The sequence below is a fragment of the Microbacterium sp. 71-23 genome (assembly GCF_001897265.1).
In the GTDB taxonomy this organism is placed as follows: Bacteria; Actinomycetota; Actinomycetes; order Actinomycetales; family Microbacteriaceae; genus Microbacterium; species Microbacterium ginsengisoli.
In genome coordinates this window covers 122126-171067 of sequence record NZ_MKSL01000039.1, presented here as the reverse complement: position 1 = coordinate 171067, position 48942 = coordinate 122126, and the positions used below count along the sequence as shown (strand labels likewise).

The following is a 48942-nucleotide window of genomic DNA, read 5'->3' as shown; positions in this document are numbered from 1 at the left end:
TCCCTGCCCGCGACCGCGGACAACAGGACGACTCTCATAACGACTGGACCTACGAAACGGGGTCAGCCCACGTCGCCGCATCGTCCACGATCAGCCCGAGCGCCACGAGGATGCGCTCTCTCACACCCGCCGAGCGCGCCTCGTCGCTGGCCAGCAGGTGCGACAGGCGCGTGGACACGCCGTACTGCAGGGCCGTGTCCGACGAGCCGGCGCTCGGCGAAACGGTTCCCGGCCCGACGATCGCGCCGAGGCCGTAGAAGTCCCGAAAGTACTCCTCATGATCGAAGTTCCTCATCACCGCCTTCGGGCGCTTGCGCTCTCCGTTCAGGGGGCGGTCCAGAATCGACGGCATCCTCAGCTTCAGGTTCGTCGGAGCGGGAAAGAAGCTGTCGCCGATCAGCTCGATCGGATGGCTTCCCTGCTCGCAGAACTCGCAGTGCTGGTCCTCCGACACGCGGTACGAGTCGTGGGGCCGCAGGCGCGGATCGCGCACCGACTCGACGTACGGCTCGTCGAGGTTCGATAGGTCGCACAGTACCGCGCCGTTCTCCGCGAGCGGCGGCGTCCGCGACAGGTAGAACGCCGTGACGATGCGGTTGGCGGGCGCGTAGCCGCGCGAGACGAGCTCGTGCGCGAGCGAGCCCGAGCTCGAACTCGAGATCACCACCCAATCCCGGTTCGGGACCAGCTTGAGATTGTCCTCATAGCCCTCGTAGCCGCCGAACGTGTCGACGGAGACGCCGCTCACCCTCGAATCCATCCGCGCCCACAGGTCTTTCACTGCGTGCAGGAGCGGGATGATGCCGCCGGTGTCGGCGAACAGGCGGGCGCCCGGGGTGGGCGTGAGCAGCGACAGCATGCACATGGCGATGAAGTATGCGTGCTGGGCGCGCGCCACCGACTGCGAGGTCCGCATGAAAACCTCCGAGTGCCCTCGGCCGGGCCGCTCGTAGTGATAGCCGGCGCTCGCTGGCGACAGGGATTCGGTATCGCGGAAGATCTGCCGCATCCCATCGCTCTGCACGTGCTGCACTATCACCGGATCGAGCACTAGCGGCTCGTAGCCCGGCGGCAGAGCACCGATGGGCACCTCCGTCCAGGATCCGCCTTCGCTCACTTCGAACAGTCGATAGTGCACGAGGCCGAGGTGAAGCGCGCGGTTCTTGAACTCGTCGAGCTGGCTCAGATCGTCGAAGCTCTTTCGCGCGTCGGTCGGGAAGACGAACCACGCCTCGGCGACTTCAGGGCGCGGCGTGAGGAAGCGGTCGATCGCGGTGAGGTGGGCGGGTGCCGCCGGGAACGGGAACGCCGACCACTGCACGGCTACCGTCGTGCGGTACCCGCCGTCGATGGTCACGTCGGTCGCGAAGATGAAGGCGTCGTTATCGACGTGCGTTCGTCTCATGGTTCACGTCCCCCAACGTGTAATCGATCGGCAGCATCAGAGTGACGTCCGTGCCCACGCGAGGCCCCGCATAGAAGTCGTCGTAGTCCTCGGGTACCCACTCGGTGAACAGCGGCGACTCGGGCCGCGGGCGGATCGGCCGCGCGATGAAGTCGCGGTGCAGTTCCAGCGAACCCGTGCGGATGGTCATGAACCCGCGCAGGTTGGTCATGAGCAGCTGCACGCGCGGCAAGCCCAAGTTGCCCGTTCCCCGGAAGCTCGTGCGCACCGTCTTGTTAAGCGCCGTCTTAAGCAGAACGACCTCGGTCTGTTCGTCCAGCTCGTCGAGCTTGCCAAGGTTACCGGCCACGGATCGGGCGAGTCCGAGTCCGTCGTCGATGATGCTCACGACTCCGAGCACGAGCACGGGCGACGAGCCCGACCTGTCCGCGTCGGCCAGTTGGAGCGCCGAGGCGAGGTAGTCTGCCAGTGCGGCGTCCTCCGCGCGGACGGCGGGAAGATCCTCCGCGGTATAGCGCTCAACCGCGAACCGCAGCACGCGCAGCGAACGGCCGCTACGAGAGGTGGCATCCCTGCCGTGCCACTGCGTGTTCTGCACGAGTTCGAACAGCACCTCGCCCAGCTCGTCTTCGGGTGTCTTCTCCCGCACGCGGTAATCCATCGCCGCCACCCGCGCGCGGCCGCGAGGACGAACCGTGCGCTCTGCCAGCGTCCGGAACTCCGGTTGGCCCTCTCCGGCGAAGCGGCGCACGAACGAGCTCCCCTTCTCGGTGAGAATCCGCCTCTCGCCGAGGTGGAACAACGCGTCGCGGACGCTCGACGGTTTGTCGGGCTCGGGCCAGAGCGCGTGATAGAGGGTGCGTGCTTCCTCGTCGACGCGCCACTCGCCGTTCTCGAAGGCGTGCAGGTCGGGGCTGTGACTCAGCGAGGGAACATGGCTCGGCAGCAGGATGTACGCCGATGCCGCGCCTTCGGCGAAGTCGACGTCGCCCAGCCGGTTGTACCGCTCGAGCAGCTCGTATGCGTGCTCAGTGATCTCGGCCGTAAGGTCTGCGCCGCCCGCGTCGACGATCACGTCGGCGAGCACGGCAGCGATCGTCACGAGCTGGGAGGCCTCGAGATAGGCCGCCCAGCCGTCGGGCGCGCCTTCCGACAGGACGAGTTTCGACGCCGCCGGAACCGCTCCCCAGGTCAGCACGAACTGGATCGCCCGCCCGTCGTGGAGCGGATTCTTCGTGCTCGCGGAACCGACGATCTCGAGCTCGGCCACGTCGTCCGCGCTTCCGAGACGCAACAGGCGCTCGTGCCACTCAGCGAGATCCCGCTTGGGCACCGGCAACGCCAGTATGAATCGCTCGATCGTCATGACGCACCGCCTCGTCCGCCGGTGCGGTAGCCCGCATCCGCATGATCGGCCCGTATCGTCTTGGCCACTGTTCCCCCCGGTCGGAGCCGCGCACATCCGCTGTGCGTTCCGCCCATTGTGCGATGCGCGACCCGCACGGCGCGAATCCGACCGCTCCTTCCGCGGCGCTCACGCCACCTGTCGGCGGCGCTCGAATTCTGAAACGCCTTTCGGCGCGATGGTTTCCAGTGAGGGTCGCAGCGAGGACTACCCGAGAGATGTTCTCGCATGTCGTCGCGCCTCCGCAGCTCGAGAAGTAGACCGCACTCGGACGTCCGGGCGATGAGTCTCGCGTCGATTAGTCGCTCTCGAAGGTCAATCCCCCCGACGAATCACGGAGTGTGAGTGTCATCGCCCGCGCCGAGCACGCTGCTAATCGTGATCGGATCAGATTGCAACGTGGCCCTATCTACTCGCATTAGACACGGTCCTTTCTGTGAGGGCATTGATCCGTTGGCGGTCGATCCCGAGCATCGGCTACTCAAGCTTCCAGACTGCTCGCGGATCCCGCGCGGATTTTCCGACCCAGAGCACGAGCCCCTCTTCCTGCAGGGCCTTCAATCTCTTCATCACAGTGGGCCGGCTCATTCCTAGCGCCTCCCCGATCTCTCCCGTCCCCAGCTCGGCTGCGGTCGCGCGAAGCAGATCCAACACATCTTGGCTTCGTGACGGCAAACGAGACGCGACCGACGGATCAAGCCTCGCGACCGCGGCGAGCGTGAGCCTTACAGACGACTGCGTTTGGCGATAAACAGGATCAGTTAGTCCGACTCGGCGCATCTCGTCGAAGATACGGCGGATACCTTCGCCGAGTTCTTGGCCGATACGGAGGTCAGCGCAGACACGCGCTACGCGCGGATTTCTGGCGAAGCGACCGATCTCTAGTGGCTTTCGCAGGTCGGCGAGCCCGGGGAATCTTCCGGGGCTCTCAACCTCGACACGGTCCGGGAAGATCTCGACTCGGATGTGGTCTCCCCCCAGACTGTACGAGCGATGAATGACAGCATTGACCACTCCCTCTAGCCACGCATCGCGCGGAACGATCTGCTCGTCCTCGAATAACCCCGACGCTTTCAGGGCTCGGCGCTTAGGTATCAGGCGTTCGATGACCCTGGCGGCCTCCTCGATCTGGCGAGGGATCGGTCCTTCTACTCGAACATCGTGCTCGGCGTCGACCATCAGTCGTGACCCACTGCCTCGTTGCGAGGAAAGATATCGGATCACTCTGATGTGCGCCTGGGGGAAGAGGTTCCCTGGGTCGGGCGCAAACAGAAGGTACCCGGCATTGGTGACGTCCCCCTGTCTAGTTAGGAGACTTCTCGCTTGCAGTAGTCGTGTAAAACTCCCTTTCGCGCCGGTTGCGTCTCTGAACTGACGGAGGAGTAGTTCGTCCAGATCACCAACTCGAACGCCATCCGCCGGCTGTCCGTCGTAATGACCCTGTCCGCGGTCGAAGGCCAGCTCCTGACGCAGGCTGTGATCCAGCTTGCGCGATTCGTCGCCAATCCGGAGATAGCAATCTCCGGACTTCGTCTCGTGCACTACCTCGCCCGGGTCCACCCGAAGCACGATTAGGGAGTCGGTCTCACCGCGCGAGTTGACACAGCCCACTTGATCGACGGTGCAGCGCACCGGTGGCACGGTGTGGTCGATAGCCGCCTGCCGGTAGTCATTGATCCGCCCGGGATTGCTCTTGATTCCTTCCACGATGCCGTCGTGAAGCCCGATGACAACTACACCCCCGTCGGCATTGGCGAGAGCGACGAGTACCGGTGCGAGACTCTTGACATCGGACCTCACAGACTTTCGGTCAAACCACTGCCCTTCGGGCAGCGAAAGCAGCTTGGGGCCAACCTCGCCGATCGGCGCGGCCAGTGCACGGTCGACATCCTTCGAGCTCACCCCTTCAGAGTAACTTTGGAGCACCGCGACATTGAGGTTGAGATTGGCGGAATCACGCGGATCGCGAGCATTGCGGGCCTTTACAGTAGCTTTCGAGTAACGATGAGAAGTGGTCGCCTAAACACGCGCGACCCACACTCCGTCGAGCGCGCCCGGCCGCGGCGCCAATGAACTCGAAGCGGAGTACGCCGAACCCCGAGCCCGCATCCACGCGTTCGCCCCCACTCGCCGCCGACCAACTGTCGGACAGACAGGGCGCGTTGCCGCTAAGCCAATCGGGGCGTCACGAACTCACCTATAGCAACGTGACGACGGCTTAGGGGTACGCGTTCTCGAGCCTTCGCTCGACGTAGTCCCCAACGAGCGACCACCAGCTTGAGTATCGATCGCCGCTCGAGAGGCCCATGACGAGCGACCCCGCCGGCATGTCCGATTGATCTGCCGGGATCGCGGCGATCTCGATGAACGGTATGTCGAGGGCACTGTCGCGAAGGTCGGGCTCATCGGCCAACCACCCATGATGATCACGTCGGGGCGGCCGTAGAACGTCCATAATCGCCGGGAGCGTCTGCTGCACGAGATTGTCGAGATCCTTCGAGTGGCCCTTCTTCTCGAACAGGATCATCGAGATGCCACTCCGTGCGCGAAGCGGCAGCAAGCGCGGGAACTGATCTCGTCGGTGTTCGAGAATCTCGCGAAGCCGTCGCTCGAACTCGACTGTTTCGCCGCGCTCGGGCAGCGTGCCCAAGTTGAAGATGTATGGGCAGTGAGACAGGCGTGCACTTGCGTGCTTCCATACGCCGAATCGATCGACGGGGAATTCCGTGAATAGCGACGAGAAGACAAGGTCCACGTGGTGCTGTTGTTGAGCCTGATCGAGGTAGTCGATCTGACTGGCAATCTGCCGGAACCGAGCTTGCTGCGTCTTTACCGCGGGGTCGAACGTACGCTGGTAGTCCACCAACTCATCGCGCTCGAAGCCAGCGTCGAACATAGATACGTCTTGCGTTCCGTAGACCGCCTTGAACGGATCCCACCTCTCCTCAAGCGTCTGCGCGACGCGGAGATCATCGAGCACACTCGCCTTCGGTTGCGCGGTAATCCAGATCTCCGCGCCTCGACGTTCTCGCTGAGCGATCCATGGAGGGGCATCGTCTCCCCAGAAAGCGGCGAGAGTCTCCACATCAAGGTGTGGACGACCAACCCGAGCGAAGAGCAGCTTGACCTGCCGGTCATCCTTGTAGACCAGCTCGGTGAGTTCGTCGAGGAGCCACTTACACGCGTTGTCGATCCTGGGCCCGTTGCGCGAGGCGCTACTAACGAAGATGTCGAGGGCGATGTCCGCTCGTGGCTTTGGCCAGTTTGTCCGACCCCGCGCATACCGCGCGAGCGCGTCCGTTTCGAAGTAGTTTCGAAGCATCTGCCGCGCTTTCTCGCGCGAGGCCCGTCGCGTCTTCTTGGTTGGCGCTTCCGTCGGAATCGTCACACGAAGCGACGCCATCCTTCGCCGATGCAGTCGCAGGTACTCGCCCGCGTCGGTCCGCCAGAAGTGCGTCACGATGCGATCCTGACGGCGCATCGGACCGGGAGCAACCGCGGCCACAGGCACCGCACGATCCCGTCCCGCGAACGCGGCGCCTCCGAGGGCGCGAGTCTCCGAGTGGTCACACGGGCGAGCCGCTCTGACCACGACTAACGGTGGGACTTCCGTGCTCCCGCACCCGGCGCGAGTCACAGCAGCACCAAACCCCAGATAGGAAGCAGTTTCGGGAATCCCAAGGCTCTTCCCAATTCTTTCCCACAACGCAGATCAGCGCCCTAAAAGAGGGCGCTGATCTGGGATAAAAATGGCGGTGACGGTGGGATTTGAACCCACGGTAGGGGGTTACCCTACACAACTTTTCGAGAGTTGCACCTTCGGCCGCTCGGACACGTCACCGCCGACGAGTGTACGTGAGGGCGACGGATGCCGCCAATCGGCGCCCGTCTGACGCTGCCGTCTCAGGCGACGCGGGCTGCGACATCCGAGACGATGTCGACCACCCGCGCGGGCTCGTCGATGCCGACGGAGAACACGTAGGTCGCTGTGAAGCCGAGGCCGGCGAGCGCCTCCACCCGCTCGGCGACGTCGTCGACGGTCGAGGCCGGGGAGACCGCGATCATGGCGGTCTTCTCGATCGTGTCGTAGTCGCGGCCGACGGCGTCGCAGTGGCCGCGCAGCACGTCGAGCTTGTGCGCGGGCACCTCGAGGTCTGCCATCGCCGACAGGTTGCAGGCGTCGGCATGCTCGGCGACGAGGCGCAGCGTCTTCTTCTCCCCGCCGCCGCCGATCATGAGGTAGGGCTTGGTGATGTTCTGCGGCGAGTTGATGGTGCGCTCGAGCTGCCAGATCCTGCCCTCGAACGGCCCGTCGTCGTCCGACCACATCTGCGCGCAGATCTGCAGGGTCTCCTCGAGCTCGCGGAAGCGCTGCGCGACCGGCGGGAACGGGAACCCGAGCCCGACGCACTCCTGCTCGTTCCAGGCGGCACCGATGCCGAGCCCGACGCGACCGCCTGAGAGCACGTTGAGCGTGGAGATCTGCTTCGCCAGCAGCGACGGATGCCGGTAGATCACGCCCGTGACGAGAGTGTGGAGCAGCACCTTCTCCGTGTGGGCCGCGATGAAGCCGAGCGTCGCGTACGCCTCGAGCATCTCGTGATCCTCCGGGCCGATACCGTGCAGTTGCCAGAAGTGGTCCATGACGGTCAGTCGCTGGATGCCGGCGGCCTCCGCATTGCGCACGTGCGCCGCGAGCGCAGGGCCGAGCTGGGCGGGTCCGGTCTTCCAGGTGAAATCAGCGATGTGCAGTCCGAACTCCATGACGCGCTCCGATCCGACGGATGCCGCACCCGTCTCCTCGCACAGGCTACGACCGCTCGCGCGACGCCGGGCCGTCTGGTCGATTAACACGGTGCGAACCGGGGGCACGGGGCATCCGTCACTGCCAGACTGACCCCGTGAGCGCGATCGAGAACTCGAAGGTCACCATCGTCGGCGCGGGAGCGGTCGGGTCGAGCGCCGCCTACGCCGCCCTCATCCGCGGGTCGGCGCGGCACGTCGCCCTGTACGACGTCGCGACCGAGAAGGTCGAGGCCGAAGTGCTCGACCTACAGCACGGCACCCAGTTCACCGGGTCGAGCGACATCATCGGCGGCAGTGACGTGAGCGTCGCCGAAGGCTCGCACGTCGTGGTGATCACGGCCGGCGCGAAGCAGAAGCCGGGGCAGACGCGCATCGAACTGGCCGGCGTGAACGCCGGCATCCTGCGCACGATGATGCCGCAGCTGCTCGAGGTCGCCCCCGACGCCATCTACGTCATCGTCACGAACCCGTGCGACGTGCTGACAGTGCTCGCGCAGGAGGCCACCGCCCTGCCGCCCGAGCGGATCTTCGCCTCCGGCACCGTGCTCGACACGTCCCGGCTGCGGGTGCGGCTCGCGCAGCGCGCCGGGGTGTCGCCGTCGAGCGTGCACGCCTACATCGTCGGCGAGCACGGCGACACCGAGTTCCCGCTGTGGTCGTCGGCCACGATCGGCACCGTGCCGATCCTCGACTGGCAGAGCGCGGGCCACCCGCCGATGACCGTCGACGAGCTCGACCAGATCGCCGTGGAGGTGCGCGACGCGGCCTACAAGGTGATCCAGGGCAAGGGCGCGACCAACTACGCGATCGGCCTGTCGAGCGCCCGCATCATCGAGGCGATCCTGCGCGACGAGCACGCCGTGATGCCCGTCTCGACCGTGCTGAGCGACTTCCACGGCGTCGATCGGGTCGCGCTCTCGGTGCCGTCGATCGTGAGTTCCCGTGGGGCGGTGCCGGTGCGCGAGAGCGCGTTCTCGCCCAGCGAGCTGGGCCTGCTGCGCCGCTCGGCCGACGCGCTCGGCGCCGTCGCCGCCTCGCTGCGATAGTCGCCGCGCCGGTCACCGCGCGGGGCGCCGATGTCGCACCCGCGACCTAACCTGGACGCATGCCGACCCGCAAGGCCGCTCCGCCCGCCTACCGCTGCACCGAGTGCGGGTGGACGACGGCGAAATGGGCCGGCCGCTGCGCCGAATGCCAGCAGTGGGGCACGGTCGTCGAGGCCGCCACCGAGACGGGCATCGTGCGGCAGGTCAGCGCGACCGCGCCGACGCGCTCGGCGCGACCGATCACGACGATCGACACCCGCGACGCCCCGCGACGCACGAGCGGGGTGGCCGAATTCGACCGTGTGCTCGGCGGCGGACTCGTGCCCGGGGCGGCGATCCTCCTCTCCGGCGAGCCCGGCGTCGGCAAGTCGACGCTGCTGCTCGAGGTCGCCGCGCAGAGCGCCCGCGCAGGCCGACGCGTGCTCTACGCGAGCGGCGAGGAGTCGACCGCTCAGGTGCGACTGCGGGCCGAGCGCACCGGCGCGCTGCACGACGAGCTCTACCTCGCCAGCGAGACCGACCTCGCCACGATCCTCGGCCACATCGACGAGACCCGACCCGACCTCGTCATCGTCGACTCGGTGCAGACGGTCACCTCGTCGCTCTCCGACGGCGCCGCCGGCCAGCCCGCGCAGGTGCGCGAGGTGGCGGCATCCCTGATCCGGGTCGCCAAGGAGCGCGACCTGCCGATCATCATCGTCGGCCATGTCACGAAAGACGGCCAGGTGGCCGGGCCGCGCATCCTCGAGCACCTCGTCGACGTCGTCTGCCACTTCGAGGGCGACCGGCAGACCTCGCTGCGGTTCGTGCGCGCGCTCAAGAACCGCTTCGGCCCCACCGACGAGGTCGGATGCTTCGACATGACCGGATCGGGCATCGTCGAGGTCGCCGACCCCAGCGCCCTGTTCCTCGGCACCGGCGCCCCCGTCGCCGGCACCTGCGTCGCCATCGCGATGGAGGGACGCCGGGCACTCCCCGTCGAGGTGCAGGCCCTCACGATCCACACCGGCGCACCCAACCCCCGCAGGGTGGTCAGCGGGGTCGATGCGTCTCGCGTGGCGATGGTGCTCGCGGTGCTCGAACGGCGCGCGGGCGTCAAGCTCTCGGACTGCGACGTCTACGTCTCGACGGTCGGCGGGGTGCGCCTCACCGAGCCGGCGGCCGACCTCGCGATCGCGATCGCCGTCGCGGGGGCCGTCCGCGAGAGCGCCGTGCCCCGACAGGTCGCCGCGATCGGCGAGCTGAGCCTCGCAGGCGAGATCCGTCACGTCACCCAGGCGCCGCAACGCCGCAGCGAGGCCGAGCGCCTCGGCTACCGCACCGTGCTCGACGCGTCGGTCGGCACGATCGCGAAGGCCCTGCGGCATCCGTCGCTCATCGCCGCCCGCACGCGCGACGAGGGCGAACCAGGGTTCTGAGCGGCGCCGCGGCGGGCGGGCGCTCGGGCGCGGCGGTACCGCGCTCTCGCAGCGATCGCGGCTCGCGGTCGCGCCGCGCTCAGGCCTCGAGCGCCGCGATCAGATCGTCGGGTGTCGCCTGCATGGGATGCGGCCCGGCGATGTCGAAGAACACCGTCGTCAGCTCGTCACGGTGCGCCCGGAGGAAGAGGAGCAGGGCGGCCGGTGACTGCAGCGCCACCTCCTTCGGCAGCGTGGCCGGCTTGTGCGCCGCGTCGCTGAACAGCAGCAGCGCGACATTGCCGTTCGCCGGGTCGCGGTAGGTCCACACCTCGCCGACGTCGAGGGGGTTGTCCCGCGCACCGGGTCGCATGAGCGGCACCACTGTCGGGCCATGACGCAGCGCGAACGCGACGGCCGCGACATCCTGCGTCTGCAACGCGTCGCTCAGCTGCGTGTTGCGGAACTCGGCCTGCGCGCTCGACGCCTTCTTCTTGCCCGGCATCCGATCAGCGTAGCTGCGCCGCGCGGGCCGCGGCCTGGTCGATGACCGCGGCGAACAGGCGGGGGTCGGACGGATCCTGCTCGGGGTGCCACTGCACCGCGACGAGGTAGTCCTCCCCCGCCGTCTCGATGCCCTGCACGAGACCGTCGGCGCTGCGAGCCGAGACGACGAGACCGTCACCGACCCGGTCGATGCCCTGGTGGTGGTAGCTGAGAATGCTCGTGCCACCGGCGCCGAGCGCATCGGCGAGCCGCGTCCCGGGCTCGACTGTCGCCTCGCCGCGGGCGAACACTCCGCCGCCGATCTGGTACCGCGAATCGCCGAGCACGTCGGGCAGGTGCTGATGCAGGGTGCCGCCGAAGGCGACGTTGATCAGCTGCAGTCCGCGGCAGATGCCGAACACCGGGATGCCGCGGCGTCGCGCCCCCGCGAGCAGAGCCAGCTCCCACGCGTCCCGGTCTTCGCGCGGCCGATCGGTGGTCGGATGCGGTGCCTGTCCGTATCGCGCCGGGTCGACGTCGAGGCCCCCGGTGATCACGAGCGCGTCGATGCCGTCGAGCGTCGCCTCCACCGCGGCATCCGTCACGGGCTGCGGCGGCAGCAGCACACCGACACCGCCCTGGGTGGTGACAGCGTCGAGGTACGTGGCGGGAAGGTAGGGCGCGCGAAGGTCCCAGATGTCCTGCTGGATGCGCTCGAGGTAGGTCGTGAGCCCGATGACGGGCGGGCGGCCTGCGGGTGCGGCGGTCATACCGAGAATCCTGGCACCCCTGCGACCCGTCGCCGCGCGGCGGCGGGACCGGTCAGTTCAGCTGGAACGACGCGGTCTGGGTCGAGGGGATCCCGCCGATCGACACCGACAGATGGTAGGTCGCCCCGCCCGCACCCGCGCGGGGGCGCGAGGTGCTGTTGCACGTGTCGACGGACGATCGGGTGCGGTCCCAGGTGAGCGGGCTCGCACTCTGCACACTCTGCCCGGCGGTGAGGGTCACGACCTGATCGCTCGGGTCGGTCTGGCAGTCGGTGGAGCGCCACCAGGTGTCGGAACCGCTCGTGATCGTGAACACCTGCTGCGCGGAGCCGACGTTGATGGTGCAGTCGACGCCTGATGTGTTGGTCAGCTTGATCGACAGCTTCGGGTTCTGCCCCGACGCGTACGAGGTCTGGTCGACGACCGGGTCGACAGTCACCTCGTTCGCCGTGCAGGCGCCCGGCGTCCCGCCGGGAGTCGGAGTGGATGCCGCGGCCCCCGGTGTCGCCGCACCGGGAGGCGCAGACGGGCTGGCCGCGCCGGTCGCAGCGGGCGAATCGACAGGGGAGAGAGACGAGGACGACTGCGGCGCCCCGCGCCACGGCTGGGCGATGACGACGAAGACGACCGCGGCGATGACGACCACCAGCACGAACAGCACGGCCAGGCGCCGGCGCCGATAGACGGCGCGCGAGTGCCGACGACGGCGGAGCGGCGGGATGGTCACCGTTCCAGGCTAGGCGGCGGGTCGACGGCGACGCGACGCCCGCGCCGGGGGCCGCGGCATCCGTGCGTCGCGACCGGGACGGGTCAGAGGTTCTTGAGCATGCGCGTGTTGCCGAGGGTGTTCGGCTTCACGTGCGCGAGGTCGAGGAACTCGGCCACACCCTCGTCGGGACTGCGCACGAGCTGCGAGTAGACGTCGTTGTCGACGACGTGCTCGCCGATGGGCGCGAAGCCGCGACGGGTGAAGAAGTCGACCTCGAAGGTGAGGCAGAACAGGCGCGTGAGGCCGAGCCGGCGGGCGTGCTCCTCCAGGGTCTCGACGACCGCACGGCCGACGCCGGTGTGCAGCCACGGGTCGGCCACGATGAGAGTGCGCACCTCGCCGAGGTCCTCCCACATGACGTGCAGAGCACCGCACGCGATGACCTCGCCCTCGGCGTCGACGGCGACGACGAACTGCTGCGTGGCCTCGTAGAGCACGACGAGGTCTTTGCCGAGCAGGATGCGACGCTGCACGTACGGCTCGAGCAGGCGATGGATGGCGCGCACATCGGCGGTGCGCGCACGGCGGATCTCGAACGATCCGGTGTTGACGGGGGACGCTCCGGAGGATGCGGCGTCGGTCATGCTGACCACAGTAGACCGCACACCCCGTGGCATCCGGGCGTACCGGCGTCACCGGTGTTGACTCGTGCCATGTCGATCGTCGAGAAGGGCGCCGCGCTGCGCGCGCTGCACACCGATCCGCCGTTGCTGACCCTGGTGAACGTGTGGGATGTCGCCTCCGCCCGGGTCGTGGCCGCCCACCCGCGCACCCGCGCGATCGCGACGGCCAGTCACGCGATCGCGGCAGCTTTCGGCTACGACGACGGGGAGCGGATCCCGCTCGAGCTGCACCTCGCCACCGTCGAGCGCATCGTCGCGTCGACCACGCTGCCGGTGACCGCCGACCTCGAGGCCGGCTACGGCGACCCCGCGGCAACCGTGCGCCGCGCGATCGACGTGGGCGTGGTGGGCGCGAACCTCGAGGACGAACTGCGACCGCTCGCGGCGGCGAGCGCGGCGGTCGCGGCGGCTGTCGAGGCGGCGGATGCCGCGGGCGTGCCGTTCTCCCTCAACGCCAGAACGGATGCGTTCCTGCGCGCCGAGGGCCGTGGCCGTGCGGAGTCGCTGGCCGACGCGATCACCCGTGGGCGCGCCTACCTCGCGGAGGGCGCCACCTGCGTGTTCGTGCCCGGCGTGCTGGACGAGCCCGAGGTGCGCGAGCTCGTCGCCGCGTTCGGGCCCGGAAGGCTCAGCGTTCTCGCCGCTCCGGGGTCGCTCCCGCTCCCCGTGCTCGCCGCGCTCGGCGTCGCCCGCGTCTCGTTCGGTCCGTGGCCGCAGCGTGCCGCCCTCACGGCGCTCGACCGGCTCGTCGACGAGGTCGCGGACGACGGGCTCCCCGTCGGCATCCGCCCCCTCGTCTGAGACCCGGCTCCGCACCCGATCACGATCCGGTGACGGCGGGCGTTCTTCAGCGGGGGCACAGCATGCCCCTCGGTACCCTGAAAGGCGTGCCTTCCCCACAATCCTGCCGATCCGTCGCGCTCGACGGCATCGAGCTGCGGGTGCTGCACATCCCCCTCGTGAGTCCCTTCACGACCTCGTTCGGCACCGAGTCGGTGCGCGAGGTCATCGTCGTGCGGGCGCTCACCTCCGACGGCGAAGGCTGGGGCGAGATCGTCACGCAGGAGGCGCCGCTCTACTCGAGCGAGTACACGCAGGGCGCGTGGGACGTGGCGCGCCGCTTCCTGATCCCGGCGCTGCTCGACCGTCACCGCCTCGCCCCCGAGGAGGTCGCCGGCACGCTCGCCCCCATCGTCGGCCACCGCATGGCCAAGGCCGGCCTCGAGCTCGCCGTTCTCGACGCGTCGCTGCGCAGCGAGGGCCGCTCACTCGGTGAGCGCCTGGGCGCCGTCGTGCCGCGGATCCCCTCGGGCGTCTCGGTGGGCATCCAGCGCGACGCGTCGACGCTCGTCGACACCGTCGCCGGCTACCTCGCCGAGGGTTACCGCCGCATCAAGATCAAGATCAAGCCGGGCCGCGACGTCGCCGACACCGCAGCGGTACGCGACGCGTTCGGCGACATCCCCCTGCAGGTCGACGCGAACTCCGCCTACACGCTCGCCGACATCGACACGCTCGTCGAGCTCGACCGCTTCGACCTGCTGCTCATCGAGCAGCCCTTGCGGGAGGACGACCTGGTCGACCACGCCACCCTCGCCGAGCGCCTGTCGACGCCCGTCTGCCTCGACGAGTCGATCACCTCGTTCAAGGCCGCCGGCGACGCGCTCGCGCTGGGCGCGGCATCCGTCATCAACATCAAGGCCGGACGCGTGGGCGGCTACCTCGAGGCGGTGCGCATCCACGACCTGTGCCGCAACGCCGACGTGCCGGTGTGGTGCGGCGGCATGCTCGAGACGGGCATCGGCCGCGCCGCGAACGCCGCCCTCGCCGCGCTCCCCGGCTTCACCCTGCCCGGCGACGTGTCGGCCTCGAACCGCTTCTACACGCAGGACATCGTGCGCGACCCCATCACCCTCGTCGACGGGCACGTCGACGTTCCCACCGGCCCCGGCCTCGGCATCGAGATCGATCCGGTCGCCCTCGACGAGTTCACCGTCCTGCGCGAGGAGGTGCGCCGATGATCCGGATGCCGCGCCTCGCCGCCACGGCCCTCGTCGCCGTCGCCGCGATCGGCCTCCTCTCCGGCTGCGCCGGCCGCGCCGTCGCGCACCCGGCGCCGTCGGCGACCGCGCTGCCGACGGGCATCACCGCGTGGCTCGCGACGTCGCCCGAGACGGCGCCGAGCATCGTCACCTCGACAAGCGGCCAAGAGGCCTACCTCGTGGTGCGCAACGACACCACCCAGCCGATCGTCATCAACCGGGTGCGCATCGACGACCCCCGCTTCCTCGGCCTCGGCTACCGCGTAGGCGCCGTCTCCAGCTCGGTCGCCGCCGGTGAGGAGGCGCGCATCGCCGTGCAGCTTCCGGAGATGATCTGCGACGAGACGGGCAGCGCTGCCACGGCGGCCGCCGAGGCCCTGACGGACGCCTCCCCGCGCGCCACGCCCGCGGCGACCAGCGCCGCCAGCGCCACCGTGTCGGTCGGATTCGCCCTCGGGGCGGCCGTCGGCGTCGCCTACACGCCGCTCGACGACCCGAACGGCGTCCTCGACTCCGCCTACGCCGCCCAGTGCGGCGCCCGCTGACGATTAGACTCGGGGGATGCCGCCGGCCCGCGGCATCCGCGATTTCTCGCACTCTCCCCCTCCGACCATTGGAGCCACCGTGGCCGTGCAGTCCCGCCTCGACAAAGTGATCGCCCTCGCCCGCCACCGCGGGTTCGTGTTCCAAGCGGGCGAGATCTACGGCGGATCCCGGTCCGCATGGGACTACGGACCCCTCGGCACCGAGCTGAAGGAGAACATCCGTCGGCAGTGGTGGCAGACGTTCGTGCGCGGTCGCGCCGACATGGTCGGCCTCGACTCGTCGATCGTGCTGCCCAAGCAGGTGTGGGAGGCGTCGGGTCACGTCGCGACGTTCACCGACCCGCTGGTGGAGTGCCTGAGCTGCCATAAGCGCTTCCGAGCCGACAATCTGCTCGAGGACTTCGAGGCCCGCAAGGGCCGCCCGGCCGAGAACGGCCTCGCCGATGTGCCGTGCCCGAACTGCGGCACCAAGGGTCAGTACACCGAGCCGCGTGCGTTCTCGGGTCTGATGAAGACCTACGTCGGCGTCGTCGACGACGAGTCGGGCCTGCAGTTCCTGCGCCCGGAGACCGCGCAGGGCATCTTCGTCAACTTCGCGAACGTGCTCACCGCGAGCCGCAAGAAGCCGCCGTTCGGCGTCGGCCAGATCGGCAAGGCGTTCCGCAACGAGATCACCCCCGGCAACTTCATCTTCCGCACCCGCGAGTTCGAACAGATGGAGATCGAGTACTTCACCCCGGAGGCCGAAGCCGACGAGTGGTTCGAGCACTGGGTCGAAGCCTGCTGGAACTGGTTCATCGACCTCGGCATCGATGCCGACAACATGCGCCGCTTCGACGTCCCCGAAGAGGACCGTGCGCACTACTCGGCCGGCACGATCGACGTCGAGTACCGCTTCGGCTTCCCGGGCAAGGAGTGGGGCGAGCTCATGGGCATCGCGAACCGCACCGACTTCGACCTCGGCAACCACTCGACCGCGTCGGGCCAGTCGCTCACGTACTTCGACCAGGCGTCGGGCGAGAAGTACACGCCTTACGTCATCGAGCCCTCCTTCGGCCTCACGCGGTCGATGATGGCGTTCCTCGTCGACGCCTACGTCGAGGAGGAGGTGCCGAACGCGAAGGGCGGCACCGACGTGCGCACGGTGCTCAAGCTCGACCCGCGCCTCGCCCCCGTCAAGGTCGCGGTGCTGCCGCTGTCGCGCAATGAGAACCTCTCGCCGCTCGCGCGTGAGGTCGCCGACGATCTGCGCGGTGCGTGGAACGTCGACTTCGACGACGCCGGCGCGATCGGTCGCCGCTACCGCCGCCAGGACGAGATCGGCACGCCGTTCTGCGTCACCGTCGACTTCGACTCCCTCGAGGACAGGGCGGTCACTGTGCGCGAGCGCGACACGATGAGCCAGGAGCGGGTGCCGCTCGAGGCCCTGCACGGCTACCTGGCCGAGCGGCTGCGCGGCGCCTAGGCTCCGGATGCCGCGCCCCTCCCCTCTCGCGCAGTCGGTGCCACCCAGCGGCATCCGTCGCATTTTCGAGCTCGCCCAGACGCTCGACGACGTGATCGCACTGTCGGTCGGGGAGCCGGAGGTCGCTGTCGCCCCGCACGTGCTCGCCGCGGGGGCGGATGCGTGGGAGCAGGATGTCACCAACTACACCGCGAACTCGGGCATCGCGCCGCTGCGCGCGGCACTGGCCGCGAAGCTCGCGTCGTTCAACGGCTACACCGGCGGTGCGGATCACGTGCACGTCACGGCAGGCGGATCGCAGGCGCTGCATCTCGCGATGACGCTGACCCTGTCGCCGGGCGACGAGATCCTCATTCCCGACCCCGGCTACTCGACGTTCGCGATGGCGCCGCGGCTCGTCGGCGCCGTGCCGGTGCCGTACACGCTGACGGTGGCCGACGCGTTCGTGCCCGACGTCGACCGGCTCGACTCGCTCGTCACCGAGCGCACGCGGGTGCTGCTGGTCAACAGCCCGTCGAACCCGCTCGGCGTCGTGTACCCGCCGGAGGTGGTGGACGCACTGGTCGCGTTCGCCCGCCGTCATGACCTGTGGATCATCAGCGACGAGGTCTACGAGTACCTCACGTTCGGGCTGCCGTTCACGAGCGTGCTCGCGGCCGCCCCTGAGCGCACCGTCGGTGTGTTCTCGCTCTCCAAGACCTACGCGCTCACCGGCGCGCGCATCGGCTACCTCGTGACGCCGCCGCCGCTCACGCCCCTGTTCGGTCCGGCGAACGAGGCGATCGTCAGCTGCGTCAACGCGCCCGCGCAGTACGCGGCGCTCGCGGCGGTGACAGGCCCGCAGGACGCGGTCGAGGCCGCCCGCGCGACCTATGCCGCGAACCTCGCCGCCGCCCGCGAGCTGCTCGATGCCCGCGGCATCCCATACCTGCGCTCCGACGGCGCGTTCTACCTCTGGATCGATGTGTCCCACGCCTCGGGCGGCGACGTGTCCAGCTGGGCGGAGCGGTTCCTCGTCGCCGAGCGGGTGGCCGTGGCACCGGGGTCCGCGTTCGGCGCGGCCGGCGAAGGGTGGGTGCGCGTCTGCTACGCCGGTCGCGTCGAGCCGCTGCTCACCGGGCTGTCACGCCTGCCGCAGCCCTAGCGCGCGGCGCCCGCCGCCGGGCGGCCCGCCGCCCGGCGGCCCACCGCGCGGCCCGCTGCCGCACGGCACGTTCCGCGACGTACGGCGCCGCGCGCACCGCGCAACGAGCCGTCTCACCGACCTCGACCGGCTTGACCGGCTCGGCGCCACCGCGGCCCACGGCCCACGCGCGCGGCCCACGGCGCGCGGCCGCACGGCCGCACGGCCACCCGACGGACCGCAGCAGCACCACGCGCTGTCGCACGGCACGTTGCGCGGCGCACGGCCGCGCGCGCGTCGCGCAACGTGCCGTCCCACCGACCTCGGGCGGCTCGGGCGGCGACCGGCGACCGGCGGCCGCCGGACCGCGGCCAGCGTGCCGCGCCGCCGACGGGCACGGATGCCGCCGGTCAGTGCGCGTACGTGCCGTGGATGATCGCGCGGCCGAGGGTCTGGAACGCCAGCTGGAACGAGGCGACGGCGGGTGAGGCATCCTCGTCGATGCCGAGGGTCGGCGCCCCGACCGCGTGCACGACGAAGAAGTAGCGGTGCACCTGGTCGCCGGCAGGCGGCGCGGCACCCATGAATCCCGGCTGGCCGGCGTCGTTGCGCAGATGGAAGGCACCCTCCGGCAGCGCGGCCGCCGCGGCGCCGCGCTCGAGCGAGGTCACCGAGGCAGGAAGATCGACGAGCATCCAGTGCCAGAACCCCGACGGGGTGGGCGCGTCGGGGTCGTAGCACGTCACGACGTACGACTGGGTGCCCTCGGGGGCGCCCGACCAGCTGAGCTGCGGCGAGGTGTTGCCGAACTCGGCGACCTGCGCGTCGTCGAGCGGGGCGCCGTCGGTGATGTCGGCGCTCGTGACGGTGAAGGCCGGCACGGCGGGCAGCAGCGGGTACGGGTCGGGGGTGACGGGGCGTTCGAGGCTCATGCCCCCACGCTACGTCGCGCCGGCTCCGCGCGCACCGGGGTCGCGGGTCGAGACATCCGCCGTTCGGCCTGTGCACAGTGCCGTTCGGGGGCATCGCGCCCGGTAACGTCGAGCGCGCCGGACGCTGATCGGGGGGAGAGACATGACGGATGCCGCGGGCTCCCTCGTCGTCGCGGTCGTGATCGTCGCGACGCTCGTCGTCGTGGCCGCGACCCTGCACGCGTGGTACGCGGCGGGGCTGTCGCGGGTCTTCCGGGCGGTCGACGCGGACGGCTGGCGGGCCTGGATCCCGGTGGGCAACGAGGCCGAGCTGCTGCGCCTGGCCCGGTTCGAGCCGGCGCTCGCGGTGCTCGCATTCGTCCCGGTCGTAAACGTCTACGGCTACGTCGTACACGTGAGGGCGGTACACCGCGTCGGTGCCCGCTTCGGACTCGGCGTCGGCACGACGGTGATCGGCGCCCTCCTCCCACCGGTCTGGGCGATGGTCGTCGGCGCCCGCGCCCCGCTCCCACCCGCCGAAGTACGCACCCCTTCCGACGACGAGGACGATGACACGCCCGCGGTGATGGTCGGCCTGATCGGCGAGCGTGTGCCGGCGGCCGATGCCGCTCCCCTCCCCGCTCCCCCCGGGGGCTCGCCGCTCGCTGCCCCCGGCGCCACTCCGCTCGCCCCCGCCGGCCCCCCGCGGGCGCACGCCGCCGGGGTGCCGACGGTCGCGGCTCCCGCCGCCCAGACACCTCCCGCATCCGAATCTGCCGCCGAGGTGGTCGACGCGGTTCCCGCCTCGCACGACCTGCCGTCGGTGCTCCCCACCGACGTCGCCGATCTGCCGCTCCGCCGACGCTCACGGCGTTCCGTGGCACCCGGCGACGGAACGACGGCGGCCGCCTGGTGGATCGTCACCGCCGACGGGGAGCGGTACGCGGTGGCGTCCGATCGGGTCATCATCGGCCGTCATCCGTTCGGTGACGAGGCCGGGGTGCAGTACCTCGCCATCGCGGACGCGACCCGCACCGTGTCGACGCAGCACGCCGCGCTGCGCCTCATCGCGGGCCGGTGGTCACTGAGCGACATCGGGTCGACGAACGGCACGAGCGTCGTCGACGCCCGCGGATCCGTGCAATCGCTGGCCGCGCACACGGTGGCCGAGATCACGGGCGAGTTCCGCCTCGGCGACATGGCGCTGCGACTCGAACCGGGCCACTGACGCGATCCGGCGGATGCCGCCAATCACCGCCCGCCCGGCGGATCTCCGTAGAGCCCGTGGCTCGCGTGTGCTGCCGGCAGCGACGACGTCCCCTCGTGTGGTCCGGCACGCCGCCGTCTGCGCAGCACCGCGAGGGTGCCGACGATCGCGAGCGCGGCAGCGACCAGGACCGCGATGATCACCCCGACGAACACCGCCTCGCTGTTCGCAGGGGGCCGAGCGGTGACGCTCACCGCGGCGGAGGGCGTCTCGCTGACGACCGGCTCCGCCGACACGAAAGGGCTCACCGGCCCGCGTACGCCCGCACCCGGCACCATCACGAGCGCCTCGTACGGCTGGATCGTTCCCCATCCCGCGGCATCCGTGCGCTGGTCGGGATTCGCGCGCACAGCGGTCACCTCGAGGCGATAGGCCCACTGAGCCGGCGTCTCCTGCGGGTAGGCCGCAGCGACGAGCGCCGCCGCCGCCGACACGTAGGCGGTCGCGAAGCTCGTGGCGGGCTTGTCGGAGACGTAGATGCAGTCGCCGCCCTGGGTGGAGGTGGTGAGGATGTCCTGGCCGGGCGCAGCCAGGGCGACGTGCGGCCCGTGGATGCTCGCGTCCGTCACGACACCGCTGAGGTCGGTCGCCGCGACGCCGACGGCCCCCGGATCGCCCGCCGGGTAGCGCGCACCGTCGGCGGCATTCTCCTCGATGGCGAGCTGGTTGTCGCGGTTTCCCGAGCTCGCGACGACGAGGCTGCCCCGGGATGCCGCGTATGCCACCGCATCCCGCAGACCGGCGTCATCGGTCGCGGTGCTCATCGAGACGTTGATGATCTGCGCGCCGTTGTCGGCGGCGGTGCGGATGCCCGCGGCGAGACGGGCGACCGAGGGGCCGAATCCCGCTTTCACCTGGTCGGACTCGGTGCCGGCGAACACCCGCACGGACAGGATGCGCGCCGCCGGGGCGAGGCCCTCGACACCGGAGCCGTCGAGGGGGCGCGCGGCGATCTGACCTGCGATCGCGGTGCCGTGGCCGTTGAGGTCCGCGTTCGCACCGGCGCCGTCACCGACGAGGTCGATCGCGCCGACCATCGCGCCATCGAGGTGCGGGTTCGCCGCGACCCCCGAGTCGACGACGGCGACGGTGACTCCTGCGCCCTGCGTGATCTGCCAGGCATCACCGCTCTGCAGCACGCCGAGCGCCTTCACCGGGTCGGTTATGCGCGTCGAGGCGGTGCACTCCCCGGTGTCGGTCGCGAGCGGGCGCGCCAACGCGGCATCCGTTCGTCCCATCGCCGCCGCAGGCGTCGCCGCGGCCAGCAGCGCCGCTCCGAGCGCGACGCCGACGACCGCACGGATGCCGCGGCCCGCCGTCACGGGGCCCCGGTCGCCGTCGGGCTCGGCGAGAGCTGCTGCCCCTCGGTGCCCCCGCCGGCCCCGAACTCGGTCAGCGCCGGCCCGGTGAGGAAGAACGGGATCCAGGCTTTGGTGACCGTCGTCACGTCGGTCGCCTGGTAGCCGAGACGCTGGAGGGTCTGCTCGGTGGCGCCCGGCAGCGCGTAGGCGGTGCCGGTCGCGTCGATGAGGGTGTCGAGGCCGCTCGACTGATCGCCGCGCCCGGCGGCGTTGACGAGCGCACCGTGACCGGCGGCGACACTCACTCCCGCCGGAGCCGGCAGGCTCGCGGCGCGGGCGGCCAGCACGGTGCGCGTCGCCTGTCCGTCGCTCGCGAGCAGCGCGCAGGGCCGCGACGCCGCGTCGAGGGGGGTGAATCCCGCGGCGGGCCAGTCGGCGCCACCCGCCGGCTCCTTCGCGGTCGGGAGTCCCGAGCTCACCGACTGGGGAACGTCCTTCACGTCGGTGGCCTTCGCCCCGCTGCCGAGCTGGTACAGCTGCCACGCGAGCGGGCTGAGCGGGGCGAGAGTGTGATCCGACTGCACCAGGAAGCGATCGTCCTCGGCGCTCCCCGAGTAGTGGATGACGTCCCCGACGCGCAGGGTCGTGCCGAGCACCTGGTCGCCCGCGTCCGTCACGGTCAGTGGAGCAAGCGGGGCCCCCGGAGTGAAGAGATTGAGCCAGTCGACGCTCACCGCGCGCGGCGTGCTCGCCGCGATCCCGGCGGCGCGCAGCACGGCGTCGCCCGACGCGGCATCCACGAGGTGACTCGTCCCGCCTGCGACGACGTACCGGCCGCCGGCCGCGTCGACCACGATGGCCCGGTCTGTCGCGGTGGCCGCCGGTGCCTCGCCGAGCTGTACGGCGATGCCGGCGGCGTCGGCGAGGCAGGCCGTCCAGCCGGTGTCGATGAGAGCGGATGCCGCAGGCACCTGATCGGGCGCGCCCACGATGCCGACGGTCGAGCCGAGGGGGATGTCGGCGAGGTTCGACTGACTCGTGTTGATGACGTCGAACTGCCCGGCCGGCATCAGCAGACGCGCACTGGCGGTGTTGAGCACAGGGTGCAGCACGCCGTCGACGGTGACGTAGCGCGCGCCGGTGTCCTTCGCGATGATGAGCTTGCCGTTCTGCCAGCCGCTCGGGAGCCCCGGCTGGATGAGCCCGTAGAACACTCCGGCGAGCACGACCGCGGCGGTGAGGGCGATCGCGGCGATGACGGCGCGCAGTGGCGCGGCGGGCTCGAGCTCCTTCCCCTCGGGGGCACCGCTCGTGAACGCCGTGAGCAGGCGGCGGCGCGAGAAGTTCTGCGCCTCGATCAGGTCGCTCTTGGTCGCCACGCGGTCAGACCCATCCGCCGGCGATCACCCCGAGCGGCAGCAGCACCGCCAGGATGATCAGCTCGATCGTGTCGGCGACCCGTGCGAGCCGGGTGCGCGCGCGCGGCGCGAGCACCGTGATCGTCACGACGACCGCGGTGGCGATGATGAGCGCGACGAGGAGGACGAGGCGAAGCGCCGGCTGGCCGACGGTCACCGTGATACCCGTGACGGCGAGGCCGACGGTGCCGAGCGCCATGATCGCGAGCACCGCGCTGCGCGCGTAGGACTGGCGCGACGGGAACATCATGCCGAGGAACGCGAGTGCGCACAGCGCGGCGCCGGCCGCGTTCGCGGCCGCCACGAGCGGTGTCGCGGCGAGCGCGACGATGCCCAGCGCGAGACGGCTCGCGACGAGCACGCGATGGCCCGCCGCGATGCGCCGCGCAACGTCGTCACCGTCGATCGGTGTCGGCGCGGCGAACACCTCGGCGTCGCTCTGGGGCGAGATGACCCGGATGCGCGTCGAGCTGAGGGCGAGCCAGGGAAGCCCGTTGCCGAGCGTCGCCACGACCGCGACCATCACCGCGTAGACGGCGACCGCATCCACCGGCAGCACGGCGGCGAGCGTCGCAGTGACGCCGACCGCGGCGCCCGCGACGAGGGGGGCGAGCTGGATCTCGGGGCGGTCGGGTTGGAAGGCGAGTGAGGCGCCGCCGATGACGACCGCACCGAGTCCCGCGGCCGCGAGGGGCCACGTCCAGATCTCCGTCCCCGGCACCGCGAGGAATCCGGCGAGAGCACCGAAGAGGGCCGCGGCGATGCCGAGGCCGTGCCCCGCCTCGCTCTGGCCGAGGCGGCCGACCACGGCGGAGACGGCGACGAGCACGACCGCGCCTCCCGCGGCGACGATCGCACCGAGACCCAGCCCGGGGCCGGCTGCGAGCAGCAGCGCCGCGCACACACCGAGCAGCGTGAGGGACGCGGCGAGCGCCGTGCGTGCGTTGTCCTGGAGCGACCAGGGTCTGTGCTGTGAACTGGTCGCGTCGATCACAGCCTCGACGATGTCGTCGTAGACGCGCGGCTGAGCAAGCAGACCGCCGCGGGCGAGCGTGAGCAGGTCTCCGTCGTCGACACCCTGCTCCGCCGCCCCGCGCGCGACGTCGAGCACCGTGCCGTCCGCGCGCTGCAGGGCATAGCCCGCGTGCGTCATGGTCGGATCGAGCACGCCGAGACTGCGCGCGAAGCCCGGCATCAGCTCGATGAGCGGCAGCTGAGCGGGGATGCCGATGTCGAGCCGGCGGCCCTCGCACTGCACCGACACGCGCACGAGAGCACGCGAGGCGACGACGCTCTGACTCACCGGTGCGCTCCCCCTCGTTGCCCTCATCCGCCGTGCCCGCGCACGACGCCGCCAGTGTAGCCGCGGCGTGGAAGCCCTCGAATGCGCCTGGGGATGACTGCGAGGAGCCGGATCCAGATGACAGAACTCTCATCCACGAACTATCCACAATGGCCGGATCGGGCCCCGAGCGCGGGGGCCGATGGCTACCGTCGGACCCGAGGCGCTCGATCACGGTGACGACCACCGCACGGGAGCCCCACTCCGATCCAGTCAATGAATGAAGGGGGTTGACGTGGCAGATGTGATCTCCGCCGAGGAAGGCGCGCTCAAGCGCGGAGCCGAGGCAGTGAACACCGCGAAGGCCGGCATCGACCAGCAGGTGAAGTTCGTCCGTGGCGAGATCGAGCAGGTGCGCGGCTTCTGGACCGGCGCGGCCGCCGTCGCGTACACCCAGCTCATGACCCGATGGGACGACGAGACACGCAAGCTGAACGAGGTGCTCGTGACGCTCGAGTCGGCCCTGACCGGCACCGAGCGCGACCAGTCGGCGACAGAAGAGTCCCACCAGCAGACCATCTCCGGTCTTTCGTCGATCATGGGCAGCTGACGCACGCGTCGGCAGAGAGTAAGAGGAGTCATCATGCAGTCGATGTCCGTCAAGCCCGAGCAGGTCGTCGCCCTCGCCGGGCAGATCCGCACCGGCGCCAACGGAATCAAGGCTCGGCTGGAACAGCTCGAGAACGAGGTCGGCAAGCTCCGCGCCTCGTGGAACGGTGAGGCGCAGACCGCCTACGACACCGCACAGCGCAAATGGACGCAGTCACTGACCGCGCTCAACACCCTGCTCGAGCAGATCTCCGCCAAGACCACCGAGATCTCGCAGGGCTACGTGTCATCCGACAAGTCGTCGGCAGGCCGATTCTCGCTCTGACGTTCGGGCGGTGATCGCGGGCGGGCGTCCGGTCGGCGATCACCGCCTCGCCGATGAGGGGATGCCGCGGCCACCGGCATCCGTCTCGTCACCGTCGATGAATCGATCACAGGAGGAGTCATGACCGGATCGATCAGCGCCGCCGAGGGCGCGCTGCGGCGCGGTGCGGAAGCCGTATCGGGCGCGCGGGCCGACATCGTCGACAGCATCGGTCGCGTCCGAGGCGAACTCGACCAGCTGGGCGCGTACTGGCAGGGAGACGCCGCGACGGCGTTCCAGTCGCTGGTGTCCACGTGGAGCGGGGATGCGCAGCGCCTCACCGCCGTACTCGTCGAGTTCGACGGGGCGCTGCGCGGGACCGAACGCGATCAGGCCGCGACGGAGGACGCGCACCAGCAGACCATCTCGGGCCTCGGCACCATGATGGGCGGAAGCTGACATGCACGACTTCTCGGTCGACCCGCTCGCTCTGGAGGTCAGCGCGGCGGAGCTGCGCACGGAGAGCGCCCGTATCGGCGCGATCCTCGCCGGCCTGGAGCAGGAGGTCGGTCGGCTGGAGGCGAGCTGGGACGGCGATGCCCGATCCGCCTACCAGCGGGCGCAGCGCTCGTGGAGCGCGACCTTCTCCGAGATGCGGGATCTGCTCGAGCGCATCGCCCGCGCGGCCGATCAGATGTCGGCCGGGTACGTCGAGTCCGACCGCGCCTCGGCCAAGCTCTTCCGGAACGGCTGAGACCATGACCGATCCGGCGAGGCGACGCGTTGCGGCCCGCGAACCCGAGATCGGCACGCCGTCGAGAGACCTCGCTCAGTGACCCGCCCCGTCATCGAGAGGCGGCGCATAGCCGTGATCGATGCGACGTCCCGTCACGATCTCTCCGTGCCGATCGACCGCACGGTCGCCGACGCGCTGCACGCTGCACGCATCGACCTCGACCCTGCCCGCCAGACGCTCCTCGGCCGGGGCGGAAGACAGATCGCCCCGGGGTCGCCGATCGGCGACCTCGACGACGGCGCGGTCCTCACCGTCGTCGAGACGGGTGAGCGCCGGCCCACCGCGAGGAGCGGCATGCGCCGACGGCGCGACGCCGTCGAGAGCGCCGCCCTCTGGTGGACTCTGGGCGCGCTCGGCCTGGGGGTCGCCGTGGTCGCGCTCGGCGCGCCCGACGCGATCGTCCCGTCCGCGCGGCCGGTCCTCGCCGCCGTCGCGCTCGCCGCGGCGATCGCCTCCTCGGTGCCCTGGGCGACGCGGGCGTCCCCGCGCGCGACGGGCGCGGGGAGCGCGTGGGGCCCGCTCGCGCTCGCGTTCGCCGGCGGCGCGGTCGCGATCCCGGAGATGCCCGCCGCATCCGCGTCGCTGGCGGTGTTCACCGGTCTCGGATGCGCCGCGGCGCTCGCAGGGCTGCTCGGACTCGTCGCCTCGGCCGCCACCTTCCGCGCCGAGCTCGGCGTGACCGCCGTGGTGCTGCTGCCGTTCGCGCTGGTCTGGGGCGCGGCGATGATGCTCGACCTTCCCGTGTCCGCACCCGCCGCCGTCTCGCTCGGGCTCGTCCCGGTGGCGCGCCGCCTGCTGGTCGCGACTCTGCTCGACGTGTCTCCGGGCATGTTCATCGACTATCCGCGATTCCAGACGACGCGCTGGTCGGTGCGGCAGACCTATCCCGAGCCCGGCGGCCCCATCTCCGCGTCGACCGCCGCCGAAGTCGCCGTGCGATCCTCGGCTCGGCTCGTGGCGGGCACCGCAACGCTCTCGCTGATCGCCGCGGCCACCGCCCCCATCGCGCTGCCCGGCTTTCCCCTCACCGATCCACTCGTGTTCGCGGGCCGCGTGGCGCTCGCGATCTGTGCCGCCGCCGCCCTCCTGCTCGGATCCCGCCGCGCCCTGTCGCCCGTGACGATGTGGATGCCGCGGCTCGCCGCGACGGTCGTCATCGGTACCGCCGTCGCCGGGATCATCGGCGCGTTCGACGCCGATGTGCTCGCCGTCTCGGCGGTCGTGCTGCTGGCGGCGGGCGTGCTCGCGGGTCTCGCGGCGATCCCCATCGCCCGGGGTGCGCGGTCATTGGCGTGGTCGCGGACGGGAGACGTCATCGAGTGGCTCGCGATCGCCCTGGCGCTCCCGGCCGGCCTGATGGCCGCCGACGCCATCGACCTGCTGCGTGGAATGATGGGCGCATGAGCGGGGGGTCGCCGCCGAGCGGGGCCGTCGGCACGGGACGGGACACCGCGGCGTCGCGGTCGACCCATCTGGGCGCCGTGGCCGGTGTCGGCGCACGGGTCGCCGCGTTCACGATCGACATGGCCGCCGTAGCGGCGATCGCCACGGTCGTCGGAGTCGCCTCGGCATCCGTCCTCCTCGCAGTGGTCGCGACCCTCGAGGCGCTGGTCGCCCTGTGGGTGGTGCAGGGACGCACGGGGACGAGTATCGGGAAGGCGCTGCTCCGGCTGCGCGTGACGAGGGCGGACGCTCCGTTCTCGCCGGGGGTGGGACGGGCGTTCGTGCGCGGCCTCATCTCGGCGATGGGTGCTGCGGTGCTCGGCGTCGGAGCGTGGCTGGTCGAGGCGTCGGCGGCGTGGGACCGCGGGCCTCGCCGACGCTCCTGGGCTGATCGCGCGGCGCAGACCGTCGTCGTCGCGGTGCCTCGCCGTCACGAGGCCGACGTCGTCATGGGCACGCCCGACAACGGGGCCACGGTGCTGCCGGCCCCCGCGGTGAGGACGCAGCGAGGGGAGGGCATCGCCGGGAGCGCGGCGATCGCGCCGGTCATCCGTCGGCCGGATGCCGCGCCCGCCCTCATCACCTCGACTCCGCGGGTGGGCGGGGTGATCTCCGCCGCACCGACGCCGGTGGTCGATACGCTGCCGGGCGAGGTCACGGGGGGCGACAGCGGCGGATCGACGGGACAGCCCGGTCCGCGTCGGCGGGGTGTCGTCCCGTGGGAGACCGACGGACCCGCGGCAGATCCGTCATCGGGCGAGCTCCTGCTCGCGTTCGACACCGGACAGCGCGCGCAGCTTCCGGTGCCGGTCGCCGTGAACCTGGGGCGCCGGCCCGAGCCGACGGCTCCAGGTGACGAGCTGGTCGTCGTGCGCGACCCCGACGGCACCGTCTCGAAGACGCACGCCCGCCTCGAGCACACCCGCGCGGGCACCTGGATCACCGATGTCGGATCGACCAACGGCACGGACCTCCTCGATGAAGAGGGGCACGCCACGCCCGTGCTGCCGGGGGCGCGCACGCAGGTGGAGGACGGCGTCCGGGTGCGACTCGGCGACCGCGTCTTCACGGTGAGTCGTCTCCTCGGCGACTCCGACTGAGCGGATGCCGCGGCGCGGCCGCCACCGCGCGACTTATCCACCGATTCCCCGGTGCGCACATCGTCGACGAGCGCCTCCACAAGAATTGATCCGATCCAAGAGGGGGAGGCGCTGACATGTCGTGGCTCGGTGTGAACTTCGAGGCCGTGCAGAACCAGGCCGAGAAACTGCTCATCCAGTCGGCGCAGCTGCCGACGTCCGAAGAGCTGACGCACGTCGACGGGCACTCGACGGAAGCGGCCGAAGCGACGTTCTACGCCTGGCTCGCACGCAACGCATCGACGCTGGCCGACTCCGTGACCGGCATCCAGACCGTCATCACCGAGCATTCCGACGCGTTGAAGGCGGCCGCCCAGCGCCTCGTGGCATCCGATGACCTCTCTGCACTGACAGCGGGGATGCTCGAGCACGCCATCGACGTCGCGGCCGCACCGTCCGCCGCCTCGGCACCGCCGCCACCCGCAGGAGCCGCGCAGACCGACAGCTCCGCCGTGGCGAGCGCCTGGGTCGACGGATCGTGAGGTTCGCCGCACCGCGCATCGCGGCGGCGACGGCGTTCGTCGCCGCGACCGCGCTCGCGCTCGTGCCCTCCGCCGCGTCGGCCGCGGCGACGACCGATGGCAACTGGTGGTATGCCAAGTACAACCTCGCGCAGCTCCACTCGTCGGGCATCGACGGCTCCGGCGTCACCATCGCGGTCATTGACGGACCGGTGAACACCGAGTTCCCCGCACTCGTGGGCGCGGACATCGTCACCCACGGGCCGGCGTGCGACGGCTCCGCGGCGACCACGACCACGTACACCGAGGACTCCGGTCATGGCACCTCCGTGGCGTCGCTCCTGGTGGGCACAGGCGCCGGCCCCGGGGAGATCCGGGGCATCGCTCCGAAGGCCACCATCGACTACTACGTGGCGCCGCTGAACTCGACCGACCCTGCGTGCGGGGTGCAGACGGCGGACGGTCAGCGCACCGACCTCTACGGCGCCCTCATCGACGAAGCGGTGCGCAACGGCGCGGAGATCATCAGCATCTCGACCGGTGGGCCCGCCGTCCCCGCCGAGTACTACTCGGCGATCGCCCGCGCCCTCGCCGCCGGCGTCGTGATCGTGGCGGGCACTCCGAACGCGAACGGGTCCGCGTCGACCTATCCGTGGGACGCGAACGGCGTCGTCGCCGTGTCGGCGATCTCCTCGACCGGGAGCCTTCTGGAGAACCCCGCCGGCACTCCCGTCATCAACGACGACGTCACCGTGGCGGCCCCCGGTGTCGATATCTCGACCCCCGCCGGCGCGAGCGACGGCAGCTGGATCGCAGGGACCTCCTCGGGATCATCGCTCGCGACGCCGCTGGTGGCGGGAATGCTCGCGTTGGCGAAAGAGAAGTATCCGTCGGCGACCGGGAATCAACTCATCCAGTCGCTCATCCACCACGCAAGCGGGACGACGAACGGAAACCTCGCTGTCGCACAGGGATACGGATACGGCGGCGCACTCCTCGCGGGCATGCTGAGCGCCGACCCCGCGTCCTATCCCGACACCAATCCCCTCATGGGGAAGTCGTCGGGCCTCCCCACGGCGCAGCAGTTCGCAGGCGCCCGCAGCGGCGGCGCCTCCACGTCCTCCGCGACGCCGAGTCCCGTGCCCTCCGGAGCGGGCACCGTCGCCTCCCCCGAGTCGAGCGGGGGCGTTCCGATCGCTCTCGGCGCGGCGGGCCTGCTCGTGGTCGCGGGCCTCGCCGTGACGACGGTGCTCGTCATCCGTCGAACACGCGCACGAAGTCCTCAACGGAAGGATGCAGGATGAGCAACCCCGGGCCTTACGAACAACGACTCATCCAGCTCGCTCAGGTCGGCGACTGGTCGCAGGCGAACCTGCCGCAGCTGCAGAGCCTCCTCCCCGACCTCGCCACGGTGCTCCGGGCGGCGTCGGACGACAACGGACTGACCGGACAGGCGGCCCTCGCCGCGTCAGAGACGCTCCGCACATCGGCGACGGCCATCGACCAGCTCACCGCGGCGATCGGCGTCTTCCAGGCCGCCATCACGCAGGCGAATGCCGAGCGGGCGTCCGCCCGCTCCGCGCTCGCCGCGCTCCCGAACGGATCTCTCGACGGAACCCAGGAGGCGCTCGTGCGTGGGGCGGCGACGGGACTGACCCTCCCCCTCGGGCCGATCTCGGTCATCGCCGGGCCGTTCGCGGTCGACCAGATCAATCAGTGGATGAGCTCCCAGCGCGAGGCCGCCGCGCACAAGGCCGTGACCGCTGCGTCGAGCGGCATCGCGGCATCGATGTCCGATCAACCCCGGTTCCCACTGCTGTCCGCTGACGGCTTCAGCCGATTCACCCTCGACACGGCACCCGATGGGACAGACACGCCGGCGACGCCGCCGGCGCGCACATCGACGACGCACACCGCGAACACCGTCACCGCACCGCCCGTTCCCACAGCGGCCACGGTGCCCGGTGTGACCGACCACACCGTGCAGACCGGCGACGGCAGCTGGACCGGGGGAAACGACATCGTGCTGACACCGGACGGTCCGCTCGGCTCCGGGGGAACGAGCTTCGCCCCGGGAACGGTCATAGGGAGCGGAGCCGGCACGGGACTGCAGGGAGGCGCGTCGACTCTCACTCCGGCCACCCCCGGCGGGTTCGGGGCGGGCGCCGGAATCGCCGGTGCCGCGATGCTCGGAGCCGGCGCGCGGTACGCCGGTGCGGGCCTCACCGCGGCGGCCACGGCCGACGCGACCCCGGGCGCGGGAGCGTTCGCCGGCGGCAGGGGGGCGGGCTCCTCCGGCGGGTCGGGCGGCCTGGGCGCCGACGCCCGCAGCGGTTCCGGAGGACTTCTCGGCGGCGCCCGCTCGTCGGCTGCCGGAGCGGCCACGGCCGCCCCCACCGAAACGTCGGGGACGCGAAGCGGCGCCGCGGGCGGCATGCTGGGCGGCGGCGCCCCGGGCTCGGCGAACGGCGACGGGAAGCGCGGCGGCCGCGGCCTCGGCGGCCCGGTCGCACCGAAGCTCGAGGAGGACGTCGACCTGGGTCCGCGCTCGGAGGGCGCCGGAGCGGGCGGACGCGCCTGACCGGGCGACGCCCCGCCACCACTGACAGCCAGCCCCGCCGCCCGGTCACACGGCCGGTAGGGCCCGAGACGCACCGAGGGAGCACCCGGATGAGCGGAACACCGCGACTCGCACCTCCGCGCGTGCCCAGCGGCAAGATCCTCGTGCAACCTCCTCCCGAGCTCGTCCCCGCCGACGGGGCCGGGGGCATCCTCACCTCACTGCTCCCGATGATCGGCTCGGTCGGCGCGATCGTGATGGTGACGATCTCCAACGCCGGGCCGACCGGCTTCATCACCGGAGGCATGTTCCTGCTGTCGTCGCTCGGCTTCGTCGCCGTGAACGGGTGGCGACAGCGCTCGCAGCGAGCCGCGCAGGTGCTTGCCAACCGGCGCGAGTACCTCGCCTACCTCTCGGAGCTGCGGGATACCGTGCGCAGCGCGGCCCGCCAGCAACGCCGGCACGGGAACTGGATCCACCCGGCCCCCGCCGCGCTCCCGTTCCTCGCCGAGGAGCGCACCCGCGTCTGGGAACGGGCCGGGACAGACGACGCCTTCCTCCGCACCCGTGTGGGAGTGTCCGATCAGCCGCTGTGCATCACACTCGAGGCGCCCGAGCTCCCTTCGCTCGCTCAACTCGACCCGGTCGCCGCGAGCGCGGCGCACCGGTTCATGCTCACCCACGAGATCCAGCCCGCGCTGCCGCTCGCCGTCGACCTCGGGGACGACGCCCGCACCGAGATCATCGGCTCCGACGAAGACGCCGTGCGGGCGCTCGCGCGATCGATGGTCATCGGCCTCGCCGCCCTCCACGACCCCGACACCCTCCAGATCGCCGTTCTCGCCGGGCCCTCGCAACTGCCCCACTGGGAATGGGCGAAGTGGCTGCCGCACGCGCAATCGGTGCGGGTGGAGGATCGCGTCGGGCCCGCACGCCTGATCGCCTCCGATCTCGACACTCTCGAGGACCTGCTTCCGGCGGGTCTGCGCGAGCGTCCGCGATTCGGCCGCGACACCCGCACGAGCCCGCACATCGTGATCCTCGTCGACGGGGTACGGCTGCCCGCGGGGCATCCGATCGTCGGCGGCGAGGGCATGGCCGGCGTCACGGTACTCGAACTCCCCGAACGGTGGAGCGACCTCGACGACCACGGCACCCTGCGCATCGCCCTGCCGACCGAGGGGCGCACGGTCAGCGAGCTCATCCACCTCGGTCGCGCAGCCGTGCCCTTCACGCCCGATACCGTGACGATCGTCGAAGCCGAGGCGACCGCCCGGCGACTGCTGCCGCTGCACTCCCAGCCGACGGCGTCCACCGGCGAGACCGGCAGTGCTCAGCGAGAGCTCGTCGAGCTGCTCGCTCTACCCGACGTGCGTGACATCGACGTCGATCGCACGTGGCTTCCCCGTCTCGAACGCGACCGGCTGCGGGTGCCGATCGGACAGGACACCTCGGGCGCCGCCCTCGTGCTCGACCTGAAGGAAGCCGCGCAGCAGGGCATGGGACCCCACGGTGTGCTCATCGGCGCCACCGGCTCCGGGAAGTCGGAGGTGCTGCGCACCCTCGTGCTCGCGCTCGCCCTCACCCACTCCCCCGAGCAGCTCAACTTCGTGCTCGTCGACTTCAAGGGCGGCGCGACCTTCGCCGGCATGGCCGGGATGCCGCATGTCTCGGCGATCATCACCAACCTCGGTCAAGAGCTCGCTCTGGTCGACCGCTTCCAGGATGCCCTGCAGGGCGAGGTGGTGCGGCGGCAGGAACTGCTGCGCTCCGCCGGGAACTTCGCCAACGTCAGCGACTACGAGAAGGCGCGCAAGAACGGCCGCAGCGACCTCGAACCGCTCCCCGCGCTGCTGATCGTCGCCGACGAGTTCAGTGAGCTGCTGTCGGCCAAACCCGAGTTCGTCGACAGCTTCATCAACATCGGCCGCGTCGGTCGCTCGTTGCAGGTGCATCTGCTGCTCGCGTCACAGCGACTCGAGGAGGGCAAGTTGCGCGGTCTCGACACCTACCTCTCCTACCGCATCGGTCTGCGCACCTTCTCCGCCGCCGAATCCCGCAGCGTGCTCGGCGTTCCCGACGCGTACACGCTCCCTCAGGAGCCCGGAGTGGGATACCTCAAGGCCGACACCGAGAACCTCGTGCAGTTCCGCGCGGCCTATGTGTCCGGGCCCCCGAAGACATCGCGCTCCCGCCGCAGCGTCGACGCCGGCGACGGCATCGCCGGCAATGCCGAGATCGAACTGTTCACGGCGGTCGCGCAGCACACGGATGCCGCGACCCCCGCGGTGGCGGAGACATCCGAGCCGGTCGTGGAGGTCGAAGAACGTTCGACCTTCCAGATCGCGGTCGAGCGCATGAGCGGTCGCGGCCCCGCCGCGCACCAGGTGTGGCTGCCCCCGCTCGAGGTGCCCGCCACGCTCGACCAGCTCATGCCCGATCTCGTCGCGGACCCGCAGCTCGGGCTCGTCTCGCCGGGCTGGCGCGCGGCCGGGTCGCTCGTCGTGCCGCTCGGGATCGTCGACGTCCCCCTCGAACAGCGCCGCGAAAACCTCGTGGTCGCTCTCGGCGGGGCCGCCGGCCACGTGGCGATCGTCGGCGGCCCCCTGAGCGGAAAGTCCACCGTCGCGCGCACCCTTCTCACCGCCGTCGCCCTCACACGCACGCCCCTCGAGGTGCAGTTCTACGTGCTCGACTTCGGCGGCGGCACGTTCACAGGCCTGCAGAGGCATCCGCACGTGGCGGGGCTCGCGACCCGCACCGAAGAGGAGGCGGTGCGACGGACGGTCGCCGAGATCGAGCAGATCATCGATGCTCGGGAGCAGTTCTTCCGCCAGCACGCGATCGACTCCATCGACACCTACCGACAGCGCCGTGGTGCGGGGCTCGTCGACGACGGATACGGCGACGTCTTCCTCATCGTCGACGGATGGGCGACGCTGCGTACCGAATACGAGCCGCTCGAACCCCGGATCCAGGCGATCGCCGCCCGCGGTCTAAGCTTCGGAGTGCACGTCGTCGTCACCGCCAACCGATGGCTCGAGATCCGCGCGAGCCTGAAGGACCTCATCCAGACCCGCATAGAGCTGAGGCTCGGCGACCCGACCGACTCCGAGATCGACCGCAAGCAGGCCCTCAACGTGACCGCCGGACGCCCGGGACACGGGCTCGCGCAGAACCGGCTCCACATGCTCACGGCGCTCCCCCGCGTCGACGGCGACGGTGACCCCGCCGGGCTCGCGGGCGGGGTCAGCGACCTCGTCGCCCAGACCGCCGCCGCCTGGCGCGGCCCCGCCGGGCCGAAGCTGCGCCTGCTGCCCGAGCGCATCACGCTCGACGCGGTGCGCGCGGAATCCGACCCCTCCTCGCGCCGGTTCCTGCTCGGCATTGACGAAGCACAGCTCGCCCCGTTCGGCATCGATCCCGCCGTGGAGCCGCACCTCTTCCTCTACGGCGATGCCGGGTCGGGCAAGTCGTCGTTCCTGCGGGGCATCGTGCAGGAGATCACGCGCCACTACAGCGCCAGCGAGGCGAAGATCTTCGTCGTCGACTACCGCCGATCGCTTCTCGGCGAGATCCCGTCTGACTACCTCGGCGCCTACCTGACCTCGCACGAGATGGCGACGGGCGGCCTCAGCGAGCTCGCCGCGTTCTTCGCCGGCCGCATCCCGGGCCCCGACGTGTCGCCCGAACAGTTGCGGCAGCGGTCGTGGTGGACGGGCGCCGAAGGCTTCATCCTCGTCGACGACTACGACCTCGTCGCCACGAGTCAGGGCAACCCGCTCGCTGTGCTGCAGCCGCTGCTCGCGCAGGCGGGCGACCTCGGTCTGCACGTCATCCTCACGCGCCGCGCGGGCGGGGCGAGTCGGGCCGCCTACGACCCGATCATCCAGCGGTTCACCGACCTCGGCACGACAGGCATCCTGCTCAGCGGCAACCCCGAGGAGGGCGCACTGATCGGGCGGGTGAAGCCCGCGGCATCCATCCCGGGACGCGCACAGATCGTGAGCCGCGAGCGCGGACACCTCACCGCGCAGCTCGCGTACGCGCCCCCGACGGTGTCGTAGCGGCGCTCCCCTCAGGCGAACAGTTCGCGACCGTCGGGGTCTCCCACCCGCCACGGCCGCAGCGACTCGGGCGCCGGCCACGGCAGGACGATGACCTCGTGCGGCGCATCGATCGCACCGAAGTCGTCGGTCTTCACGACGACCCGGCCGGCGTCAGGGGTGATCTCCACCAGGCGCACGCGCAGATCGACGCCGCCGCGCATGAGCACCCACGGCTCGGCCAGCCACGCCAGCCCTCCGGCCTCGAGAGCGTCTTCGGCGTCGAGCCAGTCCTGTGCGCCGGATACCGCGCGCCCCAGCAGGTCGACGGCGACCCAGGCATCACCGAGGGGACGGATCCACCCGAGCAGCTCGCCGTCGTCGCGGCGGTAGGGAGTGCTGTCTGCAGGGACCATCCCGTCATGCTCCGCCGGCGGCCGCCCGGTGTCCAGCGCGTCAGTCGATCTCGGCGAACGCGCGCACCGGGAAGGTGCCGAACCCCTCGACCGCCGGCGGCGCGGCGGTGAAGCGCGCACCGGACGCCGGGACATCCCCGAGTCTCGTCAGATGCTCGACGACGTGCACGCCCGCGGCGAGCAGCGCCGAGTGCGTCGGACGTTCCCCGCCCGACTCGGTGTCGTCGATGTTGAGCGAGTCGATGCCGACGAGCGTCACGCCCTCGGCGATGAGCCACTCGGCGGCCTCGCCGGTCAAGAACGGCGCGCCCGCGCCGTAGGCGGGAGTGCCGAAGTGGCGGTCCCAGCCGGTGTGCAGCAGCACGGCCGCACCGCGCAGGTCGCGACCGGCGAGCGCGTCGACACCGATGCCGCGCGCCCCGGGCGTCCAGGCGTCGGTGAGCGAGAAGACCTCGGCCCGCAGGCCCACGAGCGTCGCGAGGTCGAGACCGGCGAGATCGGGGCCCTGGGCGTAGCGGTGGTAGGGCGAGTCGAGGTAGGTGCCGGTGTTGCCGATCATCGTGATGATGTCCATCGCGAACTCGGTGCCCGGCGCGTAGCGCGCCCGCGAGTCCTCGCGGGTGAGGTGCGAGGTGATCGTCGGGGCCGGCAGGCCCGGGTAGGTGACGAGTCCGGCGCGGATCGGATGCGACAGGTCGACGATGCGTCGGGATGCGGCGGTCATGTGCTCATCCTGACGGATGCCGCACCCCACCCGGCGTGCAGCGACGGCCAGGTGTGCGCGGCTTTCGGCCATGCCCGCGCGCCGCGCAGGAGTGCCCGCCCCCGGCAGGCCGGAACGCCTGATGGGACGGATGCGTCGGGCGCACCGGGCCCGCCCGCGGCCGTCAGCGCATGATGAGGTAGCCGCGGTCGGCGGCGAAGCCGCCGATGCGGTGGCCGGCCGCCAGGTGCCCGACGAGCGCATCGCGCACCCGCAGCCGCCAGGCCGCGGCATCCGGGTCGCCGGCCGCGCGCAGCGCCTCGATGTCGGAGGGCACCGGCACCGTCGCGATCACCTCGTCGTCGGCGGGAGCCGGGGCGGGGGGACCGGCGACATCCCACTCGACGAACACCCGATCGGTCGCGTCGCCCCGGTTGATGCCGTCGTTCATCGGCCCGTAGAAGTCGACGAGGTACTCGGTGGCGCGGGCGCCGAGGCGCGTGAGGTTGAAGTGCGCGTTGCGGGCGACGAGAGGGTCGTACGTCCAGGTGATGCGCGCGATGCCGCGTTCTGCCGCCCAGGCGCGCTGGTGCTCTTTGAGCTGGCGGCCGAGGCCGCGCCCGCGCAGGCCCGGCGCGACGCCGGTGACGTGCGAGTGCAGCGCGCTGAGGGCGGGCGCCGAGAAGAACGCGATGGACGCCGCGACCATCTCGTCGCCCTCGTGCGCGGCGAACACGTAGTTGCCGCCGTGCGCGAGCGCGGTCATGAGGTTGGTCGGCACGGCGTCCTGATCTCCGCCCCAGACGCGGCGCAGCAGCGCGGCCGCCGCGAACACCTCGTCGGTGGTCTCGATCGGTCGCACCTCGAGGGGCGGCATCCGCTCGCTCACGCGGCCTCGCTCTGCTCGACCATCGTGACGAACTCGGCGAACAGGCCCGGCCAGGCCATCACGCCGTAGGGCGTGCGCGCGACGACGACCCGGCTGTGACCGAGCAGCTCGTGCAGCAGGTTCGCTGTCTTGAGCGGATGCGTGCGGTCGCCGCTCCACGCGAGGATGAGCGTCGGCACCTCGACCTTCGCGATCGCCTTCTTCTTCGGGAAGTCGGTCGCCGCCGCCCCGCGCATGACGGTGGGGAGGAGGTCCTCGGGGATCGTGATGCTCGTCGCGGGCGCGTCGGCGAGCGCGGGCGGCACCGGTGCCGTCGACCCGTGCTGCACGAACGCGGCGATGCCGCCGTGCTCGACCATCTCGGCGTTCGCCAGATACGTCTCGCGCTGCGCGATACGGCTCTTCCACGCGGTCGGCGGGGTGACGAGGGTGAGCGAACGGAACCGCTCAGGTGCGGCGACGGCCGCGTGCAGCAGGGTGCCGGTTCCCATCGACGGACCGATGCCGTGCACGGTCTCACCCGGTGCGACGTGGTCGAGCAGCGCCAGCAGGTCGTCGGCGAGACGGTTCCAGCCGTAGTCCGCTTCGACCGGCGTGCCCGTCGACAGCCCGTGTCCGCGGGCGTCGAAACGCAGGATCCGATGTCCGCGCAGCGCGCGGGCGAGGTTGAGTCCGAGCTGGCCGTCGCGTTCGCGACTGGACGTCAAACCGTGCAGCTGCACCACGAGGGGACCCGTGGTTCCGGTGACGTCGTAGTCGAGAATCGCTCCGCGCACCTGGAAAGCCGGCACGACGCCTCCTGCGTTCTTTTCGCGAAACGTGTGACCCCTACACTACGACGCCATGCGCCTCACCACCGTCGCCCAGATGGCCCTCCCGCAGGGCACCCTGCACAGCTACGCCGTGCGGGCGACGATCGATCCGTCGCGCGAGGTGCCGGTGTCGTTCGACCAGGGCCGGCACGTGGGCCACGGCGACCGCCCGGGATCGTGGATGGCCGTCGCGTTCCGCCTTCCCGTCGCCGCCGATCGCGACGCCCTCGCCGACGCCTGGCAGCGCACCATCGCGCGTCACGGCACGCTGCGCACGGTGTTCTCGCTCGATGCCGGACGGGTACGGCTGCACGAGGCATCCGTCGACGGCGGCACCTGGCGCACCCACGACGTGCCCGGCACGACCCGTGACGCGCTGCGCGGTCTGCTCGACGCGGAGTGCCGCCCGTTCGCGGCGCCGTCGTACCTGCTCGCGGTCGTCGAGCCCGAGCCGGACGCGGCCGACGCGCGCCCGGTCGTCGTGCTCGCGAGCGACCACTCCCACGTCGACATGTGGTCGCTGCTGATCCTCGCGCACGACGTGCGCGCGGCGCTCGAGGGCGAGACGACGGATGCCGCTCCCGCCGCCCCGTTCGCCGACCACACCCGCGCGCTCGCGGCGATGCCCGACACCCCGCCCGAGATCACCGAGCGATGGAACGAGATCCTGCGCGCGGGCGGCGGGCGGATGCCGGTGTTCCCGCTCCCGCTCGGCGACGTGAGCGCTCCGGTCGAGGCCATCGTCGAGGTGCGCGACGTGATCGACGGGATGCAGCTGCGCTCCCTCGAGGAACGGGCGCGGGCGCGCGGCATCCGGGTCATCGCCCTCGCCGTGTCGGAGCTCGCACGCCTGTTCCGCGACCTGGCGGATGCGCCGCTGCGCGCGGTCTTCCCGGTGCACTCCCGCGGCGAGGCCCGGTGGCGCGACTCGGTCGGCTGGTACATCACCAACGCGGTGCTCGAGGTGACCGACCCGGAGCCGTCCGCCGCGGCGGCCGCGATCGACGAGGCCGTACGGCTCGGCGCCTACCCGCTCGCCCCGATCTTCGACCGGTTCGGCCACGTGCCGCCCGCGCCCGGGATGTTCGCGATCTCCTGGCTCGACATGCGCCGGATGCCGGCGCGCATCGATCCGGCCCTCGAGCCGCAATACGTGTCGGCGGTGCTGCCGACCGACAACGTGATGATCTGGTTCATCGCGAACGAGACCGGGCTGCACCTGCGCTGCCGCTACCCCGACACTCCTACGGCCCGCGAGAGCGTAGGCGGGTGGCTCGACGCCCTCACTGTGCGGCTCGCGGCGGCCGCGGCATCCGAACCGGTCGCGGGCTGAGGCCGGCACGGCGGTCGGCGCCGGGGCGCTCGCTCCCGCGTCGGCCGACGGCCGGTCGGCGCACCATCACCACCCCCGGAGCGGTCGCGCGCCTCAGCCGCGGGCCGCGCGCAGCCCGGAGATGAGCCCCTCGAACGGCAGATCGGCGGCGCCGACCAGCAGGCGGTCGTCGCCGAGCGCCGCGACGCGCACCTCGACATCGGCGATGCCCGCCATCGTCTGGGCGCGCACGTCGGCGGTGAGTCCGGCGAGGTCGACGTCGGCGAGGGCCGCGAGGAACCCGCCGAGGATCACCACCGCCGGGTTCATGACGTTCGCGGCGTTCGCGAGCGCCGTCGCGAGGATGCGGCGCTGGCGCGCGATCTCGAGGCGCCCCGAGGGTCCGGCGGCGGCCATCGCCTCGCCGAGGTCGGCGCCGTCGCCGGGCGAGACGCCGAGCGCCGCGAACAGGCGCGCCTGGGCGACTTCGTCCTCGAGCACCCCGTCGTCGGCACGGCGGTCGGCGGCGGCGATGATGCCCGGCCGGTTGTGGCCGAACTCCCCCGCGAAGCCGGCGGCGCCGCGCACGAGCACACCGCCGACGATGAGCCCGCCGCCGATGCCGCTCGCGCCGCCGTTGAGGTAGACGATGTCGAACGCGTCGCGGCCGGCGCCGTAGCGGTGCTCGGCGAGGGCGCCGAGGGTGGCGTCGTTGGCGACGAAGGTCGGTACGGATGCCGCGTCCCCGACGCGCTGCGCGAGGGCGTCGTCGCGCCAGCCGAGGTGGGGCGCGTCGACGACGACCCCGTCACTGGAACGCACGAGACCGGGCACGGCGAGTCCGACGCCGATGACCCGGTGTGCCGCGGCATCCAGTGTCTCGGGGATCCAGCGGGCGACGAGGCCGGCGACCTCCGCAGCGGTCGGGGGTCGGCGGAACGGCACGCGCTCGCGCACGGCGAGGGTCTGGTCGAGGCGCACGGCGGCGAGGGTGACGGCATCGACTTCCGGGTTGACCGCGATCGCGACGGGCGCGGACGCGACGGTCACGACCGGCGAGGGGCGGCCGACTCCGCCGCCGGCACCGGGCAGCGACTCGGTGACGAGGCCGTCCGCGTCGAGCTCTGCGACGAGGGCGGCGATCGTGGAGCGATTCAGGCCGGTGGCCTGCACGAGCTCCGACCGGGTCTGCGCGCCGTCGCGACGCAGCAGGTCGAGCACGTGCGCGAGATTCTCCTCGCGCACGGCGGGAACGGATGCGGCCATGTCCCGAGTGTAGTATGTTGTCGCTCACAACAATTTGATGCGAAGGAGCACCATGACCACGCCCACCGCCGCCGACAAGTTCTCGTTCGGTCTCTGGACCATCGGCTACAACGGCGCCGACCCGTTCGGCGGCCCGACCCGTCCGGCCCTCGACGTGGTGCATGCGGTGGAGAAGCTCGCCGAGCTCGGCGCCTACGGGCTCACCTTCCACGACGACGACCTGTTCGCGTTCGGCTCGACAGACGCCGAGCGCCAGCACCAGATCGACCGCCTGAAGGGCGCTCTCGCGGCGACCGGCCTCATCGTGCCGATGGTCACCACCAACCTCTTCTCCGCGCCCGTCTTCAAGGACGGCGGCTTCACCTCGAACGACCGCCAGGTGCGCCGCTTCGCGCTGCGCAAGGTGCTGCGCAACCTCGACCTCGCCGCCGAGCTCGGCGCGAAGACCTTCGTGATGTGGGGCGGCCGCGAGGGCGCCGAGTACGACGCTGCGAAGGACATCCGCTCGGCCCTCGAGCGCTACCGCGAGGCGGTCAACCTGCTCGGCGACTACGTCACCGACAAGGGCTACGACATCCGCTTCGCGATCGAGCCGAAGCCGAACGAGCCCCGCGGCGACATCCTGCTGCCGACCGTCGGTCACGCACTCGCGTTCATCGAGTCGCTCGAGCGCCCCGAGCTCGTCGGCCTCAACCCCGAGGTCGGACACGAGCAGATGGCGGGGCTGAACTTCGCCGCCGGCATCGCCCAGGCGCTGTACCACGGCAAGCTCTACCACATCGATCTCAACGGCCAGCGGGGCATCAAGTACGACCAGGACCTCGTCTTCGGCCACGGCGACCTGCACAATGCGTTCGCGCTGGTCGATCTGCTCGAGAACGGCGGCCCCGACGGCGGCCAGGCGTACACCGGCCCCCGCCACTTCGACTACAAGCCCAGCCGCACCGAGGACGAGAACGGCGTGTGGGACTCCGCCGCCGCCAACATGCGCACCTACCTGCTGCTCAAGGAGCGCGCCGCGGCCTTCCGCGCCGACCCCGAAGTGCAGGAGGCCCTGCAGGCTGCCCGCGTGCTCGAGCTGCAGACGCCCACCCTCGGCGCGGGCGAGAGCTACGACGACCTGCTCGCCGACCGCAGCGCCTACGAGGACTTCGACGCGAGCGCCTACTTCGGCGCCCGCGGGTTCGGCTTCGTGCGTCTGCAGCAGCTCGCGACCGAGCACCTGCTCGGCGCGCGCTGACCGGCGGCGGGGAGAACGGCGATGGCGCTCGTCGCGGGCGTGGACTCGTCCACGCAGTCGTGCAAGGTGCTGATCGTGGATGCCGCGACCGGCCGGGTCGTGCGCGAGGGTCGGGCGTCGCACCCCGACGGCTCCGAGGTCGACCCGGAACGGTGGTGGGAGGCGCTGCAGGAGGCGATCGCCGCCGCCGGCGGTCTCGATGACGTCGAGGCGTGGGCGATCGGCGGCCAGCAGCACGGCATGGTGGCGCTCGACGCGACCGGTGAGGTCGTGCGGCCCGCGCTGCTGTGGAACGACACCCGTTCGGCGGGCGCCGCCCGCGATCTCATCGCCGAGTTCGGTGCCGACGACCTCGCCGAGCGCTCGGGCGTGGTGCCCGTGGCATCCTTCACGATCACCAAGCTCCGCTGGCTGCGCGATCACGAGCCCGAGGCCGCCGCCCGGGTCGCCGCGGTCGCGCTGCCGCACGACTGGCTCACGTGGCGACTGCGCGGCTTCGGGCCGGTGGCAGGCGCCGAGCCGCGCTTCGACGAGCTCGTGACCGACCGCTCCGACGCGTCGGGCACGGGCTACTGGAGCCCCGCGACCGGGGACTACGACCGCGACCTGCTCGTCGCCGCGCTCGGCCATGACGCGCGTCTTCCCCGCGTGCTCGCTCACGACGAGCAGGTGACGGATGCCGCGGGCCGCCGCGTCGGTGCCGGCGCCGGCGACAACGCGGGCGCCGCGCTCGGCGTGGGCGCCGTGCCCGGAGATGTGATCGTGTCGATCGGCACGAGCGGCACCGTGTTCGGCGTGAGCGCCGAGCGCACGATCGACCCGACCGGCACGGTGGCGGGGTTCGCCGCCGCAGACGGCAACTTCCTGCCGATCGTGGTGACCCTGAACGCCGCGCGGGTGCTCGATGCGATCGCACGACTGCTCGGCGTCGACCTCGACGAGCTCAGCCGGCTCGCCCTCGCCGCCCCGGCGGGTGCCGCGGGACTGCGACTCATCCCCTATTTCGAGGGTGAGCGCACGCCCAACCTGCCCGACGCGACGGCGAGCCTCGAGGGCATGACGCTCGCCTCGACGACGCGCGAGAACCTCGCGCGCGCGGCGGTCGAGGGCATGCTGTCGGGACTCGGCGCCGGCATCGACGCGCTGCGCGGCCTCGGGGTGCCGGTGAACCGGGTGCTGCTCATCGGCGGCGCCGCGCGCTCGACGGCCGTGCAGCAGATCGCGCCGCTGGTGTTCGGCGTGCCCGTCGAGGTGCCGGAGCCCGGCGAGTACGTCGCGCTCGGCGCCGCCCGCCAGGTCAGCTGACGACGGGGCGGCTGAGCGGTCAGGGCCAGCGGCTCAGCGGTCAGGCGCTCAGCGGCTCAGATCGGCGGATGCCGCGGCCGCCGCGTCGATCAGCAGCGGCACGACGGTCTCGGCGAGGCGCTCAGCGGTACCGGGCCCGCCCGAGGTCGCCACGTTGACCGCGGCGACGGCCCGGCCGGCACGGTCGCGCACCGCGACGGCGGCGGAGACGAGCAGCGGCTCGAGCTCGCCGTCGACGATCGCGTACCCCTGCTCGCGCACCGCGGCGAGCTGACGCGCCGCCTCCGCCGGAGTGTGGCGGTCGCCGGAGGCGGCGATCCGCGCGAGCGCGTCGGCCTCGTCGAGGTCGGCCAGCAGCACCCGGCCCATGCTCGTCGCGAACGCGGGGAACCGGGTGCCGATCGTGATGCGCACGCTCATGATGCGGCGGGTCGGCACGCGGGCGATGTAGACGATGTCGCCGCCGTCGAGCACGGATGCCGACACCGACTCGTCCACCTCGCGCGAGAGGCGTTCGAGGTGGGGCTGCACAAGCTCCGGCAGCGTGAGCGACGACAGGTAGCTGAACCCGAGGTCGAGCACCCGGGGCGTCAGCGCGAAGGTGGCGGCCGCGGCATCCGTCCGCACATAGCCGAGGGTCTCGAGCGTGCGTAGGAACCGTCGCGCGGCCGCGCGGGGGATCTCGGTGCGCCGGGCGACCTCACTGAGGGTGAGCTGCGCGTGATCGGCGTCGAAGGCGCGGATGACGGCGAGCCCCCGGGCGAGCGACTGCACGAAGTCCTCGGACGCGCGGGCGCCGTCGGCGTCGGGCGGCGTCGCGTCGGTCATCGCTCTATCTTTCCAGCACCACCGCGAGGCCCTGACCGACCCCGATGCACAGCGCCGCCACGGCGACGCCGCCACCGCGACGGGCGAGCTCGTGCGCGGCGTGACCGAGCACCCGACCCCCGGAGGCCCCGAGCGGGTGACCGATCGCGATGGCGCCGCCGTGCACGTTGACCTTCGCGGGATCGAGGTCGGGCCAGCCGGCGATGCACGCGAGCGACTGCGACGCGAACGCCTCGTTCAGCTCGACCACGTCGACGTCGGCCCAGGTGCGACCGGCTGCGGCGAGCGCCTTGTTCGCCGCCTCGATCGGCGCGATGGGGAACACGTCGGGGTCGACCCCGTGGGTCGCCCGGCCCGCGATGCGCGCGAGCGGCTCCCCCTCGATCTCCCCTTCGGCGGCGAGCAGCACGGCGGAGGCGCCGTCGTTGATCGAGGAGGAATTGCCCGCGGTGACGCTGCCGTCGGCGGCGAAGAGGGCCTTCAGCCCCGCGAGCTTCTCGACCGAGGTGTCGTCGCGGATGCCCTCGTCGCGCGCCAGGTCGACACCGGGCACGGCGACGATCTCGGGGGCGTACACACCGTCCGCCCAGGCCTGTGCGGCGAGCCGGTGCGAGCGCACCGCGAAGGCGTCCTGCGCGTCGCGGTCGATGCCCCACTCGCGGGCGATCTTCTCGGCCGACTCGCCGTTGCTGATCGTCCACGGCGTCGGCAGCGCGCGGTTGACCATGCGCCAGCCGATCGACGTGTTCCACATCGTCTGGTTGCCCGTCGCCAGCCATGGCTTCGGCGACTTCTCGACGACGAACGGGGCGCGGCTCATCGACTCCACGCCGCCGGTGAGCACGATGCGGGCGTCGCCCGACTCGATCGCGCGGGCCCCCTGGATCGCCGCCTCGAGCGACGAGGCGCACAGCCTGTTGACCGTGACCCCCGTGACGCTCGTGGGGAAACCTGCCAGGAGAGCCCCGAATCGGGCGACGTTGCGGTTGTCCTCGCCGGCCTGGTTCGCGTCGCCGAAGATGACGTCGGCGATGCGGGCGGGATCGATGCCCGCGCGCTCGACGCTCGCGCTCATGACGACGGCGGCGAGGTCGTCGGGGCGCACGCCCGACAGGGCGCCGCCACCTCGGCCGAAGGGGGTGCGGACGGCGTCGTAGACGAAAGCGGCGGGCATCAGTGCTCCTCGGCGGTGGCGTCGGCGAGCGCGAGCCCGGTGAGGGCGCGCAGGTCGTCGACGGTCGTGTCGCCGAACGCCTCGCGCACGGCGAAGCCGTCGGGGGTGACGTCGAAGACGGCGTGGTCGGTGTACACCCGCGAGACGCAACCGACGCCGGTGAGCGGGTAGGAGCACGCGGCGACGAGCTTGGACTCGCCCTGTTTGGTGAGGAGGTCGGTCATGACGTAGACGGCCTTCGCGCCGATGGCGAGGTCCATCGCGCCGCCGACCGCGGGGATCGCACCCGGCTCCCCGGTGGACCAGTTCGCCAGGTCGCCGTTCTCGGCGACCTGGAACGCACCCAGCACGCACACGTCGAGGTGGCCGCCGCGCATCATCGCGAACGAGTCGGCGTGGTGGAAGTAGGCGGCTCCGGCGAGGGCGGTGACCGCCTGCTTGCCCGCGTTGATGAGGTCGGGGTCGACGAGGCCGTCGTCGGGCGCACCGCCCATGCCGAGCAGGCCGTTCTCGGTGTGCAGCACGATCTCCTGGTCGTCGGGCAGGAAGTTGGCGACGAGGGTCGGGGCGCCGATGCCGAGGTTCACGTACGACCCCTCGGGGATGTCGGCGGCGATGCGGCGCGCGAGCTCCGCGCGCGAGATGCGGGTGGTCATCGGGCTCTCCCCTCACCGGCGGATGCCGCGGCGGCGCGTCCTTCGAGGTCGACGCCGCCGACGAACACGCCGTCGTCGAGCCACGCGCGCTCGCCCACCGCGACGACGCGGTCGACGAAGATGCCGGGCGTGACGACGGACTCGGGGTCGATCGCGCCGAGCGGCACGATCTCGTCGACCTGGGCGACGGTCACGGTGGCGGCGGTCGCCATCACGGGGCCGAAGTTGCGCGCGGTCTCGCGGAAGACGAGGTTGCCCCAGCGGTCGCCGCGCAGCGCGCTGATGAGCGCGATGTCGGCACGGATCGGCTGTTCGAGCACGTAGGTGCGACCGTCGATGACCCGGGTCTCCTTGCCCGCGGCGAGCTCGGTGCCCACGCCGGTCGGGGAGAAGAAGCCGCCGATGCCGGCGCCGGCGGCGCGGATGCGCTCGGCGAGATTGCCCTGCGGCACGAGCTCGAGCTCGATCTCCCCGGCGCGGTAGAGACCGTCGAACACCCACGAGTCGCTCTGGCGGGGGAAGGAGCAGACGATACGGCGCACGCGGCGTGCGGCGAGCAGCGCCGCGAGGCCGGTGTCGCCGTTGCCGGCGTTGTTCGCGACGATCGTCAGGTCGCCGGCACCCTGCGCGATGAGGGCGTCGATGAGCTCGACCGGCTGACCCGCACGACCGAAGCCGCCGATCATCACGGTGGCTCCGTCGCGGATGCCGCGCACGGCGGCCGCCGGGTCGGCGACGACTTTGTCGATCATGGTGCTCCGTCGGGGTGATGTTCGTTGAGCGAACGCATGTTCTTTCTGCGAACAGACTAACGCGGCATCCGAGGTTCGTCCAGACCGGCATTGCAGATGCCGCGATCGCGTGTATATCGTTGCGCCACACGGATTGATCCCCATTAAGTGCACCGTCTACATAGAGTGTGCGCGCGAGGATCCCACCGACAGGGCCGATGGAGGACCTCATGGCAGCAGTCGACGACGACACCGATCTCGCCTACGACGTGGTGGTCGTCGGCGCCGGCGCGGGCGGGCTCGCCGCCGCCGTCGCCGCGGCGCACCACGGCGCACGTGTGCTCGTGCTCGAGGCGGCCGACGTGTGCGGCGGCGCCACGGCCTGGTCGGGCGGCTGGCTCTGGGCGCCGCGCACGCTGCTCGCCCACGAGGCCGGCGTCGACGAGTCGGCCGAGGACGTCACGGCCTACCTGCGGGCCGCGCTCGGCGCCGACTTCGACGAGGAGCGGATCGCCGCGTTCCTCGACGGGGCGCCCGAGATGGTCGAGTTCTTCCACACGCGCACCGCCCTGCAGTTCGTGCCCGGAAGCCGCATCAACGACATCTACGGCGACCTGCCGCACGCCGGCACCGGCAACCGATCCGCGGCACCCCGCCCCCTCAACGCCCGCCGCCTCAGCCGGCGCACCCGCCGCCTGCTGCGCGGGCAGCTGTACGAGACCTCCTTCCTCGGGATGGGCATCATGGCCGGTCCCGACCTCGGCGCGTTCCTCGCCGCGGCCCGCGGCAGCCTGCGCGGCATCTGGCACTGCTTCTGGCGGGTCGGCCTGCATCTGATCGACCTCGTGACCCACCGGCGCGGCCTGCAGCTCGTCAACGGCACCGCGCTGGTCGGCCGTCTGCTGCAGTCCGCCGAGGACGCCGGGGTCGACATCCGCGTGAACACCCCGGCCACCGCGCTCGAGCGCGACGCCGACGGGCGCGTCGTCGGGGTCGCCGCCACCTCTCCCGACGGCCCGCTGCACGTCACCGCGCGGCACGGCGTGGTGCTCGCCGCCGGCGGGTTCCCCCGGGACATCCCCCGTCGCGGCGAACTGTTCCCCCGCACGCCGGGCGGCCGCGACCACTGGACCCTCGCCCCCGCCACCGCCGACGGCACCGGCATCCGCCTGGGCGAGAGCGCCGGCGGCCACGTGCGCACCGGGGCCTCGGCGGGCGCCTGGTGCCCCGTCTCCCTCGTGCCCTACCGCAACGGCCGGGTCGGCACCTTCCCGCACATCATGGACCGCGCGAAGCCCGGCTCGATCGGCGTCGTGAGCACCGGGCGTCGCTTCGTCAACGAGGCGAACGGCTACTACGACTACGTGACCGCCCTGTTCGAGGCGGCACCCGAGGGCGAGCCGGTGCAGGCCTGGCAGATCGCCGACGCACGGTTCGTGCGCCGCTTCCCGCTGGGCATGGCGAAGCCTCGGCCCGTGCCGCTGTTCCCCTACGTGCGCAGCGGCTACCTCACCAAGGCCCGCACCCTCGGCGAGCTCGCCCGCCGCTGCGGCATCGACGAACAGGGCCTCATCGACACCGTGCAGCGCTTCAACACCGCGGCGCGAGCGGGCGTCGACCCCGAGTTCGGCCGCGGCAGCACCCCCTTCAACCGCTACGGCGGCGACCCGTCGAGTCATCCGAACCCGTCCCTCGCGCCGCTCGAACGCGGCCCGTTCTACGCCGTGCGCATCCTGCCGGGATCCTTCGGCACGTTCGCCGGCCTCGACACCGACGCGCGCTCGCGGGTGCTCGACGACGCTCGGCACCCGATCGCCGGGCTCTACGCCGTCGGCGCCGACCAGGCGAACGTCATGGGCGGCCACTATCCCGCCGGCGGCGTCAACATCGGCCCCGCGCTCACGTTCGGGTTCCTCGCGGGCCGCGAGCTCGCGCGCGCCGAGGTCGAGGCGACCCGATGACCCGGCGGCTCGGCGTCGCCCATCTGACGCTGCTGAACCTCACCCCTCCCGAGGTCGTCGCGACCGCGGCGCAGGCCGGCTTCGACTTCGTCGGACTGCGGGTGAAGGCCGTCACGGCGAACGAACGCGCCTACCCGATGGACGCCCGCTCGCCGATGCTCGCCGAGACCCGCCTGCGCCTCGCGGACACCGGTCTCGTCGTCGAGGACATCGAGTTCCTGCCGCTGACG

45 protein-coding genes and 1 tRNA gene (1 of these 46 running past the window's edge) are annotated in these 48942 nt (G+C 71.5%); 23 read left to right on the top strand and 23 right to left on the bottom strand.

Going from position 1 to position 48942, the window contains the following annotated elements:
• Nucleotides 1-49: 49 nt before the first annotated feature.
• The 6 genes from BGO15_RS13195 to BGO15_RS13170 all read right to left on the bottom strand — a co-directional run bounded on the left by BGO15_RS13195 (nt 50) and on the right by BGO15_RS13170 (nt 7664).
• The gene (locus BGO15_RS13195; RefSeq protein WP_162238317.1) at nt 50-1117 is read right to left on the bottom strand and encodes a hypothetical protein; all 1068 of its coding nucleotides are present in this window, start codon (nt 1115-1117) and stop codon (nt 50-52) included.
• 265 nt (nt 1118-1382) lie between these two features.
• Nucleotides 1383-2771 (bottom strand): hypothetical protein, encoded by a 1389-nt coding sequence (locus BGO15_RS13190; protein ID WP_056518847.1) that lies wholly within the window; start codon nt 2769-2771, stop codon nt 1383-1385.
• 516 nt (nt 2772-3287) lie between these two features.
• The gene (locus BGO15_RS13185) at nt 3288-4712 is read right to left on the bottom strand and encodes an ATP-binding protein (protein WP_082482985.1); all 1425 of its coding nucleotides are present in this window, start codon (nt 4710-4712) and stop codon (nt 3288-3290) included.
• Nucleotides 4713-5028: 316 nt separating this feature from the next.
• Nucleotides 5029-6270, bottom strand: coding sequence for a RusA family crossover junction endodeoxyribonuclease (locus BGO15_RS13180; RefSeq protein ID WP_056206426.1), 1242 nt, complete (start codon nt 6268-6270; stop codon nt 5029-5031).
• A 290-nt stretch (nt 6271-6560) separates the two neighbouring features.
• Nucleotides 6561-6651, bottom strand: a tRNA-Ser gene (locus BGO15_RS13175).
• A 62-nt stretch (nt 6652-6713) separates the two neighbouring features.
• Nucleotides 6714-7664, bottom strand: a complete 951-nt coding sequence (locus BGO15_RS13170) for an LLM class F420-dependent oxidoreductase (protein WP_235557384.1) — start codon at nt 7662-7664, stop codon at nt 6714-6716.
• A 47-nt stretch (nt 7665-7711) separates the two neighbouring features.
• Between BGO15_RS13170 and BGO15_RS13165 the strand changes: the two genes are divergently transcribed.
• Complete coding sequence (locus BGO15_RS13165; protein WP_056206424.1) at nt 7712-8662, top strand: L-lactate dehydrogenase; 951 nt, start codon at nt 7712-7714, stop codon at nt 8660-8662.
• Nucleotides 8663-8721: 59 nt separating this feature from the next.
• Nucleotides 8722-10080 carry a DNA repair protein RadA gene (gene radA / locus BGO15_RS13160; RefSeq protein ID WP_056518850.1) on the top strand — a complete coding sequence of 453 codons (1359 nt, stop codon included), beginning with the start codon at nt 8722-8724 and terminating at the stop codon, nt 10078-10080.
• A 79-nt stretch (nt 10081-10159) separates the two neighbouring features.
• Here the strand turns inward: radA and BGO15_RS13155 are convergent, their stop codons facing one another.
• The 4 genes from BGO15_RS13155 to BGO15_RS13140 form a co-directional block, all read right to left on the bottom strand.
• Nucleotides 10160-10564: a hypothetical protein gene (locus BGO15_RS13155; protein ID WP_045247370.1), complete on the bottom strand. Its 405-nt coding sequence runs from the start codon at nt 10562-10564 to the stop codon at nt 10160-10162.
• Between the two features lie 4 nt (nt 10565-10568).
• Nucleotides 10569-11315, bottom strand: a complete 747-nt coding sequence (locus BGO15_RS13150) for a gamma-glutamyl-gamma-aminobutyrate hydrolase family protein (RefSeq protein WP_056518852.1) — start codon at nt 11313-11315, stop codon at nt 10569-10571.
• A 52-nt stretch (nt 11316-11367) separates the two neighbouring features.
• The gene (locus BGO15_RS13145; protein ID WP_327037317.1) at nt 11368-12042 is read right to left on the bottom strand and encodes a hypothetical protein; all 675 of its coding nucleotides are present in this window, start codon (nt 12040-12042) and stop codon (nt 11368-11370) included.
• Nucleotides 12043-12125: 83 nt separating this feature from the next.
• Nucleotides 12126-12668, bottom strand: coding sequence for an amino-acid N-acetyltransferase (locus BGO15_RS13140; RefSeq protein WP_056206440.1), 543 nt, complete (start codon nt 12666-12668; stop codon nt 12126-12128).
• Between the two features lie 69 nt (nt 12669-12737).
• Here BGO15_RS13140 and BGO15_RS13135 point away from each other — a divergent pair, with 69 nt between their 5' ends.
• The 5 genes from BGO15_RS13135 to BGO15_RS13115 all read left to right on the top strand — a co-directional run bounded on the left by BGO15_RS13135 (nt 12738) and on the right by BGO15_RS13115 (nt 17903).
• Entirely contained in the window at nt 12738-13508 is a 771-nt protein-coding gene (locus BGO15_RS13135; RefSeq protein WP_056518854.1) for an isocitrate lyase/PEP mutase family protein, read from the top strand.
• Nucleotides 13509-13594: 86 nt separating this feature from the next.
• Nucleotides 13595-14728 (top strand): o-succinylbenzoate synthase, encoded by a 1134-nt coding sequence (menC, locus tag BGO15_RS13130; RefSeq protein ID WP_235557385.1) that lies wholly within the window; start codon nt 13595-13597, stop codon nt 14726-14728.
• Nucleotides 14725-15294: a hypothetical protein gene (locus BGO15_RS13125; RefSeq protein ID WP_056206422.1), complete on the top strand. Its 570-nt coding sequence runs from the start codon at nt 14725-14727 to the stop codon at nt 15292-15294. The genes menC and BGO15_RS13125 overlap by 4 nt, the downstream gene beginning before the upstream one ends.
• A gap of 79 nt (nt 15295-15373) precedes the next feature.
• Nucleotides 15374-16759 carry a glycine--tRNA ligase gene (locus BGO15_RS13120; RefSeq protein WP_056518856.1) on the top strand — a complete coding sequence of 462 codons (1386 nt, stop codon included), beginning with the start codon at nt 15374-15376 and terminating at the stop codon, nt 16757-16759.
• 7 nt (nt 16760-16766) lie between these two features.
• Complete coding sequence (locus BGO15_RS13115) at nt 16767-17903, top strand: pyridoxal phosphate-dependent aminotransferase (protein ID WP_056206420.1); 1137 nt, start codon at nt 16767-16769, stop codon at nt 17901-17903.
• A 389-nt stretch (nt 17904-18292) separates the two neighbouring features.
• On the opposite strand, the gene BGO15_RS13110 is transcribed toward BGO15_RS13115, so the two are convergent.
• Nucleotides 18293-18814 carry a YbhB/YbcL family Raf kinase inhibitor-like protein gene (locus BGO15_RS13110; RefSeq protein ID WP_056206419.1) on the bottom strand — a complete coding sequence of 174 codons (522 nt, stop codon included), beginning with the start codon at nt 18812-18814 and terminating at the stop codon, nt 18293-18295.
• Nucleotides 18815-18956: 142 nt separating this feature from the next.
• On the opposite strand from BGO15_RS13110, the gene BGO15_RS13105 reads away from it, so the two are divergent.
• Nucleotides 18957-20021, top strand: coding sequence for a DUF5684 domain-containing protein (locus BGO15_RS13105; protein ID WP_056206417.1), 1065 nt, complete (start codon nt 18957-18959; stop codon nt 20019-20021).
• 23 nt (nt 20022-20044) lie between these two features.
• Here BGO15_RS13105 and BGO15_RS13100 read toward each other — a convergent pair whose 3' ends face one another.
• Genes BGO15_RS13100 through eccD form a run of 3 tightly spaced genes read right to left on the bottom strand, consistent with a single transcriptional unit; the run spans nt 20045 to nt 24082 of the window.
• The gene (locus tag BGO15_RS13100; RefSeq protein ID WP_056206416.1) at nt 20045-21382 is read right to left on the bottom strand and encodes a S8 family serine peptidase; all 1338 of its coding nucleotides are present in this window, start codon (nt 21380-21382) and stop codon (nt 20045-20047) included.
• A complete protein-coding gene (gene eccB / locus BGO15_RS13095; RefSeq protein WP_056206413.1) occupies nt 21379-22740 on the bottom strand; it encodes a type VII secretion protein EccB in 1362 nt (453 codons plus the stop codon). The genes BGO15_RS13100 and eccB overlap by 4 nt, the downstream gene beginning before the upstream one ends.
• Before the next feature lie 4 nt (nt 22741-22744).
• A complete protein-coding gene (gene eccD / locus BGO15_RS13090; RefSeq protein WP_056206409.1) occupies nt 22745-24082 on the bottom strand; it encodes a type VII secretion integral membrane protein EccD in 1338 nt (445 codons plus the stop codon).
• Between the two features lie 274 nt (nt 24083-24356).
• Here eccD and BGO15_RS13085 point away from each other — a divergent pair, with 274 nt between their 5' ends.
• The 10 genes from BGO15_RS13085 (at nt 24357) to eccCa (ending at nt 35440) form a co-directional block, all read left to right on the top strand.
• The gene (locus BGO15_RS13085; RefSeq protein WP_045245778.1) at nt 24357-24671 is read left to right on the top strand and encodes a WXG100 family type VII secretion target; all 315 of its coding nucleotides are present in this window, start codon (nt 24357-24359) and stop codon (nt 24669-24671) included.
• A gap of 33 nt (nt 24672-24704) precedes the next feature.
• Complete coding sequence (locus tag BGO15_RS13080; RefSeq protein ID WP_056206407.1) at nt 24705-24995, top strand: WXG100 family type VII secretion target; 291 nt, start codon at nt 24705-24707, stop codon at nt 24993-24995.
• Between the two features lie 120 nt (nt 24996-25115).
• Nucleotides 25116-25433 (top strand): WXG100 family type VII secretion target, encoded by a 318-nt coding sequence (locus tag BGO15_RS13075; RefSeq protein ID WP_056206405.1) that lies wholly within the window; start codon nt 25116-25118, stop codon nt 25431-25433.
• 1 nt (nt 25434) lies between these two features.
• On the top strand, nt 25435-25728 hold the full coding sequence (locus tag BGO15_RS13070; protein WP_045245769.1) for a WXG100 family type VII secretion target: 294 nt from the start codon (nt 25435-25437) through the stop codon (nt 25726-25728).
• A gap of 147 nt (nt 25729-25875) precedes the next feature.
• Complete coding sequence (locus BGO15_RS13065; RefSeq protein ID WP_137877770.1) at nt 25876-27174, top strand: hypothetical protein; 1299 nt, start codon at nt 25876-25878, stop codon at nt 27172-27174.
• Entirely contained in the window at nt 27171-28313 is a 1143-nt protein-coding gene (locus BGO15_RS13060; protein ID WP_056206402.1) for an RDD family protein, read from the top strand. The genes BGO15_RS13065 and BGO15_RS13060 overlap by 4 nt, the downstream gene beginning before the upstream one ends.
• Before the next feature lie 116 nt (nt 28314-28429).
• Nucleotides 28430-28834 carry a hypothetical protein gene (locus BGO15_RS13055; protein WP_056206400.1) on the top strand — a complete coding sequence of 135 codons (405 nt, stop codon included), beginning with the start codon at nt 28430-28432 and terminating at the stop codon, nt 28832-28834.
• Nucleotides 28831-30117: a S8 family peptidase gene (locus BGO15_RS13050; RefSeq protein ID WP_056518857.1), complete on the top strand. Its 1287-nt coding sequence runs from the start codon at nt 28831-28833 to the stop codon at nt 30115-30117. The genes BGO15_RS13055 and BGO15_RS13050 overlap by 4 nt, the downstream gene beginning before the upstream one ends.
• Nucleotides 30114-31394 carry a hypothetical protein gene (locus tag BGO15_RS13045; protein ID WP_273190104.1) on the top strand — a complete coding sequence of 427 codons (1281 nt, stop codon included), beginning with the start codon at nt 30114-30116 and terminating at the stop codon, nt 31392-31394. Before BGO15_RS13050 ends, BGO15_RS13045 begins: the two co-directional genes overlap by 4 nt.
• An 89-nt stretch (nt 31395-31483) precedes the next feature.
• On the top strand, nt 31484-35440 hold the full coding sequence (eccCa, locus tag BGO15_RS13040; RefSeq protein WP_056518859.1) for a type VII secretion protein EccCa: 3957 nt from the start codon (nt 31484-31486) through the stop codon (nt 35438-35440).
• Between the two features lie 11 nt (nt 35441-35451).
• Here eccCa and BGO15_RS13035 read toward each other — a convergent pair whose 3' ends face one another.
• The 4 genes from BGO15_RS13035 to BGO15_RS13020 form a co-directional block, all read right to left on the bottom strand.
• Complete coding sequence (locus BGO15_RS13035; protein ID WP_056206394.1) at nt 35452-35835, bottom strand: hypothetical protein; 384 nt, start codon at nt 35833-35835, stop codon at nt 35452-35454.
• 40 nt (nt 35836-35875) lie between these two features.
• Complete coding sequence (locus BGO15_RS13030; RefSeq protein WP_045245936.1) at nt 35876-36559, bottom strand: cyclase family protein; 684 nt, start codon at nt 36557-36559, stop codon at nt 35876-35878.
• Nucleotides 36560-36722: 163 nt separating this feature from the next.
• Complete coding sequence (locus tag BGO15_RS13025) at nt 36723-37427, bottom strand: GNAT family N-acetyltransferase (protein WP_235557386.1); 705 nt, start codon at nt 37425-37427, stop codon at nt 36723-36725.
• Entirely contained in the window at nt 37424-38218 is a 795-nt protein-coding gene (locus BGO15_RS13020; protein ID WP_045245939.1) for an alpha/beta fold hydrolase, read from the bottom strand. The genes BGO15_RS13025 and BGO15_RS13020 overlap by 4 nt, the downstream gene beginning before the upstream one ends.
• A 52-nt stretch (nt 38219-38270) precedes the next feature.
• Between BGO15_RS13020 and BGO15_RS13015 the strand changes: the two genes are divergently transcribed.
• Nucleotides 38271-39572, top strand: coding sequence for a hypothetical protein (locus tag BGO15_RS13015; protein WP_056206391.1), 1302 nt, complete (start codon nt 38271-38273; stop codon nt 39570-39572).
• Between the two features lie 93 nt (nt 39573-39665).
• On the opposite strand, the gene BGO15_RS13010 is transcribed toward BGO15_RS13015, so the two are convergent.
• A complete protein-coding gene (locus tag BGO15_RS13010; RefSeq protein WP_045246353.1) occupies nt 39666-40817 on the bottom strand; it encodes an ROK family transcriptional regulator in 1152 nt (383 codons plus the stop codon).
• A gap of 52 nt (nt 40818-40869) precedes the next feature.
• Between BGO15_RS13010 and xylA the strand changes: the two genes are divergently transcribed.
• Nucleotides 40870-42057: a xylose isomerase gene (gene xylA / locus BGO15_RS13005; RefSeq protein ID WP_045246355.1), complete on the top strand. Its 1188-nt coding sequence runs from the start codon at nt 40870-40872 to the stop codon at nt 42055-42057.
• A 21-nt stretch (nt 42058-42078) separates the two neighbouring features.
• Nucleotides 42079-43362 carry a xylulokinase gene (xylB, locus tag BGO15_RS13000; RefSeq protein ID WP_056206389.1) on the top strand — a complete coding sequence of 428 codons (1284 nt, stop codon included), beginning with the start codon at nt 42079-42081 and terminating at the stop codon, nt 43360-43362.
• A 48-nt stretch (nt 43363-43410) separates the two neighbouring features.
• On the opposite strand, the gene BGO15_RS12995 is transcribed toward xylB, so the two are convergent.
• Genes BGO15_RS12995 through BGO15_RS12980 form a run of 4 tightly spaced genes read right to left on the bottom strand, consistent with a single transcriptional unit; the run spans nt 43411 to nt 46772 of the window.
• Nucleotides 43411-44190, bottom strand: a complete 780-nt coding sequence (locus BGO15_RS12995) for an IclR family transcriptional regulator domain-containing protein (RefSeq protein WP_056206388.1) — start codon at nt 44188-44190, stop codon at nt 43411-43413.
• Nucleotides 44191-44194: 4 nt separating this feature from the next.
• Nucleotides 44195-45364: a thiolase family protein gene (locus tag BGO15_RS12990; RefSeq protein ID WP_056518861.1), complete on the bottom strand. Its 1170-nt coding sequence runs from the start codon at nt 45362-45364 to the stop codon at nt 44195-44197.
• Complete coding sequence (locus BGO15_RS12985) at nt 45364-46020, bottom strand: 3-oxoacid CoA-transferase subunit B (RefSeq protein ID WP_056206385.1); 657 nt, start codon at nt 46018-46020, stop codon at nt 45364-45366. The genes BGO15_RS12990 and BGO15_RS12985 overlap by 1 nt, the downstream gene beginning before the upstream one ends.
• Nucleotides 46017-46772, bottom strand: a complete 756-nt coding sequence (locus tag BGO15_RS12980; protein WP_056206383.1) for a 3-oxoacid CoA-transferase subunit A — start codon at nt 46770-46772, stop codon at nt 46017-46019. The genes BGO15_RS12985 and BGO15_RS12980 overlap by 4 nt, the downstream gene beginning before the upstream one ends.
• Nucleotides 46773-46981: 209 nt before the next feature.
• On the opposite strand from BGO15_RS12980, the gene BGO15_RS12975 reads away from it, so the two are divergent.
• Nucleotides 46982-48712, top strand: a complete 1731-nt coding sequence (locus BGO15_RS12975) for an FAD-dependent oxidoreductase (protein WP_056518899.1) — start codon at nt 46982-46984, stop codon at nt 48710-48712.
• Nucleotides 48709-48942, top strand: partial view of a sugar phosphate isomerase/epimerase family protein gene (locus BGO15_RS12970; protein WP_056206381.1) — the start only. 621 nt of this gene lie beyond the right edge of the window; 234 of the gene's 855 nt are visible here — the first part of the coding sequence; its start codon is at nt 48709-48711; its stop codon lies beyond the right edge, outside the window. Before BGO15_RS12975 ends, BGO15_RS12970 begins: the two co-directional genes overlap by 4 nt.

Coding starts and splice junctions, on each gene's coding strand:
- BGO15_RS13190 (WP_056518847.1), bottom strand. CDS start 2,771: ATGACGATCGAGCGATTCATACTGGCGTTGCCGGTGCCCAAGCGGGAT.
- radA (WP_056518850.1), top strand. CDS start 8,722: ATGCCGACCCGCAAGGCCGCTCCGCCCGCCTACCGCTGCACCGAGTGC.
- BGO15_RS13155 (WP_045247370.1), bottom strand. CDS start 10,564: ATGCCGGGCAAGAAGAAGGCGTCGAGCGCGCAGGCCGAGTTCCGCAAC.
- BGO15_RS13150 (WP_056518852.1), bottom strand. CDS start 11,315: ATGACCGCCGCACCCGCAGGCCGCCCGCCCGTCATCGGGCTCACGACC.
- BGO15_RS13140 (WP_056206440.1), bottom strand. CDS start 12,668: ATGACCGACGCCGCATCCTCCGGAGCGTCCCCCGTCAACACCGGATCG.
- BGO15_RS13135 (WP_056518854.1), top strand. CDS start 12,738: ATGTCGATCGTCGAGAAGGGCGCCGCGCTGCGCGCGCTGCACACCGAT.
- BGO15_RS13125 (WP_056206422.1), top strand. CDS start 14,725: ATGATCCGGATGCCGCGCCTCGCCGCCACGGCCCTCGTCGCCGTCGCC.
- BGO15_RS13115 (WP_056206420.1), top strand. CDS start 16,767: ATGCCGCGCCCCTCCCCTCTCGCGCAGTCGGTGCCACCCAGCGGCATC.
- BGO15_RS13110 (WP_056206419.1), bottom strand. CDS start 18,814: ATGAGCCTCGAACGCCCCGTCACCCCCGACCCGTACCCGCTGCTGCCC.
- BGO15_RS13105 (WP_056206417.1), top strand. CDS start 18,957: ATGACGGATGCCGCGGGCTCCCTCGTCGTCGCGGTCGTGATCGTCGCG.
- BGO15_RS13080 (WP_056206407.1), top strand. CDS start 24,705: ATGCAGTCGATGTCCGTCAAGCCCGAGCAGGTCGTCGCCCTCGCCGGG.
- BGO15_RS13075 (WP_056206405.1), top strand. CDS start 25,116: ATGACCGGATCGATCAGCGCCGCCGAGGGCGCGCTGCGGCGCGGTGCG.
- BGO15_RS13070 (WP_045245769.1), top strand. CDS start 25,435: ATGCACGACTTCTCGGTCGACCCGCTCGCTCTGGAGGTCAGCGCGGCG.
- BGO15_RS13060 (WP_056206402.1), top strand. CDS start 27,171: ATGAGCGGGGGGTCGCCGCCGAGCGGGGCCGTCGGCACGGGACGGGAC.
- BGO15_RS13055 (WP_056206400.1), top strand. CDS start 28,430: ATGTCGTGGCTCGGTGTGAACTTCGAGGCCGTGCAGAACCAGGCCGAG.
- BGO15_RS13045 (WP_273190104.1), top strand. CDS start 30,114: ATGAGCAACCCCGGGCCTTACGAACAACGACTCATCCAGCTCGCTCAG.
- eccCa (WP_056518859.1), top strand. CDS start 31,484: ATGAGCGGAACACCGCGACTCGCACCTCCGCGCGTGCCCAGCGGCAAG.
- BGO15_RS13035 (WP_056206394.1), bottom strand. CDS start 35,835: ATGGTCCCTGCAGACAGCACTCCCTACCGCCGCGACGACGGCGAGCTG.
- BGO15_RS13030 (WP_045245936.1), bottom strand. CDS start 36,559: ATGACCGCCGCATCCCGACGCATCGTCGACCTGTCGCATCCGATCCGC.
- BGO15_RS13015 (WP_056206391.1), top strand. CDS start 38,271: ATGCGCCTCACCACCGTCGCCCAGATGGCCCTCCCGCAGGGCACCCTG.
- BGO15_RS13010 (WP_045246353.1), bottom strand. CDS start 40,817: ATGGCCGCATCCGTTCCCGCCGTGCGCGAGGAGAATCTCGCGCACGTG.
- xylA (WP_045246355.1), top strand. CDS start 40,870: ATGACCACGCCCACCGCCGCCGACAAGTTCTCGTTCGGTCTCTGGACC.
- xylB (WP_056206389.1), top strand. CDS start 42,079: ATGGCGCTCGTCGCGGGCGTGGACTCGTCCACGCAGTCGTGCAAGGTG.
- BGO15_RS12995 (WP_056206388.1), bottom strand. CDS start 44,190: ATGACCGACGCGACGCCGCCCGACGCCGACGGCGCCCGCGCGTCCGAG.
- BGO15_RS12990 (WP_056518861.1), bottom strand. CDS start 45,364: ATGCCCGCCGCTTTCGTCTACGACGCCGTCCGCACCCCCTTCGGCCGA.
- BGO15_RS12985 (WP_056206385.1), bottom strand. CDS start 46,020: ATGACCACCCGCATCTCGCGCGCGGAGCTCGCGCGCCGCATCGCCGCC.
- BGO15_RS12980 (WP_056206383.1), bottom strand. CDS start 46,772: ATGATCGACAAAGTCGTCGCCGACCCGGCGGCCGCCGTGCGCGGCATC.
- BGO15_RS12975 (WP_056518899.1), top strand. CDS start 46,982: ATGGCAGCAGTCGACGACGACACCGATCTCGCCTACGACGTGGTGGTC.